The sequence below is a fragment of the Rhodococcus sp. AD45-ID genome, from assembly GCF_003023755.1.
GTDB classification, from domain to species: Bacteria; Actinomycetota; Actinomycetes; order Mycobacteriales; family Mycobacteriaceae; genus Rhodococcus_F; species Rhodococcus_F globerula.
The window spans coordinates 2,523,235-2,580,905 of sequence record NZ_PYHL01000001.1 but is presented as its reverse complement, the minus strand read 5'-3'; the positions used below and the strand labels follow the sequence as shown (position 1 = coordinate 2,580,905).

At 61.2% G+C, this 57,671-nt stretch carries 49 protein-coding genes (2 of these 49 only partly in view); 25 read left to right on the top strand and 24 right to left on the bottom strand.

From position 1 onward, the window contains the following. Both C7T36_RS11825 and C7T36_RS11820 read left to right on the top strand, forming a co-directional pair. Nucleotides 1-224 carry the 3' portion of an amidohydrolase gene (locus C7T36_RS11825; RefSeq protein ID WP_045065569.1) on the top strand. The gene continues 1,492 nt to the left of window position 1, outside the view, so only the last 224 of its 1,716 coding nucleotides appear in the window; its start codon lies off the left edge, out of view; the stop codon is at nucleotides 222-224. Beyond that, complete coding sequence (locus C7T36_RS11820; RefSeq protein ID WP_045065567.1) at nucleotides 224-1,558, top strand: MFS transporter; 1,335 nt, start codon at nucleotides 224-226, stop codon at nucleotides 1,556-1,558. Before C7T36_RS11825 ends, C7T36_RS11820 begins: the two co-directional genes overlap by 1 nt. An 86-nt stretch (nucleotides 1,559-1,644) precedes the next feature. On the opposite strand, the gene C7T36_RS11815 is transcribed toward C7T36_RS11820, so the two are convergent. The 3 genes from C7T36_RS11815 to C7T36_RS11805 form a co-directional block, all read right to left on the bottom strand. After that, on the bottom strand, nucleotides 1,645-2,010 hold the full coding sequence (locus tag C7T36_RS11815; protein WP_045066768.1) for an ANTAR domain-containing protein: 366 nt from the start codon (nucleotides 2,008-2,010) through the stop codon (nucleotides 1,645-1,647). A 337-nt stretch (nucleotides 2,011-2,347) separates the two neighbouring features. After that, a complete protein-coding gene (locus C7T36_RS11810; protein ID WP_239654645.1) occupies nucleotides 2,348-3,181 on the bottom strand; it encodes a S9 family peptidase in 834 nt (277 codons plus the stop codon). A gap of 124 nt (nucleotides 3,182-3,305) precedes the next feature. After that, nucleotides 3,306-4,352, bottom strand: coding sequence for a LacI family DNA-binding transcriptional regulator (locus tag C7T36_RS11805; RefSeq protein WP_045065562.1), 1,047 nt, complete (start codon nucleotides 4,350-4,352; stop codon nucleotides 3,306-3,308). A 258-nt stretch (nucleotides 4,353-4,610) separates the two neighbouring features. On the opposite strand from C7T36_RS11805, the gene C7T36_RS11800 reads away from it, so the two are divergent. From C7T36_RS11800 to C7T36_RS11790, 3 genes are read left to right on the top strand one after another with little or no spacing between them, the layout of a single operon-like run. Then, complete coding sequence (locus C7T36_RS11800; RefSeq protein ID WP_179300776.1) at nucleotides 4,611-5,072, top strand: hypothetical protein; 462 nt, start codon at nucleotides 4,611-4,613, stop codon at nucleotides 5,070-5,072. Further along, complete coding sequence (locus C7T36_RS11795) at nucleotides 5,069-6,718, top strand: N,N-dimethylformamidase beta subunit family domain-containing protein (RefSeq protein WP_239654644.1); 1,650 nt, start codon at nucleotides 5,069-5,071, stop codon at nucleotides 6,716-6,718. The genes C7T36_RS11800 and C7T36_RS11795 overlap by 4 nt, the downstream gene beginning before the upstream one ends. Continuing rightward, entirely contained in the window at nucleotides 6,684-6,902 is a 219-nt protein-coding gene (locus tag C7T36_RS11790) for a cupin domain-containing protein (RefSeq protein ID WP_239654643.1), read from the top strand. The genes C7T36_RS11795 and C7T36_RS11790 overlap by 35 nt, the downstream gene beginning before the upstream one ends. Before the next feature lie 50 nt (nucleotides 6,903-6,952). On the opposite strand, the gene C7T36_RS11785 is transcribed toward C7T36_RS11790, so the two are convergent. Further along, nucleotides 6,953-7,606, bottom strand: coding sequence for a nucleoside/nucleotide kinase family protein (locus C7T36_RS11785; RefSeq protein WP_045066765.1), 654 nt, complete (start codon nucleotides 7,604-7,606; stop codon nucleotides 6,953-6,955). A 273-nt stretch (nucleotides 7,607-7,879) separates the two neighbouring features. On the opposite strand from C7T36_RS11785, the gene C7T36_RS11780 reads away from it, so the two are divergent. The 3 genes from C7T36_RS11780 to C7T36_RS11770 all read left to right on the top strand — a co-directional run bounded on the left by C7T36_RS11780 (nucleotide 7,880) and on the right by C7T36_RS11770 (nucleotide 12,587). Beyond that, complete coding sequence (locus C7T36_RS11780; RefSeq protein WP_052683399.1) at nucleotides 7,880-9,589, top strand: pentapeptide repeat-containing protein; 1,710 nt, start codon at nucleotides 7,880-7,882, stop codon at nucleotides 9,587-9,589. Between the two features lie 206 nt (nucleotides 9,590-9,795). Continuing rightward, nucleotides 9,796-11,349, top strand: coding sequence for an acetyl-CoA hydrolase/transferase family protein (locus C7T36_RS11775; RefSeq protein ID WP_045065557.1), 1,554 nt, complete (start codon nucleotides 9,796-9,798; stop codon nucleotides 11,347-11,349). 26 nt (nucleotides 11,350-11,375) lie between these two features. Then, nucleotides 11,376-12,587 carry a CdaR family transcriptional regulator gene (locus C7T36_RS11770; RefSeq protein ID WP_045065554.1) on the top strand — a complete coding sequence of 404 codons (1,212 nt, stop codon included), beginning with the start codon at nucleotides 11,376-11,378 and terminating at the stop codon, nucleotides 12,585-12,587. 6 nt (nucleotides 12,588-12,593) lie between these two features. Here C7T36_RS11770 and C7T36_RS11765 read toward each other — a convergent pair whose 3' ends face one another. After that, on the bottom strand, nucleotides 12,594-12,941 hold the full coding sequence (locus C7T36_RS11765) for a hypothetical protein (RefSeq protein ID WP_045066763.1): 348 nt from the start codon (nucleotides 12,939-12,941) through the stop codon (nucleotides 12,594-12,596). Between the two features lie 237 nt (nucleotides 12,942-13,178). Between C7T36_RS11765 and C7T36_RS11760 the strand changes: the two genes are divergently transcribed. Further along, nucleotides 13,179-14,264: a TerC family protein gene (locus tag C7T36_RS11760; protein ID WP_045065552.1), complete on the top strand. Its 1,086-nt coding sequence runs from the start codon at nucleotides 13,179-13,181 to the stop codon at nucleotides 14,262-14,264. Between the two features lie 293 nt (nucleotides 14,265-14,557). Further along, complete coding sequence (locus C7T36_RS11755) at nucleotides 14,558-15,139, top strand: PadR family transcriptional regulator (protein WP_080711699.1); 582 nt, start codon at nucleotides 14,558-14,560, stop codon at nucleotides 15,137-15,139. A 69-nt stretch (nucleotides 15,140-15,208) separates the two neighbouring features. Here C7T36_RS11755 and C7T36_RS11750 read toward each other — a convergent pair whose 3' ends face one another. From C7T36_RS11750 to C7T36_RS11730, 5 genes are all read right to left on the bottom strand, one after another. Further along, nucleotides 15,209-15,556 carry a hypothetical protein gene (locus C7T36_RS11750; protein WP_045065549.1) on the bottom strand — a complete coding sequence of 116 codons (348 nt, stop codon included), beginning with the start codon at nucleotides 15,554-15,556 and terminating at the stop codon, nucleotides 15,209-15,211. Between the two features lie 45 nt (nucleotides 15,557-15,601). After that, on the bottom strand, nucleotides 15,602-17,113 hold the full coding sequence (locus C7T36_RS11745; protein ID WP_239654642.1) for an MFS transporter: 1,512 nt from the start codon (nucleotides 17,111-17,113) through the stop codon (nucleotides 15,602-15,604). 120 nt (nucleotides 17,114-17,233) lie between these two features. Further along, nucleotides 17,234-18,343, bottom strand: coding sequence for an NAD(P)-dependent alcohol dehydrogenase (locus C7T36_RS11740; RefSeq protein ID WP_045065546.1), 1,110 nt, complete (start codon nucleotides 18,341-18,343; stop codon nucleotides 17,234-17,236). Nucleotides 18,344-18,366: 23 nt separating this feature from the next. Then, the gene (locus tag C7T36_RS11735; RefSeq protein ID WP_045065544.1) at nucleotides 18,367-19,830 is read right to left on the bottom strand and encodes an aldehyde dehydrogenase family protein; all 1,464 of its coding nucleotides are present in this window, start codon (nucleotides 19,828-19,830) and stop codon (nucleotides 18,367-18,369) included. A gap of 93 nt (nucleotides 19,831-19,923) precedes the next feature. Beyond that, nucleotides 19,924-20,814, bottom strand: coding sequence for a LysR family transcriptional regulator (locus tag C7T36_RS11730; protein ID WP_045065541.1), 891 nt, complete (start codon nucleotides 20,812-20,814; stop codon nucleotides 19,924-19,926). A gap of 123 nt (nucleotides 20,815-20,937) precedes the next feature. On the opposite strand from C7T36_RS11730, the gene C7T36_RS11725 reads away from it, so the two are divergent. Then, on the top strand, nucleotides 20,938-22,308 hold the full coding sequence (locus C7T36_RS11725) for an NAD(P)/FAD-dependent oxidoreductase (protein ID WP_045065538.1): 1,371 nt from the start codon (nucleotides 20,938-20,940) through the stop codon (nucleotides 22,306-22,308). Between the two features lie 46 nt (nucleotides 22,309-22,354). Here C7T36_RS11725 and C7T36_RS11720 read toward each other — a convergent pair whose 3' ends face one another. The 3 genes from C7T36_RS11720 to C7T36_RS11710 all read right to left on the bottom strand — a co-directional run bounded on the left by C7T36_RS11720 (nucleotide 22,355) and on the right by C7T36_RS11710 (nucleotide 26,148). Beyond that, a complete protein-coding gene (locus tag C7T36_RS11720; RefSeq protein WP_045065535.1) occupies nucleotides 22,355-23,677 on the bottom strand; it encodes a ClC family H(+)/Cl(-) exchange transporter in 1,323 nt (440 codons plus the stop codon). 99 nt (nucleotides 23,678-23,776) lie between these two features. Then, nucleotides 23,777-25,324, bottom strand: a complete 1,548-nt coding sequence (locus tag C7T36_RS11715; RefSeq protein WP_045066761.1) for an FAD-binding protein — start codon at nucleotides 25,322-25,324, stop codon at nucleotides 23,777-23,779. Nucleotides 25,325-25,527: 203 nt separating this feature from the next. Then, nucleotides 25,528-26,148, bottom strand: coding sequence for a LysE/ArgO family amino acid transporter (locus tag C7T36_RS11710; RefSeq protein WP_045065532.1), 621 nt, complete (start codon nucleotides 26,146-26,148; stop codon nucleotides 25,528-25,530). Between the two features lie 74 nt (nucleotides 26,149-26,222). Here C7T36_RS11710 and C7T36_RS11705 point away from each other — a divergent pair, with 74 nt between their 5' ends. From C7T36_RS11705 to C7T36_RS11685, 5 genes are all read left to right on the top strand, one after another. Then, complete coding sequence (locus tag C7T36_RS11705) at nucleotides 26,223-27,110, top strand: LysR family transcriptional regulator ArgP (protein WP_045065529.1); 888 nt, start codon at nucleotides 26,223-26,225, stop codon at nucleotides 27,108-27,110. A 115-nt stretch (nucleotides 27,111-27,225) separates the two neighbouring features. Beyond that, nucleotides 27,226-28,698: a class I adenylate-forming enzyme family protein gene (locus C7T36_RS11700; protein WP_045065526.1), complete on the top strand. Its 1,473-nt coding sequence runs from the start codon at nucleotides 27,226-27,228 to the stop codon at nucleotides 28,696-28,698. Nucleotides 28,699-28,783: 85 nt separating this feature from the next. After that, a complete protein-coding gene (locus tag C7T36_RS11695; RefSeq protein WP_045065523.1) occupies nucleotides 28,784-30,631 on the top strand; it encodes a DUF3556 domain-containing protein in 1,848 nt (615 codons plus the stop codon). Beyond that, nucleotides 30,628-32,061 carry an NAD(P)/FAD-dependent oxidoreductase gene (locus tag C7T36_RS11690; protein ID WP_045065522.1) on the top strand — a complete coding sequence of 478 codons (1,434 nt, stop codon included), beginning with the start codon at nucleotides 30,628-30,630 and terminating at the stop codon, nucleotides 32,059-32,061. The genes C7T36_RS11695 and C7T36_RS11690 overlap by 4 nt, the downstream gene beginning before the upstream one ends. Beyond that, nucleotides 32,058-33,380 carry a CdaR family transcriptional regulator gene (locus tag C7T36_RS11685; protein WP_045065521.1) on the top strand — a complete coding sequence of 441 codons (1,323 nt, stop codon included), beginning with the start codon at nucleotides 32,058-32,060 and terminating at the stop codon, nucleotides 33,378-33,380. The genes C7T36_RS11690 and C7T36_RS11685 overlap by 4 nt, the downstream gene beginning before the upstream one ends. A 9-nt stretch (nucleotides 33,381-33,389) precedes the next feature. Here the strand turns inward: C7T36_RS11685 and C7T36_RS11680 are convergent, their stop codons facing one another. Both C7T36_RS11680 and C7T36_RS11675 read right to left on the bottom strand, forming a co-directional pair. After that, complete coding sequence (locus C7T36_RS11680) at nucleotides 33,390-34,538, bottom strand: RNA polymerase sigma factor (RefSeq protein WP_045065519.1); 1,149 nt, start codon at nucleotides 34,536-34,538, stop codon at nucleotides 33,390-33,392. A gap of 9 nt (nucleotides 34,539-34,547) precedes the next feature. Next, a complete protein-coding gene (locus C7T36_RS11675) occupies nucleotides 34,548-34,955 on the bottom strand; it encodes a YciI family protein (protein WP_045065517.1) in 408 nt (135 codons plus the stop codon). 168 nt (nucleotides 34,956-35,123) lie between these two features. On the opposite strand from C7T36_RS11675, the gene C7T36_RS11670 reads away from it, so the two are divergent. From C7T36_RS11670 to C7T36_RS11640, 7 genes are all read left to right on the top strand, one after another. Then, complete coding sequence (locus C7T36_RS11670) at nucleotides 35,124-36,413, top strand: SWIM zinc finger family protein (protein ID WP_045066760.1); 1,290 nt, start codon at nucleotides 35,124-35,126, stop codon at nucleotides 36,411-36,413. Continuing rightward, entirely contained in the window at nucleotides 36,410-37,894 is a 1,485-nt protein-coding gene (locus tag C7T36_RS11665; protein WP_045065515.1) for a DUF5691 domain-containing protein, read from the top strand. Before C7T36_RS11670 ends, C7T36_RS11665 begins: the two co-directional genes overlap by 4 nt. Then, complete coding sequence (locus C7T36_RS11660) at nucleotides 37,891-38,991, top strand: AAA family ATPase (protein ID WP_033233672.1); 1,101 nt, start codon at nucleotides 37,891-37,893, stop codon at nucleotides 38,989-38,991. Before C7T36_RS11665 ends, C7T36_RS11660 begins: the two co-directional genes overlap by 4 nt. A gap of 8 nt (nucleotides 38,992-38,999) precedes the next feature. Further along, nucleotides 39,000-41,183, top strand: coding sequence for a DUF5682 family protein (locus C7T36_RS11655; protein WP_181317482.1), 2,184 nt, complete (start codon nucleotides 39,000-39,002; stop codon nucleotides 41,181-41,183). Further along, nucleotides 41,180-42,337 carry a VWA domain-containing protein gene (locus C7T36_RS11650; RefSeq protein WP_033233670.1) on the top strand — a complete coding sequence of 386 codons (1,158 nt, stop codon included), beginning with the start codon at nucleotides 41,180-41,182 and terminating at the stop codon, nucleotides 42,335-42,337. The genes C7T36_RS11655 and C7T36_RS11650 overlap by 4 nt, the downstream gene beginning before the upstream one ends. Before the next feature lie 29 nt (nucleotides 42,338-42,366). Next, a complete protein-coding gene (locus tag C7T36_RS11645; protein ID WP_033233869.1) occupies nucleotides 42,367-44,001 on the top strand; it encodes an MFS transporter in 1,635 nt (544 codons plus the stop codon). Nucleotides 44,002-44,205: 204 nt separating this feature from the next. After that, entirely contained in the window at nucleotides 44,206-46,533 is a 2,328-nt protein-coding gene (locus C7T36_RS11640; protein ID WP_045065512.1) for a bifunctional diguanylate cyclase/phosphodiesterase, read from the top strand. Here C7T36_RS11640 and C7T36_RS11635 read toward each other — a convergent pair. From C7T36_RS11635 to C7T36_RS11625, 3 genes are all read right to left on the bottom strand, one after another. Beyond that, on the bottom strand, nucleotides 46,520-47,644 hold the full coding sequence (locus tag C7T36_RS11635) for a GGDEF domain-containing protein (RefSeq protein ID WP_045065510.1): 1,125 nt from the start codon (nucleotides 47,642-47,644) through the stop codon (nucleotides 46,520-46,522). The two genes, C7T36_RS11640 and C7T36_RS11635, sit on opposite strands and share 14 nt — an antisense overlap. A gap of 64 nt (nucleotides 47,645-47,708) precedes the next feature. Beyond that, nucleotides 47,709-48,746 carry a GGDEF domain-containing protein gene (locus C7T36_RS11630; protein ID WP_239654641.1) on the bottom strand — a complete coding sequence of 346 codons (1,038 nt, stop codon included), beginning with the start codon at nucleotides 48,744-48,746 and terminating at the stop codon, nucleotides 47,709-47,711. Nucleotides 48,747-48,991: 245 nt separating this feature from the next. Then, on the bottom strand, nucleotides 48,992-50,137 hold the full coding sequence (locus C7T36_RS11625; protein ID WP_045065508.1) for a cation:proton antiporter: 1,146 nt from the start codon (nucleotides 50,135-50,137) through the stop codon (nucleotides 48,992-48,994). An 89-nt stretch (nucleotides 50,138-50,226) separates the two neighbouring features. Here C7T36_RS11625 and C7T36_RS11620 point away from each other — a divergent pair, with 89 nt between their 5' ends. After that, the gene (locus tag C7T36_RS11620; RefSeq protein WP_033233666.1) at nucleotides 50,227-50,607 is read left to right on the top strand and encodes a cupredoxin domain-containing protein; all 381 of its coding nucleotides are present in this window, start codon (nucleotides 50,227-50,229) and stop codon (nucleotides 50,605-50,607) included. Nucleotides 50,608-50,733: 126 nt separating this feature from the next. Further along, entirely contained in the window at nucleotides 50,734-52,515 is a 1,782-nt protein-coding gene (locus C7T36_RS11615; protein WP_045065506.1) for a CocE/NonD family hydrolase, read from the top strand. A 12-nt stretch (nucleotides 52,516-52,527) separates the two neighbouring features. On the opposite strand, the gene C7T36_RS11610 is transcribed toward C7T36_RS11615, so the two are convergent. The 6 genes in view from C7T36_RS11610 to C7T36_RS11585 are tightly spaced (at most 59 nt apart) and all read right to left on the bottom strand, a layout consistent with a single transcriptional unit that may run on beyond the window. Next, complete coding sequence (locus tag C7T36_RS11610; RefSeq protein ID WP_045066758.1) at nucleotides 52,528-53,721, bottom strand: globin domain-containing protein; 1,194 nt, start codon at nucleotides 53,719-53,721, stop codon at nucleotides 52,528-52,530. A gap of 31 nt (nucleotides 53,722-53,752) precedes the next feature. Continuing rightward, on the bottom strand, nucleotides 53,753-54,202 hold the full coding sequence (locus C7T36_RS11605) for an Rrf2 family transcriptional regulator (protein ID WP_033233664.1): 450 nt from the start codon (nucleotides 54,200-54,202) through the stop codon (nucleotides 53,753-53,755). Between the two features lie 59 nt (nucleotides 54,203-54,261). Then, on the bottom strand, nucleotides 54,262-55,392 hold the full coding sequence (gene galK / locus C7T36_RS11600; RefSeq protein WP_045065504.1) for a galactokinase: 1,131 nt from the start codon (nucleotides 55,390-55,392) through the stop codon (nucleotides 54,262-54,264). Beyond that, nucleotides 55,392-56,492, bottom strand: coding sequence for a galactose-1-phosphate uridylyltransferase (gene galT / locus C7T36_RS11595; RefSeq protein ID WP_045065501.1), 1,101 nt, complete (start codon nucleotides 56,490-56,492; stop codon nucleotides 55,392-55,394). Before galT ends, galK begins: the two co-directional genes overlap by 1 nt. Next, nucleotides 56,489-57,115: an SMI1/KNR4 family protein gene (locus tag C7T36_RS11590; protein ID WP_045065499.1), complete on the bottom strand. Its 627-nt coding sequence runs from the start codon at nucleotides 57,113-57,115 to the stop codon at nucleotides 56,489-56,491. The genes galT and C7T36_RS11590 overlap by 4 nt, the downstream gene beginning before the upstream one ends. Nucleotides 57,116-57,136: 21 nt before the next feature. After that, nucleotides 57,137-57,671, bottom strand: the 3' portion of a protein-coding gene (locus C7T36_RS11585) for a TetR/AcrR family transcriptional regulator (protein WP_033233660.1). It continues 50 nt past the right edge of the window; only the last 535 of its 585 coding nucleotides appear in the window; the start codon falls outside the window, past its right edge; it ends in the stop codon at nucleotides 57,137-57,139.

Here is a 57,671-nt window from a genome sequence, read left to right as displayed (position 1 = left end):
CTCACACGCTCAACGGTGCACGTGCGCTGGGCCGTGAAGCAGAACTTGGCAGCATCTCGGTCGGCAAGCGGGCCGACTTCGTCATTCTGGGCGCGGACCCCCTCGAGGTTCCGGCCGACGCGATTGCGCAGATCGAGGTGCGGGAGACCTGGATCGACGGCGAACTCGCACATTCAGGTCATAACCACCTATTGTCGAGCACTTCGACCACCGAGGAAAAGTAATGAACCGAGAGCAACAGATCGTGAAGGCCCGCAAGGCGGGATTTGCAGCCTTCGTCGGTACAACCATCGAGTGGTACGACTTCTACGTATATGCCACGGCAGCCGCCCTGGTCTTCGGTGACATCTTCTTCCCGCCCGGAACCGATCGCCTGACCGGCGTTGCGGCGGCGTTCGCGACGTACGCCGTCGGATTCTTCGCTCGCCCGCTCGGCGGAATCGTGTTCGGACATGTCGGTGACAAGATGGGCAGGCGCACCGCACTTGTCGTCACACTGACGCTGATGGGTGCAGGCACCTTCCTCATCGGCATGTTGCCCACTTACGCGTCGATCGGGTTCTGGGCGCCGTTGCTGCTGGTTCTGCTCCGCTTCGTCCAGGGCTTCGCCGTCGGCGGTGAATGGGGTGGCGCGGTCCTGATGGCCGTCGAGCATGCTCCCGAGGACAAGAAGACTTTCTACGGCGGATTCGCTCAGCTGGGCAACCCGGCCGGCGCCCTTCTGGCCACCGGGTTCTTCAGCATTCTCTCCACCTTCGGCGACGACGCGCTGCGCGAGTGGGCCTGGCGTCTGCCGTTCCTGTGCTCGGCGCTGCTGATCCTCGTCGGCTTGTTGGTTCGCCTCAAGGTCGAGGAGTCCCCGGTCTTCGAGTCCGAGGTGAAGTCCGCGGACGTCCCGGAGATGCTGCCGCTCAAGTACGCACTGGTGACCAACTGGCGTCCGATCATCCTGGGCATCGGCATTCTGCCGGTCGCAGTCGGCGGCTACTACCTCGTGACGACCTTCATCACGGCATACGCGACCGACCCCGACGTCGGCTTGTCGGAGACGCTGATTCTCAACGCGCTCAGTGTCGCCGCGGTGGTCGAGTTGATCGCGACCCTGGGCGTGGCGTGGCTCGGCGACAAGGTGGGGCGCGTCCGCGTGGTCATCTGGGGTCTCGCTGCGGTCGCGATACTCGCCGCGCCGCAGTTCTTGGTGCTGAAGTCCGGATCCGTCTTCCTGATCTTCCTGACGTTTGCGGTCATGCGACTGGTGCTCGCTGCCACGTATGGTCCGATTGCCGCCGTTCTGTCGCAGATGTTCAAGCCGCAGGCGCGCTACACGAGCATCTCGTTGGCGTACCAGGGTGCAGGCGCGATCTTCGGCGGGTTGTCTCCGCTGGTGTCGACGCTGATGTACAAGGCAACCGGCAGCATCTGGCCGGTCATCGCACTGCTGATCGGCATGTGCATCCTGAGCATCGTCTGCCTGCTCTTCGCTCCGCAGCACGTGGACGAGGCGACCGACACCGACGGTGTGCGGCAGGGCCTGAACAAGGAATCGGCTTCCGCCTGACAACTGCAAACACGAGGCTGGGGCAGTACACGATTTCCGTGTACTGCCCCAGTTGTCGTTTCAGGTCAGTTGTCGTTCAGAGCAGGTCAGGCGCCGACGAGATGGCGATGAAAGTGATCGCTGCGTCGGTGGGCCTGGCTGAGATTCCTGATCTCGCGAAGCCAGAAGTGAGACGCCAGCGCATTGTTGTTGCCATAGCCGGTGCCGGACGTGTCTTCGTCGATCAAGGCGACAAGCGCCTTGATCAGGCTGGTGACCTTGAGGTTGTTGGTCTGAGAATGTCGTACCAGCAGGTCAGCAGCTTCGTCGGTGCTGCAGCGGTAGAGCGTGCAGACAATTTCGAGAGCCCGTTCGCGGAGACGGCCCGAATTGGTCGGGATCCGTAGTCCGTTTGTCGGAACACTGTTCGTCTGGTTGTTCGTGTTGTCGGGGTGAATCATGGTGTTGTACAAGGTATTCCTTTGAACCACATGGGTTTTGGACCCGTGCGGTGTGTAGCGCATGTTGATACTGGTGCAGTCGGTACGCGATTGGCGGCGGACTCCGTCGGAGTCTTCGGCCTGGTCAACAATCTGCGGGACTGATGAAAGTGCGTAGTGATCAAAGGCGCGGATTTGCACCGAACTGGAAGTCTTGCCCCTGGAACGAGTTTTGGAACTGTCGTTCCGGGCGAAGCGACCGGCTGCCTGACTGACGGCTGCCCTCTGATAACCCCACCGTACGTCATAGTGTCGGTTTCAGCTAATCCTTTTCCGGGCGATCATGCTCGCAGTAGGTGGTTTCACCTGCTCAAGGGGTATTTATGTGATCGATTATCGCTTGCTTGGTGGTAGCCCAGGCTGCGGATTCGGTGTTGGTGAATTCGCCGTGGCCGACGCCGGGAAGTTCGATCAGGTCGACGCGATCACCGGCCGCGCGGGCGGCGTCGGCATAGCGTCGGCTCTGCTCGATCGAGACCACCCGGTCAGCTTGCCCGTGCAGTGCTGTGACCGGGATGCCGATGGGAAGATGTTCGATCGGCGAGGCAACACGGTATCGATCCGGGTAGTCGGACGGCATGCCGCCCAGAAGATTTCGAACAAATCGATCCTTGCCGGCTGTGGCCGCGAGTTCCATGTCGAAGACACCGGCCATAACGGTGGCTGATCGAATGGATACTGTGAGAGCAGGGTCGGGCGCGTCGATACCTTGGCTAGGTCGCGACGCTGCCCAGGCGGCGAGTTGGCCGCCCGCCGAGTAGCCGGCTACGTGCACGCGGCCCAGATCCAGTCTTCCGGAAGCCTTTTCCTGCACAGAGTCGGCCAAGGCGTTTGTTGCCGTGACGGTGTCCGAGAGAGTGGTCGGCCATCCGCCGTGCCCGCCCACGCGCCGATACTCGATGTTCCACACGGCAATTCCGTAGGGCGTCAACGATCGAGCCCACGCGCCTGCGTAGTCGAGGTTACTTTTCTGGGCCCATCCGCCACCGTGAATGAGGACAACCACTGGTAGTGAATCTCCGTCGCCGGGGGGTAGATACAAATCCCCGAACGTGTCCGTGTCGGCGGCATAGGAAATGCGTACGGGGGCTACGGATCGATCGGTGCCCGCCGCGCTGGAAACGGAAATAACCAGGGTGAACAAGCAGACCAGCGCAACCGCGACATACCGAAGCAGCCGGTTGGCGGAGCGGTGCGCGATGGCCGGATTCCTCTCGTCACGCTGGGGAGATTGTCGTAAATAGGAGTCTATCTACGACAAGTGAATTTCAGGTGCCTACGGTTCGGTCCGTGCTGACTCTGACGCGAAGTTCGCCCCGAGTGTGGCCCTGGTTGCGCGGTTCGTCGCCGTTGATCAGGGCTAGCAGTGCATCCACTGCAAATGCTGCCTGTTCTTCGGGGAAGAAGTCGACGGCGGTGATCGGGGGATCGGAGATCAGTAGAGCGGGTTCGTCGCTGTTCTGGGCGATCAAGATGCTTCCAGGAATTGACAGACCGAGATCGAGCGCCGCTCGTGCAGCAGCAGGAGCGCAGCCGAGGATGAACGAAAGGATCGCGTCCGGTGGATTCTCGGATGTCAGTGCTTCGTGAGTCGTCGAATACGCAGCGGCGACGAGTTTTTCGACGGTATCGACACCTTCGAACGTTGCAAGTTCATCCGTCGCTCTGGGTGTCACGCTGTGGGTGCGGCACCACTCGCGGTAAGCGGTGGTTGTCGCGCGGTTCCACGCCGAATCCATTCCGGGATTGAGGACGAGGATGTCTGTCGCGCCCTTCTCAGTGAGGTGGTCCAGGAGCGTTTCGGTCGTGGCGAAGAGATTCGGTGAGATGGTCCATCCGAACTGTTCGCGACTTCCCGGGCCCACTGCGACAGTAGGGATTCCGAGCTTGTTCAATATATCGACGCGAGGGTCGTGCGTCATCGGGTCGACGACGAGAGCACCGTCCATCTCGATGCGCCGCAGCCCGTTCGGGTCTTTCATCGACGGCAGTAGCAGGAGTGAGTGATCCGCATGAAACGCGGCCTGAGTGGCGGCGGTAGCCACGCGGCCGTACCAGTCGAAGTTGAGGTACTCGGACGATGACAACTCGTCCCGAGTGGGGAGCATCAGTCCGAGGGTGGCAGTCCGGCCGGTCCGAAGATTCTGTGCCGAGCGATTTGCCCGGTAACCCAGGCGGTCGGCCACCTCTTGAACGCGCGCCCGGGTCGTCCCGTCGACTCGGCCCTTGCCATTGAGTGCGTAGGAGACTGTCGACACCGCGACGCCGGCAGCAGCCGCGACATCGCGAAGCGTCGGGACGTTCGGCGTGATCATCGGGCTGGTTTCCTTACTCCCTGGTCGGTTTCTACTACAGGTTAACGCCCAATCGTTTCGGCAAGGCAAAAGAAGGCAAGCCTAGTGGACGGTCGTCTAGTGACATTCGAGTGCAGAATCGTTTCATCACAGCTATTGACACTGAAGAAACGATTCGGCACGCTCGTGGAACGTCGGCACAACGTCGAACCAATTCGGATGAACCCGACGCACTCGTTTCAGCCAAGCGCATATTGCGATAACGCACGGAGTCATTGCATGACCGACAAAACCGACCTGCGGCCAACGGGTACAAGTCCCGCCACGCATCCGCCTCGAGCTCCTCATGACCTTTGCTCGGGCACTACCAACAGCGCCTACATCGCGGAGGGGTTCGGCGCGGGATCTTCGGTAGTGGCCTATGTCGGCGATCTCGGTGGCCAGATCGGTTTTGTTGTCGCCTGCGGTATTTTCACGTCGTCCACGCTCGACAACCTTTTCGATATCTCGATACCGATTTCTACAGGCGCGCTGATGGTTGCCGTTCTGGTCACGGCCGTGGGATATAGCCGAGTGGACATCAGCGAGAAGGTCCGCCTGGCACTTGGCATGGGCACTATGGCGGGCTTGTCCACTGTTCATAATCTGTGGTTCGCAACACCACTGCTCGCTGCATTCGTGGTGGGGGCTCTTCGGCGCCTGGGGGTCCGTAACCACTCGATCGAAGTGCTGTCGGTATGAGCGAACACCCATGGTCGGTCCCAGGCGGTTTGGTCGAACGGCCGGGATTGCTTTCGGGAGAGCCGGAGATCTGGGTGTACGCAGACAAGTTCTCGTACTTCGCCGGCGAGACCGTCTCCCTTCGAGTCCACACCACCGCAGACCAATACGACCTCGAGATCGTGCGAGACGGCGCACGGCCCCATAGCATCGTCAAGTACATCGGTCTGCCCGGAAAGCAGCAGGCGACGCCCGCGGACGCCTATGCAGTCGGCTGCGGATGGTCTGAGTCCCTCGCGTTCACAGTCGCCTCGAATTGGTCCTCGGGAATGTATTTGATTCTCGTACGGATGCGTCACGAAGGCATCGTCGTCGAGCGTGAAGGCTTTTTCATCGTCCGTTCGCGGGACGCCGCGCTGGCCGACCTGGTTCTCATTCACACGACGAGCACGATGTTGGCTTACAACGACTGGGGCGGGGCCAATCACTACCGCGGTGTTCCGGACGGTTCCGGCGACGTGCCGACACCGATTTCCTCGACGCAACGCCCCATCGCGCGAGGAATGCTGCGTAAACCTGAAGGTGCAGCGCGCAATATTCACACCGATACTCCCGGAGTGGGCTGGGTTCCGAGACACCCACCCTACGAGTGGGCCTGGGTGAACGGCTATTCGCGTCATCACGCCGATGCTTTTTGGGCGACGTACGAACGGCCGTTCACGGTGTGGGCGGAAGAGCAAGGTTTCCGCGTGCATCACATAACCCAGCATGATCTACACGAAGATCCTTCAGCACTGCAGGGATATTCGTGTGCGGTAGTCGTCGGTCACGATGAGTACTGGTCATGGGAAATGCGCGACCGAATCGACGAGTTCGTTGACGGCGGAGGAGGTTTGGCGCGATTTGGCGGCAACTTCCTCTGGCAGGTCCGCATCGAGGGCGATGCACAGGTCTGTTACAAGAATCCGTTCGATGATCCGATGCGTGAGGTTGATCCGACGCGGGTGACAACGGCATGGGATTCGCCCGAAGTTGCCCGACCGGGAGCGTGGACGATGGGTTTGACCGGTATGGCTGGTGTCTACAACCGTTATGGCGCAACGACTCCCCGGTCCTCCGGCGGGTTCACGGTGTACCGGCCGGACCATTGGGCACTGAACGGAACCGACCTGTATTACGGCGACAACTTCGGGATCGCCCCGATCTGTGTGGCCGGATTCGAGATGGATGGAGTGGATTACACGTTCACGAAGGGGCAGCCCTCCGCCACCGGGGTTGACGGTGCTCCCGAGGATCTGCAAATCATCGCGATGGCGCCGGCGGTATCGGGTTCACGGGACAATTGGAACGGCGCGGTTCCCATCGGTGCACCTTTTGCCGAGGTGCGGGGCATTATCGAATGCTTCTACGGGAGTGAGCCGCCCGAGCACCTTCGTGATCTCGAATACGGATCGGGAATGATCGCGTGCCACCAGCGAGGTTTCGGAACGGTGTTCAACGCTGGTTCTACCGAATGGGTGAATGGACTGATTCACCACGATCCGTTCACCGAGAAGATCACCTCAAATGTACTGAATCTATTTGCTGCACAAATCTCGAGCTTCAACGCGGGGGAAACTGACACGAGAGTCGATGACATTCGAACATTCGGCCCCGGTCAACTGTGATCCCTACCCGTACGACGAAGTAAGCAACATGGTCAGCGGCCGCGTGGCACTTGTCGATCTCGACCGACACCATCGCGAATTCGCTTCTGGTGACGCATTTGTGCCGAAGTCGTTTGGCGGCACGTGGGAGAACGTCGAACCGTCCCAGAAGTACTTCGTCGCTGTTCCTGGAGCGCGTTCATGAGCGTTGCCTCGTCGCATGGGCGTTATGGCGATCTAAGGCCAAAGCTCCCATCACGGGCTCTCTGACGGCTCGATCCTGACAATCAGGTCCGCCCGCACCCGAACTGCCTCGACAGCAACGGCATTCGGTTGATCCACCTCGTGTACCCACGCCGCAGCCGCTTCGGAACTCCTTCCGAAGCGGCTGTGTCGTGTCACCAGTCTTTCCGTGCGAGTTTCTTCCGGAACGTCGAGATACCACACGGCGTCGAGTGACGCGCGGACGTCGGGCCAGGCTCCGGTCTCGAAGAGAAGGTAGTTGCCTTCTGTGACAATCAGCGGAGTCTCCGGGTCGACAGGCACCGCGCTGCCGATGGATTCGTCGATCTCGCGATCGAAGATCGGCGCGTAGATCGTGCTGTCCTGCATTCGAAGTCGACGTAGTAGCGCCGCATAGCCGTCAGCGTCGAAAGTGTCGGGGGCACCCTTTCGGTCGCGTCTGCCCAGCCTGTCGAGTTCCCGATTGGCGAGATGGAAGCCGTCCATCTCGACGATGGCGCATCGAGTACCCAGCTTTCGCGCGATGGTCTGGGATGCCGTCGATTTTCCGGCTCCAGGTGCTCCCGTGATGCCGAGGACGTACCGACGGTTGTCGGCAATCAGTGAAGCAGCGCGTGAGGCAAGCTGGTCGAGCGTCAGCGAGACGGTCGGCGGTGAGGTCCTCATGTGTTGCTCCATTCGGTCGGGATGTCGGTTTCAGAAGACGGCTGCACGATGCCTTTGATTGCGCTTCGGCCCATTGTCCAACGGCGGATGATCTTCGACTGGTTATCTGAACTCGCCCCTCGGTTGGGCGTTTCCGGCCACTTAGTACCCGAGGCCTAAAGTGGCCACTCTTTTTGGGTGTTTCATGCCCTGATATCCGTTACGTTTTCCAGGTGGTTACTGCTGTGGTGCCATGCCGCACGGTGCGGAGACCCAGAGTGTGAAGGCCGATAGATGACGATTCTCAATTCTCGCTCTGGGCGGACTCGTCCTCGTTGCGGTCGCATTGTCGCTGCGTTCGGTGGTGTTGTTCTCGCAACGGCCTCGCTCGTGACTGCTGGTGCCGGCTTCGCTGCCGCCGAAACAGTCGCTGAAACCCTCAACCGTGCATGCGTCCGCTATGTCCCGAACCCCGATCCTGTTGAAGGCATAGTGTCCGACTGCGCCGGCGCGAACCTACAGAAGGCGAACCTGGCCGGCGCGAACCTGATCGGCGCGGACCTGGCCGGTGCGACACTGACAAACGCAATCCTGACCGCCGCGGACTTGAGCTACGCGACACTGGAGCAGGCCAACCTGACCGACGCGGATCTGACCGGCGCGGACGTGAGCGACGCGCAAATGACGGGTGTGAACCTGACCCGCGCGATCCTGATCGACGCATCCTTGAGCAACACTTTCATGAGCTACGGAACCCTGACCGACGCGAACCTGACCGGCGCGAACATGTACGGCGCAAATGTGTGGGAGGCCGATCTGACCAGAGCGAACCTGACCGAGGTGTATCTGTACTCCGCCACGATGGTCCACGCGAACCTGACTGACGCGGACCTGACCGACGCAGACCTGAGCCTTTCGTATCTGTACGGCGCGAACCTGACCGGAACGAGAGCAATACCCTCGGATGTTCAGGTGACCGCCTCGTCACCTGCCGATGCTGCCGTCACAATTCCCTCACCCCTGGGCGTTCGGGGAGTGGGGCTCGGCGAATGCACCCGACCGACCGATATTGCGGTCTCGATCGGCACCCCGACCACCTTCCCCGTCGGAACTACAACCGTCACGTGCACCGCCGGAAACACCCTTGCGTCCGGTTCGGGGACCGTTACGGTCACCGTCAACCCGTATACCGCAGCTCCCGGGTTCGCCGCCTCCGCGCCCGTCACGTTGTCGGGGACTGTGGGCACCGAACTCCCACATACCTTCACCGCCACCGGAACACCCGCCCCGCAGATCACCGTCACCGTCGGGGCCCTTCCCGACGGCCTCACCCTGACCTCCGCCGGTGTCCTGACCGGAGCACCTACCGCCCCCGGACCGATCAACTTCACCATCACCGCCGACAACGGCGTCGGAACCCCGGCCACGTTGCAGGTCAACGGAACCATCACCGCCGCAACGCAAACCCCGGCCCAGATCATCGCCGGCGCGTGCGGGAACTACGTCGCCAACCCCACCGCCGGCAACTCCACCGACTGCTCCGGAAAAAACCTCGCCGGAACGGACCTCACCGGCGTCAACCTGACCGGCGCAAACCTGACCGGAACGGATCTCGCGGGCACGAACCTGACCGGCGCGGACCTCTACCACGCGGATCTGACCGGCGCAGACCTCACCGGCGCGAACCTCACCGGGGTGACCCTGACAGGTGCGAACCTGACCGGTACATCGGCACTACCGTCCGACATCACCGTCCCCGCCACATCCAATGACGGCGCCCCCGCAACTTGGGCGGTTCCCGCGATGCCCACCGGGCTGACTTTCGGCACCTGCACTCCCGCCTCCGGAACCGTGTTTCCGGTCGGGGCCACCTCCGTCACCTGCACCGTCACCAGCGTGAGCGGCGACGTCCTGACAACAGGTACAGGTACCTTCACCGTCACTACGACACCGGTCGTCGACCCACCCGTCACCGGATCCCTCGGCTCGATCTTCGGTAGCTGACCTTCCCGGCCGAACGCACTCGATCGGTGCGCACATGCTCAACGACGTTGTCCGTCAACTCTTTCGTGGGGTCGGAGGGCAACGTGGTTTCGGGGACTGTGGGTACGGGCCGCGTCGACTATCGATCGCGGCCATATCACGTTGAATCAAATCTGTCTCGGTAATCCGAATATTTGACCTTGGCAGGCTGTGTTTATCCTGTTGGCGTGACTTCCTCATTGGGTGAGCCCGGGCACACAACGGCCCCCGGACGTATTCGCAGCACAGCTTTTGCTTCCAAAGTGATGTCCGCAGCGGAAGCGGTGAAGTTCATTCACCCCGGCGATACCGTCGCGATCAGCGGTTTTGCCAGCGCCGGCACACCCAAGGTCATCGTTCCTGCCCTGGCGGAGCGGATTCACCACACCCGCGGGGAGGGGTCGAACTTCACGATCAACCTCCTGACCGGCGCCTCGGTCTCCACCGAGACCGAGCGCCTACTCGCCGAGGTCGACGGCATCGCGTTGCGCATGCCGTATCAGTCCGAGGCGACAGCCCGTAAGCGGATCAACGACGGCCGGATGGACTACGTCGACATTCACCTCTCGCACGTTGCCCAGCAGGTCTGGGAGGGCTACTACGGCAAGGTCGACGTGGCAGTTGTCGAGGTCGCCGGAATCACCGCGTCGGGTGAGCTCATCCCCGCCGCATCGATCGGCAACAACAAAACCTGGCTTGATGTTGCCGACAGAGTCATTCTCGAGGTCAATTCGTGGGTGCCCGAGGCTATGGAAGGCATGCATGACGTGTACTACGGCACTGCCCTCCCTCCTCACCGCAAGCCGCTCGAGATCATTCGTGTCGAGGACCGGATCGGTCAGACGACATTCCGAGTGGACCCCGCCAAGGTAGTTGCCGTCGTCGAGACCAACTGCCGCGACAGTGCGAGCCCCCTGTCTGCACCCGACGCCGTCAGTGAGGCGATCGCCGGCCACGTCCTGGAATTCTTCGACTTCGAGGTGCGTGCTGGACGGATGCCGGCGGATAACTTGCTTCCGCTGCAGGCGGGCATCGGCAATGTCGCAAACGCGGTGCTCGGCGGTCTCGATCGGGGGCCGTATCGCGGCCTGACCTGCTACTCCGAGGTCATCCAGGACGGGATGCTCAAGCTGATCAAGGACGGAACCGTCGCACACGCGTCGTCGACCGCCTTGGCGCTCACCGAAGAAGGCATCGAAGAACTGACCGCGAACGTCGATTTCTACCGCGAACACATCACGTTACGTCCGCAGGAGATCAGCAACCATCCCGAGGTGATCCGCCGGCTCGGCGTCATCGCGATGAACGGCATGCTCGAGGCCGATATCTACGGCAACGTGAACTCGACCCACGTCATGGGCACGAAGATCATGAACGGAATCGGCGGTTCCGGCGACTTCACGCGCAACGGCTACGTCTCGATGTTCCTGAGCCCGTCGACAGCTCGAGGTGGCGCGATTTCTGCGATCGTCCCGATGGTGCCGCACGTCGACCACACCGAACACGACACCCAGGTGCTTGTCACGGAGCAAGGCCTGGCTGATCTGCGTGGCCTGTCGCCGCGACGTCGTGCCCGCCTGATCATCGACAAGTGTGCGCACCCCGAATTCCGTCCGCTGCTGCATGACTATGTCACCCGCGCCGACGCGCAGCCGGGCGCGGGTCAGACTCCGCACATCCTGGGTGAGGCTTTCTCGTTCCATCAGCGCTACATCGATACGGGCTCGATGCATCTGTCCTGACACCCGCGCAGTGAGAGAATGCGGGAGTGAACGGAACCGGTGTACCCGCAGATGTGCTTCGACGGGTTGCAGTAGCGGGAGCAGACGACGCCGGTGGATTGCCGATCGAACTTCTCGGCGATTTCCTCGATGTGATCAGTTCAGCCGTCTGTGACGGTAAGCCGCTGCAGCGGAGGCAACTTCACCGATTCCGGGGCCGTGGCGAGGACGCGGCCGAGCAAGGCGTTGCCTTACGGGCGTTGCTGGATCTGTACCTCTCGTCTGCCTGGCGTCTGTGGCGTGAGCTTCCCGCTGTCATTGCAGCGCAATCGGATCCGAACGCGGTAGTGGCAGCGGGCGAGGTGATGCTCCGGGCTGTCGACGACGCCGTCGCGGAACTGACGGAGGGGTTTCAGCTGGCGCAGCGCTCTCTCGTGCGTTCGCAAGTATCCGCGCGCCGCGAATTTGTGGACGATTTGTTGACCGGTGGCGCCGATGTTGTCGGATTGCTCGCTCGCGCTTCGAGTTTCGGGTTGCATTTGTCCGGACCGCATTCGGTGGCAGTCGTGACCGCTGCGCGTGAATTCACCGACGACAATCCTCTGGTCGGCGCTGTCGAGCGTGCAGTGCTCGGCAGTAAAGGTGATGCCGACGCGCTGGTCGCCAGCAAGAGCGGCAAACTCGTCATCGTGTTTGCGGCGCCGGATCGAGATGCAATCGACCATGTGCTTCGCGGAATTCGGTTGGCTCTCGAATCCGGGGCCGATGGCGCCGGACGCGTTCAGTTGCAACGACGCGCCATGGACGTGGCCTGGCAGATTGCGGTCGGACGACCGCGTACAACGGCCGCCGGTGTGGTGGCGTCGTACCGCGAAGCGCTCGACGCACTCGATCTCGCACAGCGGTTGTCGCTCGAGTCGCCGGTAATCGACGCGCGGGATCTGCTGGTCTATCGCGTGCTGGTCAACGACAGGCCGGCGGTCACCGACCTGATTCAGACTCTCCTCACGCCGCTGCTCGAAGCACGTGGGGGAGCAGAGCCGATGGTGGAGACGCTGCTCGCCTACTTCGCGGCGGGAGGGAACACGGCAAAGACGGCCCGGGATCTGCACCTGTCGGTACGGGCGGTGACCTACCGGTTGGATCGCATTCGCGAACTCACCGGCCAGAACGTGAATGATCCCGGCGACGGTTTTGCTCTGCACGCGGCGGTGCTCGGGGCCAAGCTTCTCGATTGGCCCCGAACTCCGCTCACCTGATTGCTCTCAGCTGATGTCGGGCAACCCGGGTAGCGAATAGCCTGATTCGTCGTCCCAGTCGACGGGCGTGTCGTCGAGCGAGACATCCCACTGCGCGTTCGGCAAGGCGCGCCTGAGTTCAGTCAGTGCGTTGAACCAGTACACGAGGGACGGGATGATTTCCGTTTCGTCGTTCGAGATCTTGGTGGACCCGTTCAGGACCGTGTTCGGGATATCCGAGTCGTACAAGTCGAGGACTTCGGCGTCGAAGGGGAACTCGTCGTTGTGCACGGCGATCAGACGGTCGATTTCCGTCCTCTCGTCGGCCGACAACGGTTCAGGGCGAACGGCGGAGTAGTACAACGAGGTGCTCATGCTTGCCAGGCTAGAACACTCGGACAGATTGCCGACATGCATAATCGCCCCAAGATTGCCGTAATCCGGCAATTTCAGCAGGAAAAGTCGTCGACAAATAGACCGTGATGGTTTGAAGTCGGCAAGGAAAACTGGTGAAGACGGTGAAACGGCCGTCGTGATCGAAGTAATCGTCTTCCAGGCAAAGGAGAATCCCGTGACTGAAGTTAACCGTGGCAGTCGGGTAGGTGATCGGCGATGACGGTTCCCGTGTGGGCATGGGCCGCGTTTGCCGCCGTTATCGTCATCATGCTGCTGATCGACCTGCTTGCCCACCGCGGCGCGCACGTCATCGGATTCAAGGAAGCCGCCAGGTGGAGTGCACTCTGGGTCGGTTTGTCGCTGGTGTTCGCGGTGGTTGTCACCGTGACCTTGGGGGTGGACTCAGGTGTCGAATTCACCACGGCCTGGCTGCTGGAGAAGAGCCTCTCCGTTGACAACCTGTTTGTTTTCGCCCTGATCTTCGGTTACTTCAAGGTGCCGCGTGAGTACCAGCACCGCGTGCTGTTCTTCGGTGTCATCGGCGCCCTGATCTTCCGCGGTATCTTCCTCGCCGCTGGTGTCGCGATCGTCAGTAAGTTCACGGCGGTGCTGTTCGTGTTTGCCGCGATCCTGCTCTACAGCGCTTACAAACTCCTCAAGGACGAGGACGAAAGCTTCGACCCCGGTACGTCGTTCGCGGTTCGCATGTTGCGCAAGATCATGCCGGTTCAGGACGAGTACGCTGGCACCAAGTTCTTCGTGAAGGAAGCCGGAAAGCGCATCGCAACACCGCTGTTCGCGGTTGTCGTAGCCATCGAAGCGGCCGACCTCGTGTTTGCCGTCGACAGTGTCCCGGCAGTTCTGGCAGTGAGCGACGACCCGTTCATCGTGTACTCCAGCAACGCTTTTGCGATCCTGGGTCTGCGTGCCCTGTACTTCCTGCTCTCGGGACTACTCGAGAAGTTCCACTACCTGTCCAAGGGACTGTCGATCATCCTCGCCTTCATCGGCGTGAAGCTGATCATGCAGGCCGGTCACAAGGTGATCAGCACATCCATCCCCGAGATTCCGTCACTGGTAAGCCTCGCCGTGATCATCGTGGTGCTGGCAGGCTCGATCATCTTGAGCCTCAAGAAGCCGTTGCCGGAAAAGCCTGATGCAGAAGAGGTCGTGTCAGGTGACACACCGGTCGAGCTCGAGAAGGCGAGCGGTGATGCCGGCGCCCGGGATTCCGGCATCGAGCTCGCAGCCGGCGAGCGGGACGACGATGACGACAAGGTGGATGCCCGTAGTAGGAGCTGATACCGACTGACCGAGAATGAAAGGGAGACCGCACTGTCTGCGGTCTCCCTTTCTCTGCCCGACCTCAGGGTCCAGGGAATTTGTTTGTGGAGTGACCTGAGGCGGAACAGCATTTATCCGTGGTGTATCCGAACTGCGATTGCGGCTTTAGCTGTTAGCACAATAGAGAAATCAGTCCATTCGGTGAGGAAGTCGGCGTCAGGTGATTGACATCTTGTTAGTCTGGCCCGGTGCCTGATCCCGCGACCACGTGTTATCCAGCATTGCCCGCGACAAGTTGGGCAGTGCTGGGAATGCTCACATTCGGTGAAGAACTCAGTGGTAGCGACCTGAAGAAGTGGGCTGATTGGAGCATTGGATTCTATTACTGGAGTCCTTCGGTAAGCCAAATTTACGCCGAGTTGAAGAAGCTGGAAGCACTGGGATTTGTTCGTTCGCGGGAGATTTCCGAATCGGGGCAGCGGAACCGACGAGTCTTCGAGATAACCGAATCCGGTATCGAGGTCGTCAGATTATGGTCACGCGAATCGCCGATCGAAACACCTGTCCTCAAACATGGCGTGATGTTGAGACTGTGGGTGGGTCACCTGAATGACCCCGATCAACTCAAAGCGATAGTGCTGGATCACATTTGTAATCTTCAGGCGAAGAAGCTCGAGGCAATAGAACATGCCGATCATTCCGAGAACGAACCAGGCTGGGCATTTACCCAGATGAGTTTGCGATGGGTAGGCCGCCATTTTCAGGCGGAGATCGACCTCGCCTCCCAATTGCTCGATGATATCGATGAGGCCGCAGCTCGAATTGCGCAAGGAGACATCGATGCTTTCGGCTTGCCCCGCCCCGTACGCGGCGGCAGGTGGAAGGAGATCTGAGCGCGACGCGTTCCGTCTGACTGCTATTCCGATTTGTCATCGAATTGAAGATGCACGACTCTCGTGACGTTATACATCGGCCAGTGGCGCGACGTCGTCGGCTGCAGCGGCCATGGTGCGACTACGCTCGGAGATGAGTGGATCCATTGCATCCCACCATTGCTTCAGGCTGGAGTCACCGCGGCTCAGGCGAGTCATTGCCCACCAACCGGTGGTTCCGTCGACGGTCCAGGTGATCGTCACGACGTTGGGTTCGCCTTCGGACCACAACGGCGGACTGACCAGTATGTTGTCGAGCGTCAGGCCGCGACGACTGGCACCAGGCAGGTAGCCGGCACGGAATTCGTCGACAAACTTCTTCCCACATCCGCGATTCGTGACGATCCGGTCGACCACGTAGAGCGTCTCGCCTGCCATGCCCGCAGGCTACGGTGTACCTAATCCTCTGCGGTACTTTCGATCTCACCTAGCGGGAGGTTGCTCCGGGGTGGCACGTTGCTCCGAAGCCGCAAGGGAACGCGGCGGGCGCAGACCCAGCCACCCCACCAGGCCCACCAGTACGAAGGCGACGGCGGCGGTCGAAAACGTGACAGTGAAAGCGGATTCACTGGGCATCGCAGGTACTCCTTCGGGGAGATTCGCGATTGTCATCGACGCCAGAATCGTCGTCACCACTGCGCTGCCGATGGCACTGCCGGTGGAACGTGAGATCGAGTTGATGCCGTTGGCGATGCCGCTCTGATGATGTGGCACGTTGGACATGATGATGGCGGGCATGGCTGCATAACCGAGGCTGAGGGCGGCGCCGATCACCATGCCTGCACCGATAACCGATGCGGTGTGCGTGTGGTCGAACGCCAGCCACGCGAACGGCAATGCCCCCAGGACCGCGGTGAGCCCTAGGACGAAGCGTGGCCCACGCAGCCTGATGAGTCGACCGCCGATCGGGGCGGCGATCAGCGAAACTATCGCGCCTGGCAGCAAGAATTCGACCGAAGCACGCAGAATGCTCGCGTCGAACCCGTAGCCGGTGAGATCGCGGGGAAGTTGGGCGAGATACGAGACCCCGAGGAAGTTTGCGAACATGCCGAAGCCCACCACGACGCCGGCAAGATTTGCCATCATCACCGGGCGGTGGACGAACATCCGCATGTCGACCAGCGGTTCGTCGACGATCTTCTCGATCCACACCCAGACTGCGAACATCACGGTCGAGGCCAAGAAAACGCCGATCGTCAAGGGTGAGCGCCAACCCCATTGGTGGCCTTGAGAAATCGACAGCAGAAGCAGAAGTAGTGCCGCTCCCAGACTCAGCGCACCGATGAGGTCTACACGACCACCGCTCTTGTGTGTGGTGGGCGGGACCAGGGTGATGACGGCAATCAAGGCCAGCACCGCGAATCCCGTGGCCATCCAGAAGGCGTTGCGGTAGTCGGCGTCCGGGCCGGACGTGAGAAGGCCGGTAGCGACCAACGCGAGCCCACTGCCGAACGCGAGAGTTCCGCTGACCAAGGCCATCGCACCGGGAAGCCTGTGCGGCCGTAGCTCTTCGCGCAAGACCGAGAGCGCCAGCGGGAAGATCGCGGTTGCAGTTCCCTGAAGAACCCGACCGAGAATGAGCAGCGGCAGATTGTGTGCCAGCGCGGCGACGATCGAACCGATCACCATGACGACAAGAACGCCGACCAGTGTGCGTTTCTTGCCATGCTGATCCCCGTAGCGGCCTAGCAGCGGGGTGAAAACCGCCGCAGACAGCAGCGTCGCCGTTGTCACCCAACTGACGCCGGCGGTCGAGACTCCCAGGTCGGATTGGATCCGCCCGAGAATCGGAACCGGCAACGTCTGCATCATCGAGACGATCATCGCGGCCAAGCTCAGGGCCGCGATGATCAACGCTTCTCGGCGCGGAGACGTTGCGGTGAATTCGACCGCGGAGTACGGGGTAGCGGTGTTCGTGGCAACTGTATTCGTCAATGGGTCCTTCTCGGGAACTACAAGAGAAATGTATTTAATGTGGCGAAGTAAATTTCTCTGGATGGTAGGTCCGGGGAATTGATCCCGTCAACGGTTGTGTTCACCGAAGCTCGCTGGGAATCAGTCGAACAGCAACACCGGCTTGAGCACACTGCCGTTCTTGATGCCCTCAGCGGCTTCGTTGATCTGATCGAACCGGTAGTGCTTCACCAGCTTTTCCAAGGGGAAACGCCCCTGCTCGATCAGCGACACCAGCGACGGCAGAAATACCTGCGGCACTGCGTCGCCCTCCGTGACACCGATAAACTTGCGGCCGTTGAGCAGGTAATTTACGTCCACCGCCACAGTGGTTCCGGCTGCGGGAGCGCCGATGGCAGCGACGGTACCCAGCGGAGCGAGGCATTCGATCGCAGTCGCAAGCACCGCGACGTTGCCGGTGGCGTCGATGGCGTAGTCGATGCCTAGACCGCCGCTGATCCGGTCCAGTTCCGCTGCGGCGTCGACGTCCTTCGAATTGATCACATCGGTGGCGCCGAGTTCGCGTGCCAGGTCGAGGCGAGACGGCACGATGTCGATCGCGAAGATGCGCTCCGCACCCGTCAGCTTCGCAGCCATGACTGCCGCCATGCCCACTGCTCCGACACCGAAGATTGCGATGGTCGAGCCGGATTCCGGCTTCAGGATGTTGAGTACCGCTCCTGCGCCGGTCTGGATGCCGCATCCGAGCGGAGCGAGTAGACCGAGATCCGCGGTGTCGGAGACCTTCGTGACGCCGCGCTCGTCGGCAAGGGCATATGTGGAGAACGAGGATTGAGCAAAGAAGTGGCCGCTCACGTCTTCGCCGCCTCGCGAGATCGTGGCAGTGCCGTCGGCTCGACTACCGCCGATAAGGTTGCGCGGCAAGAACTCCTGACAATACGCGGGGTGTGCTGTGCGGCAGTTTCGGCACGTTCCACAACTGGTGAAGGACAGCAGGACCTTGTCACCGGGCTTGACCGTGGTGACAGCGTTGCCCACTTCTTCGACGATGCCCGCTCCCTCGTGGCCCAGAACGCCGGGTAACGGGAAGGGAATGTGGCCGGCTTGAACGCCGAGGTCGGTGCCGCACACACCCGCGGCCACGATGCGGACCAGAACCTCGTCTGCCCGTGGCGTGTCCAGTGTGACGTCGCCGAGGGTGAACGGGTCGCCGATCTTGTCGACGACCGCGGCGCGCGCTGTTTGGGACATGTTGTGCTCCTGAGGAATTCGGATCAGAAGGGGTAGACGGGCAATGTGCTCTGCGCCGTTACCCACTGTGTTTCGGTGAAGGCATCGAGGTTGGCGCCGATGCCGCCGACGCGACCCCCGTTGCCGGAGGACGCCATGCCGCCGAAGGGAATGACAGCCTCGTCGCCGACGGTCTGATCGTTTATGTGCACGAGGCCTGTCGGGATCTGCTGGGCGATTTCGAGCCCACGCATGGCGTCGGCGGTCAGAATGCCCAGGGATAGGCCGTACTCGGAGTTGTTGGCGATGGCGATCGCCTGGTCGACGCTCGCGAAGGACGTCACCGGGGCGACGGGCCCGAACACCTCGTCGGCAAAGGCGGGGGCTGTGAGTGGCGTATCGGCCAGGACTGTCGGTCGGTAGAAGAGGTCTTCGTAGGTTCCGCCTGCGGCCAGTTTTGCTCCGGCCGCAATGCTTTCGGTGACGAGCGAGTGGATGTGGTCGCGCTGTTTGGCGTCGATGATGGGGCCGAGCGCTACCTGGCCGGTGAAGGGGTCGCCGACGGGAAGTTTCTCGGCGTGCTCGGCGAGGAGAGCGGTGTAATCGCCGACGATGCTCTCGTGCACCAATTGGCGGCCGGTCGTCATGCAGATCTGTCCCTGGTGCATGAATGAGCCGAAAGCGCCTACTGACACTGCCTTTTCGAGGTCGACATCGTCCATCACGATCAGGGCGTTGTTGCCGCCTAGTTCGAGATGGGCGCGCTTGAGATGACGTCCCGCCAGTTCGCCGACTGCCCGGCCGGCGCGAGTCGATCCGGTGAAGGCGATGACGCGGATGCTCGGATGAACCACGATGGCCTCACCCGCGTCGGCGCCACCAGGCAGCATGCTGAACACGCCGGCGGGCAAACCGGCTTCTTCGAAGATGCGGGCGAGGACCACGCCGCCACAGATTGCGGTGCGCGGATCTGGCTTGAGGATCACCGCATTGCCCAGTGCGAGGGCGGGTGCAACCGCGCGGATGGCCAGGATGATCGGAAAGTTGAAAGGCGCGATGACGCCGACAGTTCCGACGGGGACGCGCCGCGAGAAGCTGAGGCGAGGCTGTTCCGAACGCAGAACCTCCCCGACCGGGTGGGCGGCCAGGGCAGCTGCGTTGTAGCACTCCTCAGCGGCGGTGTGGGTTTCCAGCCCGGCCTTGGCCGGAATGCTGCCGGCCTCACGGATTACCCACTCACCGATTTCGTCGGCGTACTGCTCGAACAGGTGACCCGCGCGGCGCAAAACGGCTGCTCGCTCGGTGTACGGCCGTGCTGCCCAGTCTTTCTGGGCCGCGGCGGCCCTCGAGGCTGCGGCAGCGACGTCGTCAGGCGTGGCCATGCCGACGGTGCTGAGCTGATTACCTGTTGCGGGTTCGACAACTATGCGATCTGCGGCCCCGCCGGCGATCCATTCTCCGGCAAAGATCTTCGATTCCCAGACCGGTTCGGTCATCAAACTCGTCATGGTCGCTCCTTGAAAAAGGGGATGCGCCGCTCGGCCGCATCACATGGTTACTCACCACGCTGCTCTGCCAAGGAACTGATGACCACCCAACTTTCACTCAGTGAAAGACGGGTTCATGGAATCTTTGAGTGCCTGAATCAGATCGTTGAATTCCGGCACATGTGTGGCGCCGCTACGGGTCACGCCGGAAACAGGGATTCGCAAGCGCCCGTGAGCTTCTCGCATGAAGCTGATTCCGGCGCGCGGGGATTCGCCGGCGGTGATCGAGTACAGGAGGGTCCAGGCCTTTGGGTTCGTGATGACGTCGAGCGTGGCGGTGTGATCGCTCGGAATTGCCGGACCCAACTGCACTCGACGCCCGATTTCCCGGAACGCGTCTTCCACGACCTGGTGAATCAAAACCTGGCTTTGGCGAGGTGGCAGCAGTAGCGGATAGGCGGCGAGATCATTCAGATCGACGCTCTGCTGGCCGGCCAATGGGTGGCGACTCGACATGACGATCAGCAGATCTTCGACGCCGAGGTCGATAGGTTCCAGACCGGGGCGGTCGACGCTACCGCGGATAAGTGCAATGTCTGCATCGCCCGACGCCACTGCGTCCATTCGGTGCGCAAAGCTCTTGATCACGAACTCCACGTCGAGGTCCGGATGTCGTTCGCGCACATGGGCAATTGCATCGAGTGTCTGACCGGCAAAACTCATGTTTCCCGTGATGCGGATGCGTGCGCTGGGATCGCGTGCCACCGAGTACGCCATGGTTTCGAGACTGAGAACCTGCTGGGCGATCGGCACCAACCGCGAGCCTGCCGGTGACAGGTGCACCGCCCGGGTGGACCGCTCGAAGAGCGTCGCGCCGAGTTCCTTTTCCAGTCGCGCGACCTGATGGCTGATGGCGGATTGGGAGATGAAGCACCGTTCGGCAGCACGGCTGAAGCTCAGCTCCTCGCTGACAACGAGGAAATACTTGAGTTGGCGAAAGTCCATACCGACATCCTACTTATGAGCAAAACAGATAACAGTCTTGCGAATGCTGCAGCTAGCTGGACTGAGCCTATGACCGTTCCATACGGTAATAGTCATACTTTCAATTTGGTTTAGGAGTTTGTGGTGGACAGAACTGCTGCGGGTCGCGCAGATGTGGATGCAACGGGACACGAGAAGACTCAGGTCGTCATCGTCGGATCCGGGTTCGGGGCACTTGCTGCCGCGAAGACGCTCACGAAGTCCAAGACGCCGTTTGTCCTCATCTCCGAGACCACTGAGCACCTCTTTCAACCGCTGCTCTACCAGGTTGCGACCGGCGTGCTCTCGGCCGGCGAAATTGCTCCGCCGATCCGCAACATCCTGCAGAAGTTCCCCGACGCGGATGTTCGTCTCGGACGCGTCGTCGAGGTCAATGCCGAAGACAACACAATCGTGTACGAGGCGTCGGGCCAACGGCACACGCTCGGATATCGCTCATTGATCGCAGCAACAGGAGCAACGCAGGCGTACTTCGGCCGCGACGAGTTTGCCGAGGTCACGTACAAGCTCAAGACCGTCGAAGACGCGGAATTGCTACGTAAGCAAATCCTGCGCTGCTTCGAAGAGGCTCACACCACCACCGACGCACTCACTCGCAAGAACCTGCTGAGCTTTGTTGTTGTCGGTGCCGGTGCAACGGGTGTCGAGTTGGCCGGTCAGATCAAGGAATTGGCGCGACGCTATTTCGCGATGGCTATCAACAACATCAGTGCAGAAGAAGTCACTGTCACCATGGTCGAAGGCGCCGGCGTTGCACTGCCCGCCTTCGGTGGCAAGCTCAGTGAATACACGCAGAAATCGCTCGAGAAGTCCGGTGTCGAGGTAGTTCTCAACACCATGGTCACCGCCATCGACGAGCATGGCGTCACGGTGTCGTCGATCCCGACCAAGGAAGAGAAGCGTATCGACGCCGAGACCGTAATTTGGTCGGCCGGCGTGCGCGCCAACGACTTTGCCGCAGTTCTCGGAGCTGCAACCGGTTGCGAGAGCGACCGTGCCGGCCGGCTCCTCATCAATCCAGACCTCACCGTGGGTGGCTTCGCCAATGTGTACGCCGTCGGCGACATGACCTCGCTCAACGGGTTGCCGGGCCAGTCGCCCGTCGCGATGCAGGGTGGCCGTCACGCTGCCAAGATTGTCAATGGAAAACGTAAGGCCGGAACGCCTTTCAAGTACATGGACAAGGGCAGCATGTCGATCATCAGCCGATTCAGCGCTGTGGTCCGGGTAGGCAAGAAGATCGAATTCAAGGGCACCATCGCATGGTTCATGTGGTTGGCCGTGCACGTCATGTACATGGTGGGCTTCCGAAACCGTTATGTCGCAGTGATGTCCTGGTTCGGGTCCTTCATCGGCCACCGTCGCCCGCACTTCCACTACACGCAGGAACCGGTGAAAATCGAGGCTGCTCCACCGGTGCTCGAAAAGGAACCCGAGTTGGCGCACTCCGCCTGATTCTCGCGACTGCCCGGTAACGCAGGTTCTTCCAACGCCCACTTCGCTACGCGCGAGGTGGGCGTTGGCCTTGCAGCATCCGTTCGCGCAAACTGTCGTAAATAGGTGCTGACCCGGCCAATGTCGCGACGACGACTGCGGCAGCGGTGGCGGCGAGCATCGGAACCAGCACCGAAGTGACGGCTGTCATTTCCACGACGATCACAATGCCGGTGAACGGCGCCCGCACCACGGCGCCGAAGAACGCGGCCATACCGACCATCGCCATCGCGACGGTAACTCCGGCGTCGACGCCGGGGATGAAGCTTGCCAGCCCGGCAAATAACGAACCCCAGAGCGCGCCGAGGGTGAGTAGCGGAGCAAAAAGGCCTCCGGGAGTTCCTGCGGCGTAGGACAGCGGGCCGGTGAAGAATCGAACAACCAAGTACAGCAGCAGAATCGGCATGACGAAGGTGCGCCCACCGACAAGTATCTGCGAGACTGTATCGCCGCCGCCGGCAACCAGCGGGTTGAGAAACAGAACGACGCCGATGACGGCACCGATCATCGCTCCGATGGCGGTCGGCGGAATACGACGATGGCGCGCAACAAGATCGAGCATGCCCAGAATCAGGCGGTTGTAGACAATCCCCAGTATCCCGGTGAGCAGTCCGAAGACGATAAACAGCGGTAGGAGCGCAATCTGTGGACTGGGGACGGTGCCGGCCGCGAAGTCAGGCCGATCACCTATCACCAGCCGTGAGCATGCCACTGCCACCGCTACGCCGAACAGGGTGGGAAGGACTGTGCGGAGCCGGAACGATTTGGTGACTTCCTCGCAGACGAACAAAGCGCCACCGATGGGCGCGTTGAATGCCACGGCAAGTCCGGCTCCGGCAGTGGATGTTTGAAGCAGTCGCACATCCGGTACTGAAAGCCGGGCTCGCCGACCTGCTTCTGCTCCGATCGCCGCACCCATATGCACGGTGGGCCCTTCGCGACCGAGCACGAGTCCCGAACCGATCGCCAGTAGGCCGCCCACAAATCTTGCGGGCACGAGGACAAGACGTGGAGGTTGTGCCTCGCCGCGGAAGACGGCTTCCACATGCTGGATACCGCTTCCCGCTGCCAGCGGCACGCGTTGCACGATCATGACGGCAAGCGCTGTGCACAACGCCACCAGTGCAACAGGGACAAGCCAGCCGACATAGGGAATCCCATGTGACCATTCCAGAATCGTCTCGCGCAGACTGTCCGCCCTGTGCAAACACCACCGGAACGCTCCACCGATGAAGCCGACACAAGCTCCGGCGACGATCGCGAGCAGGCATAGCAGCACCAACCCGCGGCTGGCTTCACGCGGTTCGTCGCCGATATCGTCCGCGGTCATCGTGGTCAGTCCTACCTGACGGTCACAACTCTCGAAACGTGAATTGGGTGGAACATGCGTCGTGTGAACGGTAACGCATGTGCGCTGGCAGCCTGTGCGTTACTCGCGCTCGGAGAGAATGTTCTGCACGGCGAGGTGGCTGAAGAGCATGCTGGTGCCAATGGGATTTCCGCCGCCGGGATAGACCGTTCCACTTGGCGCAGCCATGGTGTTTCCCGCCGCGTAGAGGCCGGGAATCGGGTTGTGCGACGTATCGAGAACTCGAGCTGCCGTGTCGGTGCGCAGCCCGCCCTTGGTTCCGAGGTCGGAGATTCCGAACGCCGCCGCATGGAACGGGCCCTGCTCGATCGCCACCAGCGGTGGTTCGCCGCCCGAGAACGCACGATCATAGGCTTCGTCACCACGACCGAAGTCCTCGTCGACGCCGTTTTCGACCATCTTGTTGAATCGAGCGACTGTATCCACCAGTATTTCGGACGGCACTCGGATCTTTTCGGCGAGGGCTTCAAGGGTGTCGGCGGTGTGCCACAGGCCTGCGTCGACGTACTTTTCAGTCGCTGTCATCGACACGTTCGGTGCCTGCACCGGCGGGCGCTCGCCCTCCTTGTCGTCGTAGATCATCCAGTACGGCAGCGTGAGCGTGCCCTGTTCCATCTGAGCGATCACATCGCGCCCGAGTCGGTCGTACGGAGCCGACTCGTTGACGAAGCGTGCACCGTCCTGGTTGACGAAGATGCCGCCGGTGAACCACAGTGCGAACGCAGAACGCCCGTCGGGATGGGTCAGTCCGGGTGACCACCATGCCTGATCCATGAGGTCGGTGTCAGCGCCGACTGCGATGGCAGCCTGATGCGCTTTGCCGAGGTTCGCTCCGGGCCCCATGGTGTCGCGGGCGTGGCCGGGAACCCCGAACTTCTGTCGCAGTTCGTCATTCGCCTCGAAACCTCCGGCTGCCAGGATCACGCCGCTGCGGGCACGGATGGCTACGCGCTGTCCATCGCGTTCGACGATGGCGCCGACGACGGCTCCTTCTTCGACCGCAAGCTCGACAAGCGGGCTGTTCAAGGTCAACTTCGCATTCGGATACTTTTCGATGGCTTTGAGGAAGCGGGCTATCAGTGCTCGTCCGCCGATGAAAAAGTCGTCGGGTTGCGGGATCCCGAGACGGTCGAAGTCGAGGGGGCCGCGCACAACCTCCCGCAGTTCCGGCGCCTGCGAGACAGGGAGCGGGGTGGGCATGGTGTGCCGTTGTCCATCGAGGCGGGCTTTGGGCGCCTTGCCGAAATAGTCGGGCCAGGGGAGCATTTCGAACTTCAAGATTTCGTCCTGTTCGAGGTACTCGATCAGGGGGCCGCCGCCGCGGACGTACGTGTCCTGCAACTCGCGCGGAGTACGGTCGCCGACTACGGCGTGGTAGTACTCGAGCGCGTCCTCGATGGTGTCGTCGGTACCCGCGCGTTGCAGCGCCGGGTTGCACGGAAACCAGACGCCGCCGCCGCCGGAATATGCGGTGGTGCCGCCGAACTTGTCGGTCGCCTCGATGAGATTGACGGTCAGTCCCTCGCGAGCCGCCGTGTAGGCGCCGGTGACGCCGCCGCCGCCGGAACCGACCACCAGCACGTCATATTCTTCGTTCCAGTTCATCATCATTCAGCCTTTCCCGGCTACGCCGGTTTTCCAGGTGGGTTCTTCCGCGCACGGAAAGCTACTGGTTGTGCAGATGCGAAGCGGGAAACCATGTCGTCAGTGATGTCCTCGACGTCGACGTAAGGTGATTTTAAGCACGGCCTCGCCCGCGTGCGGTTGTCGATGTTCCAGTGAACGGGATACAAAATTCAGCCCGCCCGTGTTCAGAGTTCCAGGAGCAAGCTGACCCCGAGGGTCGTCATCATCACGGCGATAATGGCGTCGAGAACTCGCCAGGCATTGGGTTTTGCAAAAAGTGGCGTCAGCAGACGCGCGCCGTAACCGAGAGCGGCAAACCAGAGTGCGCTGGCGGTGATGGCGCCGGCAGCAAACCACCACCGTCCGATCTCGCCGCGGCCGTTGGCAATCGAACCCATCAGTATCACGGTGTCGAGGTAGACATGTGGGTTCAGCCAGGTGAGAGCCAATGCCATAGTGATGGCGGCAAGCCTTGATCCGTTGCCGTGTTGATCGGGCGCCAACGTCTGCGGCCGGACGGCACGTTTGGCGGCGAACACTGCATAGCTGAGTAGGAAAATCGCACCGGCAACGCGAACGAAAGTGATCAGTGACGGTGCGTGTTCGAGAATGGCTCCAATTCCACTGATGCCGGCGAGAATCAGAATTGCGTCCGAAACGGCGCAGACTGTCACGATCGGGAGTACGTGCGAGCGCGTCAGGCCTTGGCGAAGTACAAACGCATTCTGGGCGCCGATCGCAACGATCAACGAGAGTCCGACACCAAAACCGACGACGGCGGACGTCGGGTCACTATTGCTGAGCATGTCACCAGCCTGGCCGTCGAATAATCAGCAGTCCAGCTAATGATTCTTAAGGCACATAAGAGTAGCTTCAGATCATGCTGGACATTGAGCAGTTGAAAGCGCTCCACGCCGCGGTAGACGAGGGAACATTCGACGCGGCTGCTCGGAAACTGCACATCACGCCATCTGCAGTCAGTCAGCGGATCAAAGCACTCGAACGTGCGGTGGGCCGGATTCTGCTGCAACGCACCAAGCCGGTTCAGGTCACCGACTCGGGGCGCGAGGTACTGCGATTGGCCCGTCAGATAGATGCTCTCTCGCGGGATACCATGCGCGAGTTGGGTCTTGACAACGAACAGGGCTCACTGGCTCGTATCTCGGTTGCGGTCAACGCAGACTCGTTGTCCACGTGGGTACTTCAGGTGCTTGCAGATTTCACGGCCGAAGCGAGTTTCGACTTTCATCTCGACGATCAGGACCATACAACCGATCTCCTCCGTGACGGGTCGGTGATGGCGGCAGTAACCTCGGCGGCGACGCCAATTCAAGGGTGCACGTCGAGCCGGCTCGGCATCATGCGATACCGGCCGATGGCAAGCGTCGAATTCTGTGACAGATGGTTTTCGGACGGTGTTACGGCAGAAGCACTTTCAGCCGCACCGGTGGTGGTGTTCAACCGCAAGGATTTGCTGCAGGACAGGTACTTGCGCAGGAAGGTCGGCTACCCCGTTGACCCTCCTCGTCACCAGGTGCCCTCGTCTGCGGGTTTTTCGGATGCGGTGCGACTGGGCTACGGCTGGGGTCTGTTGCCTGATCTGCAAAGTCACGAATCGGCGTATGCGCTGATCGGGTTCGATCCGAATTTTGTCTACGACGTGCCGCTGTTCTGGCAGCAGTGGAAGTTGTCGCCGCCCATCTTGGTACGAATCGCCGACGCCGTTGCTGCTCGTGCCCAGGAAATCTTGCCTCAATCGAGTGCCTGACCGATTGTGCTCCGGAGACAAAGAAATTGGGCAAGTTGAGCCTCCGCGACCGTTTCTTCGGCCCCAGATCGTCGATAGTGTTCTGAGTCACATGCAATGAAAGGTGCTGACTCACGTGGTGGACATCGGATATCTGGCCCCCGATCTGGCAAAGAAGTACGGATCCGCTCCGTGCCTTCGTGACGATAGAAGCGAACTGACCTATGCGGAGTTCGCCGATCGCGTAGAAGCTGTTGCGGCGCAACTCGCAAGCCGGGGTATCGGGCGTGGTGACGTCATTGCGATCATGCTTCCCAACCGAGTCGAGTTGGTGACGGCGATCATGGCGGCCTGGCGCGTCGGCGCCGCTGCGACACCGATCAATCCGATGTTCACGGCCAATGAGGCCGACTATCAGATCATGGATTCCGGTGCGCAACTGGTTGTTACGTCTGGACTGGGTGCACCGAACGGTGGACGCGCAGTGCTGTGCGTCGATGATCTGGCTGTTGCGCCACCATCCGTACCGTTACCGGACGTCGCCGTGGCGGAGGAAGACCTTGCGCTCTTGATCTACACCAGTGGATCTACGGGTACCCCCAAGGGCGTCATTCTGACCCATGCCAACCTGCAGTTCATGGCGTCGTCGATGGGGCGCAGCATCGGCATCACGGGAGCGGACCATTGTCTTCTGGTACTGCCCTTGTTTCACGTCAATGCTATTTGTGTGAGCGTTCTCGCCCCGCTGATCGTCGGCGGTCAGGTCAGTATCACCGGAAAGTTCTCGGTATCAAGGTTCTTCGACGACGTGGCACGCTTGCGGCCCACCTACTTTTCCGCCGTTCCCGCCATCTACGCGATGCTGACCTCGCAGTCCGAAGGTGCAACGCTCGACACGGCGTCGTTGCGACTAGGTGTCTGCGGCGCCGCACCGATCAGTAAGGAACTGCTCGAACGCGCCGAGGAACGGTTCGGTTTTGTCATCGTGGAAGGCTACGGATTGACCGAGGGAACATGTGCGTCTGCGTGTAATCCCTATGACGGCATTCGCAAACTCGGCACAGTCGGCCCTGCGTTGCCCGGTCAAGAGATCGCGATCCTCGCCGACGACGGTACTTTAGCTCAGCGTGGTGTCGCGGGCGAGGTAATCATCAAGGGTGCCAACGTGATGCGTGGCTACCTGAACAGGCCGGAAGAGACAGCCAAAACTGTTGTGGACGGTTGGTTGCACACCGGCGACGTCGGGTTTCTGGACGAGGATGGCTACCTGACTCTGGTCGACCGCATCAAAGACATGATCATCCGGGGAGGAGAAAACATCTACCCCAAGGAAATCGAAAACTCGCTTGCCACGCACCCTTCCGTGTTGGAGGCCGCTGTGATCGGGGCTCCGCACCAGGTCTACGGAGAGGTACCTGTTGCCTATGTTGTTGCGTATCCGGATTCGCCTGTCACGGAAAACGAACTGCTCGAACATGTCACGGCGCTCCTCACTCGCGTGAAGCTGCCAGTGGCGATCTACGTCGTCGACGCGCTACCCCGAAACCCGGTGGGCAAGATCGACAAACCTGGAATGCGGCGAGCATTGAGCGTCGAACCCGCTCGCTAGCCACATCCCCGTAATACCCGAATAACTCGATGACGTGCGTCGAGTTGATCCGTCATGCCCACATACTGCACATCAGGAGCACACCATGGGATTCAAAGAAGGAAACTTCCCTCCCGTCGACCCGGCCACGTTCATGGACAAGCCTTTCCTCGAGCGTCTTCGCGACATGTCCACGCACTGGGTTGATTACGGCTTCGGGACACCGAAGATGGTCCACACCGTCTACATCATGAAGTTGCTGTTTCTCTACCTGCTGGCCGGAACTGCAATTGCGACACTGACTTCCGGGCTTTCCTGGGTCGATCCAGGATCTTGGTGGAATCAGCCCATCGTCTACCAAAAGCTGATCCTGTGGACGATGATGCTCGAGATGCTGGGCCTGGCAGGTTCGTGGGGCCCGCTGGCCGGTCACTTCAAGCCGATGACCGGTGGCGTCCTCTACTGGATTCGGCCGGGAACGATTCGCCTGCCACCGTGGCCGGGCAAGGTTCCACTCACTTCCGGCGACACCCGGACGGTGTTCGACGTGCTCATCTACGTCGCCGCTGTTGCCAATCTTCTTGTTGCCACAGTGCTTCCAGGAGTGCACACTACGGGAATCGACGCGGCGATCGCCGATAACGCCGGACTGGTACGCCCGACCGCCCTGTACTCGTTCCTGGTCCTCATGGCGATTCTTGGTCTGCGCGACAAGGTCCCGTTCATCGCCGCGCGCAGCGAGCAGTACCTGCCGGCTATTTTCTTCTTCACGTTCCTGCCGTTCGTCGACATGATCCTGGCGCTCAAGTTGCTGATCGTCATGGTGTGGATCGGAGCCGGTATCTCGAAGTTCGGTCGCCACTTCTCACTGGTGGTTCCGCCGATGTTGAGTAATACACCGTGGATTCCCTCGAAGAAGATCAAGCGCGCGCACTACCGTAATTTCCCCGAAGACCTGCGGCCCTCACACCTCGGTGGCGGAGTTGCACACGTGGCGGGAACAATGGTCGAGATCGTCACACCGTTGATCCTGCTGTTCTCCACCAACAAGACCCTGACCATTCTTGCCGTAATTCTCATGGTCGGATTCCACCTGTTCATCGCGTCGACCTTCCCGTTGGCTGTTCCACTGGAATGGAACCTGCTGTTTGCCTACGCGGCGGCGTTCCTGTTCCTCGGCTTCCCGGCGTGGGACGGCTACGGTCTCGCTGCCATGTCCTCGCCGTGGATTACCGTGGGAATTGTTGCAGCACTTGCTTTCTTCCCGATTCTCGGCAATCTTCGACCCGATCTCGTGTCGTTCCTGCCCTCCATGCGTCAGTACGCCGGCAACTGGGCGTCTGCGACGTGGGCATTCGCGCCGGGTGCAGAAGCCAAGATCGACCAGTGCATCAAGCGTCCGTCGCCCGATACCCGTAATCAGTTGATGACGATGTACCCCGAAGACGTGTCCGACGTCGTTCTGCATCAGCTGTTGGGGTGGCGTTCGATGCACAGCCAGGGGCGCGCGCTGTTCTCGCTGATGCTCCGGCACCTCGGTGAGGACATCAACACGTACTCCTTGCGGGAGGCCGAATTCATGTGCAACTCCATCGTCGCCTTCAACTTCGGCGACGGCCATCTGCACGACGAGAAGATGATCGCGGCGATTCAGCGTCGTTGCAACTTCGCACCGGGCGAGTTCCTGGTGACGTGGATCGAATCCCAGCCCATCCACAAGGGCACGCAGGAGTACAAGGTGATCGACGCGGCGTTGGGCGTCATCGAACGGGGCACCTTCAAGGTGGCCGACGCGGTAGCCGAACAACCGTGGTTGCCGAATGGCCCCATTCCGTTCGATGTTCAGTGGACACTGGACGTACGAGCTGACCGCGCGGCGACAGACCCGCAGGTCGTCTCCGAGCCGAGGATGCGAACGAAGACCAGCAGTATCGAGCAAGAGGTGGGTAAGTGACAAAGGCCGTAGTTGTCGGCAGCGGGCCGAACGGGCTCGCTGCCGCGGTACACCTTGCCAGGAGCGGTGTGGACGTGCAGGTACTCGAGGCCGCCGACCAGATCGGCGGAGGAACACGCTCCGGTCCGATCGACGTGCCCGGATTGATCCACGATCACTGCTCGGCGTTTCACCCGATGGGTATCGGTTCGCCGTACCTGTCCAAGCTCGACCTCGAGCGGTACGGGTTGATTTGGCGGTGGGCCGAGGCGGACTGTGCGCACCCCCTCGACAACGGTGATGCCGGTGTTCTGTATCGCTCGCTGGAGCAGACCGCAGCGGGGCTCGGCGCGGACGGGCAGCGATGGCAACGCATGTTCAGCGACCTGTCGACGGGTTTCGACGCTCTCGCGTCCGACCTGATGCGCCCCATCGTGAACGTTCCGCGGCATCCGCTCAGGCTTGCGGCTTTCGGTCCGCGAGCACTGCTTCCGGCAACCGTGACCGCGAAATTGTGGAAGACGGACAAGGGCAAGGCGCTGTTCGGTGGGGTCGCCGCCCACGCCTTCTATCCACTTCACCGTCCGGCCACATCGGCCGTGGGGTTGATGATCACCGCGGCTGGTCACCGCTACGGATGGCCAGTTGCCGAGGGCGGTTCACGCTCCATCACCGATGCGTTAGCGGCGATGCTCCTCGATCATGGTGGCAAGATCGACACCGGTATCCGGGTGCGCACAGCTGTCGAGATTCCGGACGCTGATGTTGTTCTGATGGATGTCAATCCAGTTGGTGCTCTCGAAATCCTGGGGGATCGTCTCCCCGCCCGAGTGGCAAAGGCCTACCGGAAGTTCAAGTTGGCACCCGGCGCTTTCAAGGTTGATTTTGCGATCGAAGGTCATGTGCCGTGGACTAACCCGGATTGTGCGCGGGCCGGAACAGTCCATCTGGCAGGTGGTTTCGACGAAATTGTGGCAAATGAGCGTGAGACGAATGCGGGGCGCATGCCGCAGCGACCGTTTGTGCTCTTAGGACAGCAATACCTCGCTGATCCCACCCGCTCTGCCGGGAACATCCATCCGCTGTACGCCTATGCCCATGTGCCACATGGATATACCGGCGACGCTACGGAGGCGATCATCCGCCAGATCGAAAGGTTTGCACCGGGGTTCCGGGATCAGATCGTGGCCACATCGAGTCGCAGTACCGCTGATCTGGCACAGGACAATCCGAATCAGGTGGGCGGCGACATCATCGGAGGGGCAAACTCCGAACTGCAAGTGGTGTTGCGTCCGCGCATCGCTGTAGATCCGTACAGCACCGGGATCGAGGGCACGTACCTTTGCTCGGCGTCGACGCCGCCAGGGGCCGGGGCACACGGAATGTGCGGATACAACGCGGCCGAATCTGCACTGAAGTACCTCAGGCGGAAGGGTGCGGAGGTTTTGTGACGGGTCCATCGCACAAGGATCGAGACGCCGTCGCGAGGCGGCGCCTCGCCCGGGTGCCGGCTGCCGCCGAACCGGAAGTTCTTGCCGTGGTTGCAGAATTGGCGCGACGCCTCGATGCGCGTAGCACTGAAATAGCGCGCGAAATGAGCGTCATGATGGCTCACGAGATCGACCAGTTGGACAACGATGCCAATTTGATCGAGATGCTCGAAGCCAGCGTGCAGGGAAATGTCACGACGATCATCCACGTACTGGCAAACGACATCCCCATCGATCATCTCCAGCCCACGACTGCGGCAGTGGAATACGCGCTCAGGCTCGCCCAACGAGATGTCCCGTCCAACTCGTTGGTACGGGCATATCACATGGGCCAGGGCGATCTGATGAGGATCTGCCATGACGAGGTCAGCGCCCTCGATATTCCAGCCCGACTGACTTTGGCTGTCCTGAAACATACTTCGGACGTGGTGTACAGCTACATCGACTGGATTACGTTGTACGTCTTCGATGCGTACGAACAGGAGCGAAGTCGGTGGATCAACGCACAGGGCAACTTGCATTCGGCTGCGATCCACGCACTGTTGTCCGGAACTGGCGCAGACGCGGGAAGTTTCGAGGCTGAAACCGGATATCGGCTGGACCAGAACCACATTGCCGTAGTTGCCTGGTCGACGTGGGACGCCGATGCGTTGGGTTTCAATGCCCTGGATCGGCTGGTGCGTGATCTCGGCGCGGCGGCCGGCGCTGACAAATCAGTGATCGTTACCGCGATCGACCGTCGAACAGTGTGGGCGTGGTTGCCCTTCGGACGCCGCGTTCCGGCACCGGATCTGCAGGTGCTGTCGGCATCCGTGCCGCTCGACGGTGGCACCCGCGTCGCCATCGGTCTTCCCGGGAATGGGATGTCCGGGTTCAAGCGTTCGCATGAGCAAGCGCGCGCCGCCTATTCTGTTGCAACCGTGCCGGATACGCCGGGACGGCCTCTCGTGAGTTTTGGCGACCGAGGCATCGCGGTGGTGTCTCTCCTGTCGGACAATCTGGACGCGACCAAGTCCTGGGTGTGGGAAGTGTTGGGGCCGTTGGCTGCCGACACCCCGGGTGCGGCGTCCCTGCGCACAACATTGAGCGTGTACTTTGCGAACGGCGAAAGTCACCTCCATACCGCCAATCAGATGAATCTGCACCGCAATACCGTGAAATACCGCATCAACAAAGCGCTCGGCGATCCAGTCATCGTCGGGCGTGACAAGCTGGATCTGGCTCTGGCGTTGCAGGTGTGCGAATTGCTCGGTAGATCGGTGTTGCGCCCTCTCGGTTGAGACAGGAATTCAGTCTGCACTCCGGCGGGAGTTGAGCCGGGAAGCCTGGCGTGTGAGGTGGTCGCGTTCGGCGAGGTTGGTTGCCTTGTGTGCCGCCTCGCCATACAGGTGCGCCGCCGTCGTGAGGTCTCCGTCGCGCTCGTGAAGATACGCCGCCACCGCCGTGTATCGGGGCAGTGAGTTGTCCAGCCTTGCCAGTGCCGCCAGACCGGCGCGCGCTCCGTCAGCCTCTCCCACGGCGACCGCTCGGTTGAGGCGGACAACCGGGCTGTCGGTGAGTTGCTCGAGTTCGTCGTACCACTCGACGATCTGAACCCAGTCGGTTTCCTCGGCGGTGAGCGCGTCAGCGTGGAGTGCCGCTATAGCGGCCTGGGCCTGGTACTCACCGAGCCGGTCGCGGGCGAGCGCGGCGTACAAGGTTGTGATGCCCTCGCTGATCGCCTCGATGTCCCACCGGCTGCGATCTTGCTCCGCGAGGGGCACAAGTTTGCCGTCGGGCGAGATCCGGGCAGCCCGCCGAGCGTGGTGGAGCAACATGAGGGCGAGCAAGCCCGCCACTTCGGGGTGGTCGATTGCGGCCGCGAGCTGCCGGGTGAGCCGGATGGCCTCGGCAGCGAGGTCGACATCGCCGGAGTACCCCTCGTTGAAGACCAGGTAGAGGACTCGCAGGACCGTGGCGACATCGCCCGGCTGATCGAACCGCACGCCGGATACGGTGCGCTTGGCCCGGCTGATGCGCTGCGCCATCGTCGATTCGGGGACCAGGTAAGCCTGCGCGATCTGGCGGGTGGTCAGCCCGCCGACAGCCCGCAGCGTGAGTGCGACTGCGGATGACGACGTCAGCGACGGGTGCGCACACAGAAAGTAGAGCTGGAGTGTGTCGTCCACTGCGGGTGCGGACTCCCGCACGGGTTCTTCCTCGAGTAGCTGCTCACGCCTGGTGCGAGCTGCCTCCGCTCGGGTCGCGTCGAGGAACCGCCGCCAGGCCACGGTGACCAACCAGCCCTTCGGATCTCGCGGCGGGTTGTCGGGCCAGACCCGAACTGCCTCGAGCAGCGCATCCTGCACGGCGTCCTCGGCCGCCGCGAAATCTGCTCCGCGGCGGACGAGGATTCCGAGCACGCTCGGAGTGAGGCTCCGAAGCAAGACGTCGTTCATCTGTCGAAGTCAGTCGGTAATCGTGGGTGGCGCGGTCAAGAAGGGGCGCACTTCGAGCCACTCGTGGATCGGCTTTCCGCCGGCTCCGGGTGCTGCCGACAACTCACCCGCCAGTTCGACGGCACGGTCGTAGCTGTCGACGTCGATCACCATCCAGCCGGCGATGAGGTCCTTGGTCTCCGCGAACGGGCCGTCGGTGACGGGCGGTCGACCCTCGCCGTCGTACCGGACAAATGTTCCTGAAGGGGCAAGAGCCTGACCGTCGACGAACTCGCCCGTCCCCTCGAGCCGATCCGCGAAGTCCTGCATGTACTGCATGTGGGCCGTGATCTCCTCCGGTGTCCACTGATCCATGGGAACGTCGTTGACCGAAGCCGGAGCGCCGCGGTAATGCTTGAGAAGCAGGTACTTGGCCATCGTGTTTCTCCTCGGGTTGGTGCCACCCATTCTGGTCGCACTTCACTACAGGGACGTAGCAAGCCACGGATTCTCGACATCATGCCGACAAGTTTTTTCGAGCTTTGTGTATGTGCTGGTGAAGCGTCTGGAAGCGGTGGTGTCGGCAGCGTGACCTACGGTGTTCGAGTGACTTCGCCGTGGACTGCCGGGCAGGTGGCATCGGTAGCTCCCGACGCCTCCTCGTTGGCAGCTGCGCAGAAACTGGCCGGTTCGTGGTCGCAGACCGGGCAGGTCGAGAACGGCCTCTGGGGACTGTGCCAGGGCAGCGGATCGAAGCCTTACCAGGCGATAGTCGACCTGAGCGGTCCCGCCTACAAGTGCTCGTGCCCCAGTCGCAAGTTCCCGTGCAAGCACGCGCTCGGCCTTCTTCTCGAATGGTCGACCGGACGCGTCCCGGTGGCAGCGGAACCGCTCGACTTCGCTGCGGAGTGGTTGGCACAACGGGAGGGGAAGGCCGCACAGCAACCGGTACCTGCCGCCAAGGCAGTTGCCGATCCGGCCACAGCCCAGAAACGCGCCGAACGAGTGGCAAGCGGATTGGTCGAATTGGACCTGTGGATCACCGACCAGATACGTGGTGGCCTGGCATCGATGGATATCTCCTGGGAAGCGCTCGACGGAGTGGCCGCACGCATGGTCGACGCGCAGGCGCCGGGGGTTGCCGGAGCGCTCCGGTCGCTGGCCGGGGCGGTGGCCGGGGCGGAGAACTGGCCCGAACTGGTGTTGGGTGAACTCGTACGCCTGCATCTCCTTGTTGTTGCGCATCAGAGAATGGACCAACTTCCCGGTCCACTTCGGGATTCGGTGCGAGCGCACGTCGGATACCCGGTGTCCACCGAGAGTGTGATGGAACTGCCTGCTGTTCGCGAACTCTGGATGGTGATGGGTTCACGCATCACGGAGGAGAAGCGGCTCTTCACCCGCACCACGTGGCTCCGGGGGCGAGCTACGGGACGCTGGGCGATTTTGCTCGACTTCTCCCACGGTTCCCCCAACTTCTCGGGTGTCGTGCCGCCCGTCGGACATGTTGTCGACGCAGACCTGCACTTCTATCCCGGTGCGGCGGCGCTGCGGGCACGACTCGGAGCAACACATGGTGACGCGGAGCCGTTCACGACTCTGCCGCCGGGGAACATTGCGGCGGCGCTGGAGCACTACACCGACGCAGTCAGCGCTGATCCGTGGTTGCGGTCGTGGCCGGTTGTGGTCACCGATGTGACGCCGTCATATGTCGACGGATCATGGTTTCTGGTGGACAAGTCCGGTTCAGCGCTGCCGGCAGAAGGTGATTCACGCATGATGTGGACACTCCTCGGAATCTCCGGCGGGTATCCGGTGAGTGTCTGCGGAACGTGGAATGCACGATACATCGAGGCATTCTCGGTATTCGTGAGTGGTCAGGTGACGGCACTGTGAGCACTCTCATGTCGGCGGCTCTGCTCGGAACATCGCGTACAGCACCGAGTTTCGATGATCTCCCGGTCGATGTCCGTTCGGCTGCCACGCGACTTGGCGGCGATCCGGCAGTCGTGCTGCTGGAGGCGACGGCACTGGCCAGGGCCTACCGCGCCGGGGGAGCAGGTTCCGTCACTGCCGACCTGCCTGCGCCCGCGGAGGACGACCCGCGGCTGGTTCTCCCCGAATCGTCTTCTGTGCATCTGCTTTCCATGCTGGCCGCCAAGGCGACGCTACTCGACGAGTGGTTTGCGCTGGCGCTCGAGCGAAACTTCCGGGCGCCGGATCATCTGGTCGCGGAATTACTGGCCTATGCACGAGCCAGTGAGGTCTACCGTGAGAGAATCCTGCGAATCGTCGGCGAGCGCGGACAGTGGCTAGCTGCCCGAAATCCCGAGTGGTCCATGCTGATTCGTAACCGCGGCGGCGGCGTCGACGGGTGGCGGCACGGAACGCCGGCAGAACGCCTCCGGTGGTTGGCCGATACCCGCCGGAGCGAGCCGGCGCAGGCGTCGGAAGAGCTGACACAATCCTGGGAAACGGAACGGGGAGAACACAAAGCAGCGTTTGTCGCAGCTCTCGTCACCGGATTGAGTGCCGATGACGTGCCCTTGCTCGAACGCGCCCTCGACGACAGGCGCAAGGATGTCCGGCGTGAAGCAGCGACGGTTCTCGCCCGACTGCCGCAGTCGCCTTTCGGTGAACGTATGGCTCGGCGCGTCCAGGAATGGGTGCGGATCGAACGAACACAGTCCGGTGTGCGACTTGTGGTCGAGGCCCCCGAAGAAATCGATGCGGCTGCGAAGCGCGACGGGATCGAGGATCGGCCCAACCCACACACCGATTACCGCGCCGAGTACGTACGGCAGGCGATCAGTGCAGCTCCACTGTCTTTGTGGAACAACATGATCGGTCAACCGTCGGCAGTTCTGAACCTGGGTCTCGACCGAACCTGGGAACCGATCCTTCACGACGCCTGGTCCACGGCCACTGTACTCCAACATAACTCGGAATGGGCTCAGGCGATTTTCCGCACGCGTGGTCTGTCCACCGACAGGCGCCTGCTCCCGATGATTCCGCCGCGCGATCTGGCCGATCTCCTCTTGTCGGGAACTGGTGACGCGAACATCCTGCATCCGGACCGGGCGGCGATCTTCCAGACGCTGCCTCGCCCGTGGCCGGACGACATCACAGCCTCCGTGGTGGCGCAGTGGGAACGCGCCGCGGCCAGGCGTGCAGATGGCGGGGCCAGATCTGCCGAGTTCTCGCGCTACAAGTACTCCGAGTCGCTGCGTCTTGCGCAGGCCAGTTTCCCGTACAGCGCAGTAACCGTGCTCGGCCGAGCTGCGGAACGTGCCCGTGATCTCGACTGGCAGCAAGCTTTTGTCAAGACCGCCAACGCCATTGTCCACCGCAAGACACTGCTCGAGGAGCTCACATGAGTGCCACTGTTGATCCGACCTCACTGATGCGTCCGCACGCCGAGCAGGAATACGCACATGAGTTAGCCGCACTGGCGGCGGCCGACACGCGTCCGCGGCCACCGTCGTGGAACCTCTCACCCTGGGCGGTCGTCACGTACCTGCTGGGCGGCACTCTCGAGGACGGTACCGTCATTTCTCCCAAGTATGTGGGCCCGCGTCGGCTGATGGAAGTCGCCGTCGCGACGCTCGCGACCGATCGCGCACTGCTCTTGCTCGGAGTGCCGGGAACCGCTAAAACCTGGGTGTCCGAGCACCTTTCGGCTGCGATATCGGGGGCGTCGACGCTCTTGGTTCAGGGCACGTCCGGCACACCCGAAGAAGCCATCCGGTACGGCTGGAACTACGCGCGTCTGCTCGCCGAAGGCCCTACCGCCGGCGCGTTGGTGCCCTCGCCGGTGATGAACGCGATGGAAACCGGGAAGATCGCTCGAGTCGAGGAGTTGACGCGCATCCCAGCCGACGTGCAGGACGCTCTCATCACGATTCTGTCCGAGAAGACGCTTCCCGTGCCCGAATTGGGTATGGAAGTGCAGGCGGCCAAGGGCTTCAACCTCATCGCCACTGCCAACGACCGCGACCGTGGTGTCAACGATCTGTCCTCCGCATTGCGTCGACGATTCAATACCGTCGTTCTGCCTCTGCCTGCCAGCGAGGAAGACGAGGTGGCCATTGTGGCGCGGCGGGTCGAACAATTGGGTGCGGCGCTGGAGTTGCCTCTTGTTCCGGCAGCGGCTGAGGAAATTCGTCGAGTCGTCACCGTATTTCGCGAATTGCGTTCCGGCACCACGGCAGATGGTCGGACAAAGCTGAAGTCCCCATCCGGGACGCTGTCAACAGCAGAGGCGATTTCGGTGGTCACCAACGGCTTGGCGTTGTCCGCGCACTTCGGTGACGGTGTCCTGCGCGCATCAGACGTAGCGGCCGGGATTCTCGGCACGGTGATCAAGGACCCGGTAGCGGACAGCGTGGTGTGGAACGAATACCTAGAGGCCGTGGTGCGTGAACGAGGCGACTGGTCCGACTTCTACCGGGCCTGCCGCGAGGTCACCGGGTGACATTTGCCATGCAGGACAGCAGGGTCCGAGTTTTCGGGATCCGTCATCACGGGCCGGGTTCGGCGCGTGCCGTTCGGCGCGGGTTGGAGGAGTTTGCTCCGGAAGTTGTCCTGATCGAAGGTCCATCGGATGCAGATCCACTGGTAATGCTGGCGGCATCGGAAACCATGTCGCCACCGGTTGCCCTGTTGGCGTATGCGACGGGCGAACCGTCGAAGGCCGCATTTTGGCCGTTTGCGGTGTTCTCACCAGAGTGGCAGGCACTTGACTGGGCCGCGAAAAACGGTGTGCAGGCCCGTTTCTGCGACCTACCGGCGCACAATATGTTGGCGGATCAGCGTGAACTGAGCACGCGTGAAGGAGACCCGCTGGCCGAGTTGGCCGCGGCTGCAGGTTACGACGATACCGAGCGTTGGTGGGATTCCGTCATCGAATCCAACTCGGGTACAGGTAGCTCGGATGTCTTCGATGCGATCACCGATGCGATGGCGGCACTTCGGGAGACCGTTCCGATTGACGAGGAGACGGCGCACCGTGAGGCGTACATGCGTCAGGTGCTGCGAAAAACACTCAAGGACGGCGCGCAGCGAGTGGCCGTCGTGTGCGGTGCGTGGCATGCGCCCGCGTTGGTGGGCCCGCTCGGTCCCGCTTCGGTGGATGCTCGAATCCTCAAGGGAATGACCAAGATCAAGACGTCGTTGACGTGGGTTCCCTGGACGCATTCGCGACTGGCATCCGTATCGGGGTACGGCGCGGGGATCACCTCGCCGGGTTGGTATCACCACCTGTTCACAGCGCAGGACAAGACTGTTGCCCGCTGGCTGACCAAGGTTGCCCGGGTGCTTCGCGCCGAAGATCTGCCGATCTCGAGTGCACACGTCATCGAAGCGGTGAGACTGGCAGAAGCATTGGCAGTCATACGCTCTCGGCCTCTGGCCGGCTTGTCGGAAGTGACAGAGGCGACAAGGTCGGTGATGTGCGACGGTAACGACGTGTTGCTCGATCTGATCACCCGAAAACTGGTGGTCGGTGAGTCTTTGGGTGAAGTGCCTGAAGAAACTCCGACGGTTCCGCTGGAAGCAGACTTGCGGGCCAGGGCAAAAACGCTGCGTCTCAAGCAACAGGCGGGCGCGAAGAACCTTGATCTGGACTTGCGCCGCGACATCGACGTCGAGCGTTCACGATTCCTGCACAGGTTGGCTCTCCTCGATATCGACTGGGGTGTGCCGGCGGAGGACGAAGTGCGTTCTACGGGTACCTTCCGGGAAACGTGGGCATTGCAATGGAAGCCGGAATTTGCGGTGTCGGTGATCGAGGCATCGCTGTGGGGAACAACGGTATCGGTCGGAGCTGCGGCCAAAATCGAGGCACGAGTTCAGGCACCCGATATTGCGCTCGCTGCGCTGATCGAACTCTTGGAACAGTGCCTCCTCGCTGATCTTCCGGACGCGCTGACCCGGGTGCTGACGAGTGTCAAAACTGTTGCAGCTCTTGATCATGACGTAACACATCTGATGGCAGCGCTGCCGATACTCACACGCACCCTGCGCTACGGTGACGTGCGCGGTACCGACGTATCTGCTCTGACGGAAGTTGCCGACGGACTGTTGGTTCGAATCTGCACCGGCCTGCCGGTGGCGGTTACCGGACTTGACGACGCGAGCGCCGAAGAGTTCCGTGATCATCTCGACAAGGTGCACGCGGCCGTGTTGATGCGCGACCATCCGGAGTCCATCGTGCGATGGCTGAAGGTGGTCTCAGGTCTCATCGACCGTGACGACGTCAACGGGATTCTGACGGGTCGGATGGTCCGATTGCTCCGTGATGCCGGATCGATTTCGGAATTCGATGCGGCGCAGCGGTTGTCACGGGCGCTGTCCATCGGTAGCGCGCCAGTGGACAAGGCAGGGTGGGTCGACGGTTTCCTCGGCGGCGGTGGGCTGGTCCTGGTGCACGATCGAGCGCTACTGGACTTGATCGACAGTTGGGTTGGGCAGCTGCGTGAGCAGGATTTCATCGACACCCTCCCGTTGCTGCGCCGGACGTTCGGTGCATTCGAGGCGGGGGAGCGGCGCGCGATCGGACAGGCCGTGCGCGGTGGCCGTGTCACCGAGACCTCAGTCGAGACCGATGCACGACGTGGCCGGGCAGCGATGGCTGTCGTTTCGGATATCTTGGGGGTCAACGCATGAGCGAAGACGAGCAGCGGCTGCGGCGATGGCGCTTGATGCTGGGTGAATCCGCAGAGGAGTCGACGGGCGGACTCGGCTTGCCGGGAGACTCGCAGATGGATGCCGCTCTGGCCGCTCTCTACGACAGTTCGAAGCCAACGAAGGGAACTCGGCGCTCAGCGGGGTTGGGTGCGTCGGCGCCAAAAGTTGCACGGTGGCTCGGCGATATCCGTACCTACTTTCCCAGCACCGTGGTTCAGGTGATGCAGAAGGACGCGATAGAACGACTCGGACTGACGCACCTGCTGCTGGAACCGGAACTGCTCGATGCCGTCGAACCTGATGTGCACTTGGTGGGCACCCTGCTCAGCCTCAACCAGGTGATGCCGGAAGCCAGCAAGGCCACCGCCCGGATGGTGGTGGGCAAGGTGGTGCGCGAAGTGGAGGAGCGCATTGCTCAGAAGACCAGAGCAGCGGTGACCGGGGCGCTCAATCGTGCTGCCCGGACGTCCAATCCGAAGCTGCGAGACATCGATTGGAACCGCACCATCGCGGCGAACTTGAAGAATTACCTGCCCGAGTATCGCACTGTGGTGCCGGAACGACTGATCGGCTACGGACGGAAATCCACGGCCGTACAACGTGACGTGGTACTGGCCATCGATCAATCGGGTTCGATGGCGTCCAGTGTTGTCTATGCCTCGGTATTCGGCGCAGTCCTGGCGTCGATGCGCGCGCTGAAGACGTCGCTGGTGGTCTTCGACACCGCGGTGGTTGATCTGACGGAGAAATTAGTGGATCCGGTGGACGTGCTGTTCGGAACTCAGTTGGGTGGCGGCACCGACATCAACCGAGCGATCGCCTATAGCCAGTCGTTGATCTCACGGCCGTCCGAGTCGATGTTCGTGCTCATCTCCGATCTGTACGAGGGCGGAATTCGCAACGAGATGCTTCGGCGCATGGCCGCGATGAAAGCGGCCGGCGTTCAGGTGGTGGTCTTGCTGGCGCTCTCCGACGACGGTGCACCCTCGTTCGATCACGACAACGCCGCAGCTTTGGGCGGGCTGGGCATTCCTGCTTTTGCGTGTACGCCGGACAAGTTCCCGGAGTTACTCGCGGTGGCGTTGGAGCGCGGCGACGTCGGTGCGTGGGCAGACAAAAATCGCCCTGCTTGAAAGAACACATGTTCGGGTATTCCCTCGCGATGACCCGTGCGCAGACATCGGCAACACAAGCAGGTTCTGGTTTGGTCCTCGCAGTGTTGGCATGTGGCCAATTCTTGATGACTCTCGACAGTTCGGTCATGAACGTCTCGATGGCGACCGTGGCCGCGGATGTCGGGACCACAATTACCGGTATCCAAACCGCTATCACGCTGTACACCCTGGTGATGGCGACCCTGATGATCACGGGCAGCAAAGTCGGTTCGATGATCGGCCGGCGGCGGGCCTTCGGGTTGGGGCTGGTCATCTACGGGGTCGGGTCGTTCACGACGGCGATCGCGCCCAATCTTGCCGTGTTGCTGATCGGATGGTCGCTCCTCGAGGGGATCGGTGCGGCATTGATCATGCCGGCGATCGTGGCGCTGGTGGCATCAAACTTTTCGGCGGAAAAGCGACCGGCCGCATACGGATTGGTAGCGGCCGCCGGAGCGATGGCAGTTGCCGTCGGACCACTGATCGGTGGCGCTGTCACGACTTTCGCGTCGTGGCGGTATGTCTTCCTCGGCGAGGTCGTCCTTGTAGTTGCGATCTTGTTGGTGTTGCGAAAGGTTGCCGATGTTGCCCCCACCAAGGGTCATCTCGACGGTGTGGGTTCCCTATTGTCAGTGGCAGGCCTCGGCATGATCGTTTTCGGTGTTCTGCGTTCGAGTGAATGGGGTTGGTTGCAGGCCAAACCCCAAGGGCCGGAGATGCTGGGGATGTCGCCGGTCGTGTGGCTGTTGCTCGGTGGGATGTTGGTTGTCTACGGCTTCCTCCGCTGGGAAGCGTGGTTGGTCAGTGTAGGCAAGGAACCACTTGTCGATCCGGACATGCTGAGGAATCGGCAACTGACAGGTGGGCTTTCGATGTTCTTTGCCCAATTCCTCGTTCAAGCGGGCGTGTTTTTTGCGGTGCCGCTTTTCCTGTCCGTGGTTCTCGAACTGAGCGCACTCGAGACCGGGGTGCGAATCCTGCCGTTGTCGGCAGCCCTGGTACTGGCCGCGATCGGAATTCCGAAGCTCCGGCCGACGGCGAATCCCCGTCGCGTCGTCCGCATCGGGTTGTTGTCGATGATTGTCGGCATCCTGTTGTTGGTTGCCGGGATGGATCCGGGCGCAAATGCCGCGATCGTGATGGTTCCGATGTTGTTCCTGGGGTTCGGTTTGGGGGCGCTGTCGTCACAACTCGGAGCCGTCACGGTGTCGGCGCTGCCGGACGACAAGAGCGCAGAAGTAGGTGGATTACAGAACACTGCAACCAACCTCGGTGCGTCACTGGGAACGGCGTTGATCGGTTCGGTGCTGATCGCAACATTGACAACGTCGGCAATTGCCGGGATCGAGGACAATCCGGCTGTTCCAGCAGCGGTACAGCAACAAGCCACGACGAATATGGTGTCCGGTGTTCCATTCCTCTCGACCACCCAACTTCAAGACTCCTTGGCGCAGGCCGGCGTGAACGAGCAGACTTCTGCGGCGATCGTCGACGTCAATTCCGAGGCCAGACTCGAAGCTCTGCGTGTTGCTTTTGCCGTCGCAGCGTTCCTTGCCGTCGCGGCGCTGTTCGCGACCGGCCGGATTCCGCGGATACCGGTCGGGTCCGACGATCGAACGAACGGAATTCCTGCCTCCGACTGACAACTGCTTTGCGTCGTTCACGTCGAGAAATGGCGATCTTCGGGAACTGGAAACTCGCAGTCGGCTAACGTCGAGCGAAGAAACAGCCAAAAAGTCTGGAAAGCTCCATTCAACCGGCAATCCGATCGGTATGGCGACAAAGGAGGAACCGATGCCCGGACACCAGCGTCCGGCTGCGATCCGCCACGGTCTCAGGCCACCTGAATGTTGAGTTCTGTCCGACAAACAAGTCGCCGGGCCGCATTGCCGGAATCCGAGCGCAGCGACTTCTTCCGCCGCCAGGTAGACGAGGCCGTCACCGTCGCACCGTTGGCGAACTTTGCCATCATGGCCGGCATCAGTTCGGTGCTCGTGTTTGTCATTCCTCCGGAGCAGCACCTGATTCGCTGGGTCGGCGCGGTGGCGATTCTTCTTGTCTTCCTGAACTCGACTTACACGTGGGTCTCGTTGCGCCAGAAACGAGCGCAACGATCTGTTCGCCGGGACTACATCGGTCTGATGTTCGAGGTTGTAGTTCTCGGAGTCCTCGACGTCGTTCTGTTCGCGCTGCTGTTTTCCGAGACGGCAACCGATGACGTGATCCTGATCGCGACAATGGCCGGTCTCATGGGCGCCGGAACCATCAATTTCTATACGCTTCGTTCAGCCAGTCTGACCTGGATATATATCCACGGTGTTGGGTTGTTCATCATCTTCCTGTCCCACACGAAGCCGTATCTCTCGGTCTTGATGCTTCAACTGGTGATCTACACGTTTGCACTCACAATCGGTGCGCTGTATCTGTCCGCGTCGTTCAAGCGGAGGTGGCTCGCCGAGATGCAAGCCGAATCGGAACGTCAGACAGTGGCCTTGTTGCTCGACGGATTCGAAGGTGGATCACGCGACTGGCTGTGGGAAGTCGACGCTGCGGGACGCTTCACCCACACGTCGCCCCGGTTCGCCGAGGTAACGGGGTTAGCGGTTGGCGAGCTACAGGACAGGACTTTCGATCAGATGCTCGACCAACTTGCCATCACCTCCAGCGCGGAGGGCCGGAAGGCAGTTGATCTGTTGGTCGACAAGTTCGAACGCCAGGTGCCCTTCGGCGATCTGGTGGTGTCAGTCCGCGTCGACGGCGTTTGCCGTTGGTGGTCGCTCTCCGCAAAGCCACGAATCCGCGAGGACGGTGAAATGCTCGGATGGCGCGGCGTCGGTTCCGACATCACCGAGTGGTACGTCCGCGAGCAGGATATTTTGCGGCAGGCGGAGACCGACGCCCTGACGGGACTGCCCAACCGGCGAGCATTCGGACAAGCGCTGGAGCAGGCAATCGCGGACCGTGACGAAGGCCAGGTGCACGTCGCGATCCTCGACCTCGACAACTTCAAATCCGTCAACGACACGCTGGGACATCCGGTGGGAGACGGGTTGCTGCTCGCGGTCACCGAGCGACTGTGCGCCGTAGCGGATTCGGATGTGTGCGCGCGCATGGGTGGTGACGAGTTCGGATTCATCGCCCGGATGCCCGCAGGCCAGAGCGAGCGAGGCGCATTCGAACGATATCTCGACGTCCTGCACGATCCGTTCTTCGTCGACGGCAACCGGATCGAGGTACGCGCGACCATCGGCTTCGCGACCAACCCGAATGACTCCGCCGACGTCGACGAATTGGTCATGCTCGCTGATCTTGCCCTGTACGAGGCCAAGTCGACAGGACGTAACCGGGTGGGCCGATTCTCCCCGGCGCTGCGGGCGCGGGCATCGGAGCGCGCCACCGCTCAACAGGAGCTCGCCCGTGGAATCGCGGCCGACCAATTCGAACTTCACTATCAGCCCCAGGTAGACGCGGTGACCGGTCAGGTGGTGGCGTTCGAGGCATTGATTCGGTGGAACCATCCTGTGCGAGGTCAGCTCGGACCACGCCAGTTCATCGGAGTGGCTGAAGAAACCGGGATGATCATTCCCCTCGGGGCGCGGGCCTTGGAGCTTGCCTGTACGGCTGCCGCGAATTGGCCAGACGGCATCGCGGTCACCGTCAACGTCTCATCCGTTCAGCTGGTGTCCACGGGCTTTCTTGCCACCGTTGTCGATGTATTGAGAACCACCGGACTCGAACCGCATTTGTTGCAGGTCGAAATTACCGAAACCGGGGTCGTCGACGATCGGGCTGTCGCAGATCTGCACCGATTGCGCGAGCTGGGGGTCACCGTAGCTCTGGATGATTTCGGTACCGGATACTCGTCTTTCGCGACTTTGCAGAGGCTGCCCATCGACGTCCTCAAGATCGACCGCGTGTTTATCGTCGACTGTGCCGACCAGCCGATGGCGGTGGTGCAATCGGTGGTCGAACTTGCCGGAACACTAGGGATGAAGTCGTTGGCTGAAGGCGTCGAAACGGCAGTGCAATTGCGACGTGTTCAAGCCGCGCGGTGCCAACTTGTTCAGGGCTTTTACATCAGCAAGCCCCTGGATGCGGCGAATTTGGAAGAATATTTTGCCGCAACGAAGACTGAATCAGGCAGCCATATTCATCCATTCGTCAGATTTCCGTAGCCCGCAAACTGTTTCCTCCGGCGGCTTTCGCTTGATACATCATCGAGTCCGCGACATTCGATGCCACAGATATTGCGGACGATCCACCGGTCCAGGCCTTCGACCCCGCCGGCATTATCACTGCCCCGACGCTCACGGTGGTCGGGACGAGATCGGAATGATCCGAAATTGCAGAAGTGATGCCGTCGATCAACGTGCCAATTTCTTCGTGACATCCTGAAATGACAGCCAGGTACTCTTCGCCGCCCACCCGCCCTACGACGCCCTGATCTCCTATATGCGTCTTCAAGCGGTTGGCAGTGCGAATAATTACTTGGTCGCCCTCGGAATGCCCGTGAAGATCGTTGACCATTTTGAATTTGTCGATGTCGACGACTATGAATGCCAGGCATTTTTCCTGTACCCGGGCCGAATCGAACAGATCGATGACCGCAGCGTCGAGGCCGCGGCGGTTGAACAGTCCGGTCAAAGGATCACGATCGGAATCGCGGGCATCGCGGTAGAGGGTTCGCCACGTCAAATGCGAGAAAATCGGCACGATGGTCACGGCTCCAAGTAGAACGGTGGCTCGGGCCGCGATGGTCGTGGGGTCGACGGTTCCTTGTTGATAGGCGAGCACGAGGATGAGGGTGGTGATCGACGTTGCAAAGATTACGTGCGTCATAAGCCATCTTGCACTGACGAACAGCGTTGCGAAGGTACCGCTTATCGCAAAGATGATGCACCCGAACAATGCCGAGTCGCGGTCGGGGACAAGAAGAATTGCCGACGCGATTCCGAGGTCGGCGAATATGCCGAATGCGAGCAGTCCGCGTCTACCGGGAAATGGCAGCGTGAACCAACAGGTCATGACGATAAGCGATCCGATGACCATGCAGACCGACAGGAATTTGCCGGCACTGGCTGTCGGTGCATCGGGTCCGATCAATTTGAAGAATGCGCCCGATCCGAGGATGGCAGTCATTACGCCAAGCAGGCCACGGAAGATCGGCGCGATAGCGCGACGTGATCGTTGGTTACTTATCCACTCGTAATCGTGTGGTTCGTCGAACCATTCCTTGAGCGTGCGCCACGAGGTGTTCCTCGAACGCACGCTTTCCGAACTGGACATGTGGTTCATTCTCGCATTCAAGTTCGGGAAGGCATGGCAATCAGTCCCTCAGTGCAGTTTCAGCTCAGATACTGGTGGTTCGGACGCCGTTTCCTCCGGCAGCCTTCGCCTGGTACATCATCGAATCGGCGACGTTCGACGCAACCGAGATTGCTGACGATCCACCCGTCCATGCTTTCGACTCGGTTGGCATGATCGCCACTCCGACGCTCACCGTTGTGCGTATCGGGTCCGGGTAATCGGAGAGTGCCGGAACAATGCCTTCGGTCAACGTAATGATCATCTCGGGTGGCCCCGCTATGACTGCGAGGTACTCTTCACCGCCGACTCGACCGACTACGGCCCGTTGACCGAGGTGAGCGCTGAGTCGGTTGGCTGTTCTCTGGATTACCCGATCGCCTGCGGGGTGCCCGTGTACATCGTTGACCAACTTGAACTTGTCGATGTCGACCACGATGAATGCAAGACACCACGCATCATCGCGGGCCTGATCGAACAGAACCGTAACCGCCGCGTCGAGTCCACGACGGTTGAATAGACCGGTCAGGGGGTCGTGGTCCGATTCGCGGGCATCTCGATACATCATGCGCCACGTCAGATGCGAGAAGATCGGGAGAAGGGTTACTGCGGCAAATAGGACCAATGCGCGGGCAAGGAGTGTGCCGTGGTCGACTGTTCCCGCACCGAAAGCAAGAACAAAAACGATGATGCTGACGCCGGTAGCCCAGGCTACGTGTCCCAGAAGCCATTTAGCGCTGACGAACAATGTCGCGTAAGTACCGCTCACGGCAAAGGCGATACACCCGAAAGTCGCTGAATCGCGATCAGTCACCATGAGAACCGCCCCAGCCAGACCGATGTCGGCAAAAATTGCAAAGGCGATAAGTCCATGCCGTCCGGGGAAGGGGCGAGTGAACCAAAGTCCCGCGATGACAAAACAACTGACGACCACGATCGCCCCCAGGTATTTCCCGAGTGTTGTCGGCGGCGCGTCGGGCCCGACGAGTTTAACGAGCGCGGTAAGACCGAAGATCATCGACATGATGCCGAGCAAGGCGCGACAGAGAGGCTGAATCGCGCGGCTGGAGCGCTGGCGTTTCATCCATTCGTAGTCGTGCTCCTCGTGGTACCACTCATTGAGCAAATTCCATGAGTTACCCCCTGTTGGAAGATGGACAGGGGTGCGCATGACACCTATTTTGGCATTGAATTCCAGCGAAGAAAAACTAACAATCACCAGGTTGATTTGTTCGGAGAGTCGCGGGGATCAAGTGCATGAATACTTCGGGGAACTGACTTTGTGCATGTTTTCGTGAGAACCGAAAATAGGTCGCAGCGATGAAGGTTTTACCGTTTCCCTGCCAGTAATCGACGCGACCGTGCCGCACTTGCACCGGCCAATGTCGCTGCACCGACGGTGATCATCGCGCCAAGCAGAATTGCTGCAGGCTCACCGTCGCCGAGCACGCCGAGCTGCGAGCCAACCGTTACCGCGGCAACGGGAACACCGAGCTGCGCAGCAGACAATATGCCGAGCGGAAGAGGTAAACCCATTACCCGAACCACGGCATGCACTACGAGCGTTGCCATGCCTAAAGACACACCGAGCCAGATGGACGACGGATTGCTGACGAGGTCCCGAAGATTGATGGAAGCGCCGAGCCACACGAAGAACAGCGGCGCAAAAAAGCCATCCGTGACGGCGAAGAGCTGTTTCGCCAGGCGCCGGGGCTCACCGATCGCCGCAAGGACCAAACCGAAAGCAAAGCCGGCGAGCATGACGGATACATGAGTACTGGTTGCCAGCGCCGCCAGAGAGAACAGGATCACCAGATTGATCCGCAGTTCGAGAGCGAACTTTCGCTTTTCCGAGAACTTGTGGAGCCGCCGCCACGCTCCGGAGCGGTGGAATGACCGGAGCCCGAAATAGAGCACGACCGCAGCGGCGATGACGGCGAATGCACCGAATCCCGCACGCACCGCGTTCCCGGGATCGATTACGAGCGGCACCGCCACGATGCATGCCGTGTCGGCGATGGCGATCTGTGCCGTCATCTGCAGAACTGACGTTCCGCCGAGCTCGAGTGAATCTACGATCGGAAGAATAAGTGCTGCAGACGAAGACGCGATGAGCACGGCGTACAGAGCGGCGTGACCGGTATCGAAAACCGATGCCACCGCGTACCCGGCGACAGCCGCCAGAACCCCGACCACCACTGCACGGACCGCGCCATTACCCATCGCCGACCGAACCGCAGGATCGCGAACGGGGACGTGCGAGCCTGCCACCAACATCGTCAACGCAAAACCGATATCGGCCATGAACGTGAAAGTGTGGTCAGTCGCATCGAGCAATCCGAATCCGGTGACCCCGAGGATGACACCCGCCGCCAACTCGCCTACGACTACCGGGATATGCCAGCCTTCGCGTGCCGCCAGCAGCGGCCCGAGTAGCCCGGCGAAAGCAACCAATGCGAGTACGTCGAATGTCACCAATGATCTCCTCGCCGTTTGGTGCCTGTGCCCAGGGGTAATCATCGCATTGGGGGATGACGGGGGGATTCGACCAGGAGGCGGTACCCATGAGAAGGATCGTCGCCGCAATCGCGGCGCTGTTCCTGTCGACATTTGCCTTGATCGGGTGTGGTGACACCAGCACCGATTCCCACGGCAATCACTCTGCCGAGATGGGAGTGACAGCTGCAAACGCACAGGCAGCGGAAATTGTGATCAACGGCTTCGAATACTCCACACCGGCCCCCGTGATGCCGGGTCAAACTGTCACGGTCCGCAACAACACTGATGACGAGCATTCCGTTACGTCTGATACACCAGGTTTGTTCGACGTCATTGTCAACGAGAACGAAGTCGCACGTCTGACCGCGCCCGAGGAACCAGGGTCCTACGCGTTCCACTGCACCTACTTCTCGGACATGCACGGGACCTTGACCGTGGAGGATTGAGAGGAAGTGATGAGCCCCCTTCCGAGCGAAAGGTATCTTGGTCGCCTTCAATGCGCCGAAAGGTACTTTCGCTCTGTTGGGAGGGATGAGTTTTGCCGTAAATAACCGGCCCGGAAACAGTTCCGGGTGTACGGTATGCGGGTGCGCCGGAGACTGGTAATCAGTATCGTCACGTTAGTGGTTTGCGCCCTCGGCTTCGCGCCGCCCGCGCTCGCAGACAGTACGTATTCGTCACAGCTACTGTACTTTTCGGTTCAGGTCGGCCCCGATCGGGCTACGCAGTGCACGGTTGTCGGCGAGCTGACCATCCCTGACGGCGTCAGTGCCGGAAATCGGGCACCGGCGATCCTGACCACCAATGGTTTTGGCGGATCGTACAAAGACCAGATACCGATGGTGCAATTTCTTGCCGAGAACGGGTACGTGGGTCTTACGTATTCAGGCCTCGGCTTCGGCGGAACCACCTGCAAGATCACCCTCGATGCTCCCGCATACGACGGCATCGCCGCGTCACAGTTGGTCAGCTTCCTTGGCGGCAGCGAAGGAATTGCTTTCACTGATCCTGGTCTGACGCAACCATTTCCGGCTCTAGACGTGGTGGTTCGAGACTCGGTGGACCACAACGGAGCGCCGTCGATCAACGATCCTCGCGTCGGTATGTCGGGCGGATCGTACGGTGGCGGTATTCAATTTGCCGCTGCCGGTGTCGATCCGCGCATCGACACGATCATCCCGATGATCACGTGGAACGATCTGTCGTATTCGTTGGCGCCCAACAGTACCGGCATCGTCACCGGCGTCTCGACGGTGGAACCCGGTGCGTCCAAGGTGCTGTTCGCGTCGTTGCTGTTCGGATTGGGAGTCACGAATCCTGGTGTCGACGGGTATGTCGCCGATCCCGCGCGGCTCGAGGGTTGCCCGAACTACGTGTCGTACATGTGCAATGCCATTGCGCAGGCGGTGGTTACAGGTGAAGTGGGTCCGAAGATAGTCGCGGACCTGCGGGCGTCGTCGGTCGCGTCCTACATTGATCAGATCAAGATCCCGGTGTTGCTCGCGCAGGGGCAGCAGGACACTCTGTTCGATTTGAACGAGGCGACGGCCACCTATGAAGCGCTGAAAAGCCATGGTGTGGATGTGAAGATGATCTGGCATTCGTGGGGGCACAGTCACTTGGCTGCTGCGCCAGGCGAATTCAGCTTCAGTGCTCCGGACGCCGAAACTCAGTACGAAACAGGCCGATTCCTCGACTGGTTCGACCACTATCTTCGGGACGAGAACACCGAAACCGGGCCGGAATTTGCTTACTTCCGTAATTGGATCGACTACGAGGGAAATGCAGCGCCGGCCTATGCGACGTCGAATACCGTGAATGTCGGCAGCAACCGCGACTTCCATCTCTCCGCGGATGGCGCACTGCTGCCAGGCGGTGTACCGCCGGTACCCGGAGCGAACACCATAATTACCGCTCCGGCGGGGCTTCCGACCGGCATCGAACCGCTCAATATCGCTCCGGCAGGCAATATTCCGAATGTGCAGATCCCCGGAACCGAGGCCTTGTGGACCTCGGCTCCGATGACCGACACAATGGACGTTGTCGGTTCGCCGACTGTCACGTTGCGGGTTGCGGCGCCCGGCCAACCGGTGGTGTTCGCCAAGGTGTACGACGTCGCGCCCGACGGAAGCTCGACGTTGATCAACGGTTTGATCGCGCCGATCAGGATCAGCGATCCGTCGCAACCGGTGCCGGTGACCATGCCCGCGATTGTCCATCGTTTCGAACCCGGTCATGCTGTGCGACTGGCGATCACAGGGGGAGACATCAGCTTCCGGGGCGGTCTGGCCGGGATGCCGGTGACGATCTTTGCCGACGCCTCAGGCCCGCTGCAGCTTCCGGTGGTGGGCTAGCCGGCCGTCACTTCAGATATTTGCCCAGCTGTCCGGCCCGAAGACCTCGTAGTGGATATTCTGCGCCGGAACATCGCGTGCTATCAACGATTCGCGCATGGACAGCATGAACGGTATCGGGCCGCAGAGGAATGCCTGTGTGTTCGGCTCGAGTTCGATCTCACGCAGATCGGCACGTCCTTCGTGAACAGCGCCGAGGGGTGCTAACGAACCGAGGTCTTCGTACCAGCGGTGCAGTGTTGCGGCCGGGATCTTGCCGACCAGTTCGCTGAGTTCAGCTCGGTGAGCGTGATCAGCGATGGAGCGATCCGCGTGAATTACCGACACCGAGCGCTGAGCGCCGGTATCTACGAGATGATTGAGCATGCCGATCATCGGCGTGCATCCGATTCCGGCAGACGCGAGCAGGAGCGGCGAATCGTCCTCCGGCATCATCAGATCGCCGAACGGCGTGGTTACCGACAGTTCGGAATCTTCGAAAGCGTTGTTGTAGAGGAAGTTCGATACTTCGCCGTCGGGCGTGCCCGAAATCCTCTTCACGCTGATGCGCCAGTCGGCACTACTCGGCACGGAACAGAGGCTGTATTGCCGGATTTGCCGAGCGCCGTCGGGGAGGACTACCCCGACTGAAAGATACTGTCCAGGAGCGAATGTGGGGAGAATGCTGCCGTCGAGTGACGTGAGTGTCAGTGACACGGTATCGGCAGACTGCAATACGCGTTCGGTGATTCGCACCGTCCGCCAGACGTCTCCGGGTTCGACGCCGGCGAGTTGATAGAGCCCACGTTCCATGGTGATCAACGTTTCCGCCATCAGCCAGTAGACCTCGTTCCACGCCTTCGCGACATCGGGAGTGACTGCGTCACCGAGTATTTCGACGATTGCGGCAAACAGGTGCTCGTGCACAATTGCGTACTGGTCCGGGGTGATTCCCAGCGACGCGTGCTTGTGAGCGATACGCGAAAGGATCAGATCGACCTTGGCGCTGTCGGGTTCGAGTTGGAGTGTCGCGAAGGCGGCGATCGCTCCGGCGAGGGCTTTCTGCTGTTCGCCTTGCTTTTGATTACCACGGTTGAACAAATCACGTTCGAGTTCGGGCTGGGCCTCGAACATCTTGCGGTAGAACAGCGTTGTGATATCTCCGATGGCGGCGCCGACCACAGGGAGGGTGGCGCGAATGACCTCGGTTGACGCACTGGAAAGCATGAGATGCTCCGTTCGGTCGAAATTCGGTTGTTCAGCCTGCTTCGTCGCTCCGAGTGGTGAGGCGAAGCAGAACATTTTTGGACGGTTGGCGCGTCACGTCTTCGATCGTGACTCCGTCGAGTGAGGCAAAAAATGCCTCTTGCGCGTCGTGGAGTGCACTCCGCAGGAGGCATCCGCCGCGCAGAGGGCACGGTTTATCCCCTTCGCAGTCCACAACCTCTCCAGGCCCTTCGAGGCGTCTGGCGAGCCAGCCGATGGTGGCGGTCCGACCCAGCTCGGTGATGGAGAGCCCGCCGCCGCGCCCGCGTTTGGTGTTGACTATGCCCAGTTCACCGAGTCGTGTGACCACTTTGGTTGCGTGGGCGTACGACACGTTGAGCTGCTCGGCAATTACCCGCGTACTGGGGGAGGCGTCGGCGTCGAGTACGGCAAGCCGCATGACGACGCGCAATCCCAGGTCGGTGAACTGCGTCAGTTGCATGACCTGAATCTACATAATTCGCATCTGAGATGACTATTTATGTGAGGGGGATCTCGAGCTCAAAGGCGGGTGGCCGAACCGCCCGGGGCGACGTGAAGAAAACGGGGCGGTTGCCAGGTTCGCGCTGTAAAGGCCTCGCAGATGGATGCGGTGACAGCGGCGGACTTCCCCGCCGGCATCAGTGCGATGGCTGATCCGCCGAATCCGCCGCCGGTCATCCGGGCAGCCACAGCGCCGCCGAGTCGGGCAGCGGTGACCGCGACGTCGAGTTCATTGCACGAGACTTCGAAGTCATCGCGCAGCGAAGCGTGGGAGCTGTTCAGCAGTGAACCGATGTCGCCGAATCTTCTGATGCGCAGAAGTTCTGCGGCCGACAACGTTCGGTTGATTTCTGTAACCACATGCCGTGCCCGCGCCCGGAGTATCGGATCGCTCAGGGATTCAGCCTGCTCCGCGGTGGCTTCTCGTAGACTGGTGATGCCGAGAACCGCTGCTGCATCTGTGCATTGGGTGCGGCGCAGCCCGTACTGTCCGTCCGCAAGTGAGTGTTTCACGCGCGTGTCGATGACCAAGAGTTCGAATCCGGCGTCGCGGAGGTCGAAGGGAATGTGTTCGATAGATCCGTCCTGGCAGTCGAGTAACAGGGCGGTCGACGGCTTGGCGAACATCGCGATGGTTTGATCCATGCCGCCGGTCGGTGCGCCGACGCCGTCGTTCTCCGCTCGAATACACACCTGCACCAGCTGATCCCTGGTAAGGCTTGCGCCCTGAAGATCATTGACCGCCAGTGCAACTGAACAGGTCAGGGCCGCTGAACTGGACAGACCTGCCCCTACCGGAACCGACGAGTCGATGACCAGATCGAGGCCGGCAACGGTCATGCCTTCGCGGGCGAGTGACCACAGGACTGCTGTGGGATAAGCCGCCCAGCCTGCTCCGATCTCGCCGACGGCTCCCACATATGTCTCGTCGGACTGCCTGCTGTGTATGCGAACTGTCTGGTCGTCGCGCAGGGCAACTGCTACCAGCGTCCGCTGCTCGAGAGCGACGGGCAGACATAACCCGCTGTTGTAATCGGTGTGCTCGCCGATCAGATTGACGCGGCCCGGCGCCGACCACACGCCGGTTGCCTGATATCCGTACGCGTTGTGGAACTGATGGAGTACAGAATCTTTCGATACGGAACTCATCAGGCGAGCTCACGTAGGCGGGTCGCAACTGCCTCCGGCACCGTGTCGCTGATCCAGGCGCCCATCGCCGATTCGGACCCGGCGAGATACTTGAGCTTGCCGGGTGCACGCAGGATCGAGAACAACTGCAGGTGCAACCGCCCGAGGTGCCGGTCGATGCGGATCGGGGCCTGATGCCACGCCGCTATGTACGGCGCGCGGTCGATTCCCGGGTAGAAGCTGTCGATACGCTGGAGTAGGTCTTGATAGACCTGCGCAAGCTCTTCGCGCTCTTCGGTATTCAGTGACGGGAGGTCGGGAACATCGCGGTGCGGTGCCAGATGAATCTCGATGGGCCAGCGCGCGGCGGCCGGGACGTAGGCACTCCAATGCTTCCCGGAGTACACCACCCGGGCGCCGTCTTGTCGTTCGAAGGCCAGGACGTCCGCGAGGAGTGAGCGTCCGGTGCTCTGAAAGTGCTTGTCCGCCTGAACCAGCATTGCCTGGGTTCGCGGTGTGACGTAGGGGTAGGCGTAGATCTGTCCGTGGGGATGACTGAGAGTCACACCGATCTCTTCTCCGCGGTTCTCGAAGCAGAACACCTGCTCCACCGACGGATCCGCCGACAACTCCTCCGTTCGCGAGATCCACGCGCCGACGATAGTGCGCAGGCGTTCGGCAGGTAGTTCGCCCACCGACGCGGTGTGATCGCTCGAGAAGCACATCACCTCGCAATGGCCGACCGCGCGCCGATCATCGGGCCCGAAGCGGTTGGCGGACAATAATTCGTCTTGCGCGGGCACAAAACTGGGAAACCGGTTCTCGAACACTGCGACGTCGTAGTTCGCCTCGGGTATCTCGGTGGGCGCGCCGGCTAGAGTGGTGGGGCAGAGCGGGCATTCGGCTGTGGTGGGCAGGTGCGTTCGCGTCATACGATGCGACGCCATCGTGATCCACTGGCCGGTCAGTACGTCGTAGCGCATCTGCGACTCGATTGTGGCGGACGGTAGTTCGCGTAGATCGCGGGCGGTCCGCGTGTGGGTGGCGCCCGCGTCGTCGAAGTAGAAGATGTGTCGACCGTCGGCCAGCGTACGACGCGTCGGACCGGGCGCTGGCGTCATGCGTCAACTTCCCATTCCAGAACACCCTTGCTCACAACGGGTTTCCACACTCCGATGGTGTCGCCCGTCTCGAGTGCGGTGGCGTGGGCCGCCAGCATGACCGAGACAGACGCCCAGATCGGTCCGCCGTTGTCGGTCCCGTCCGAGGCGTATTCGGTGACGCAATGGTGCAGGGCACCGCCCCGTGTGTCCACGAAAAAGTGGTACTCGTCCAGTCCGGCGAAGGGAATGAACGTCGGAATGAACATGTTTGCAGCAGTACCTGCATCGTCCCGATCGCGTCGATCCATTTCGTCTGCGGGATAGAGGTCGGGATTCTCGTAGATCGTCTCGTCCCACGTTTCGAGCAGCGTGAGACGAACCTCCGTCGCGACGTCGATGGGGTACAAGAACTTGTCGGGAAGAACGCTTCCGAGAAAGAGTCCGGTCCTGTCGTCGTGAGTCAGGCTGCCGTTCTGGACTCGATAGAGGTCACGCAGATCCTGGGGCCAGGAAACACCGGTCGACGCCTCGAACTCGTCGATGATGTTGTCGCTGAGTCCTGGTTGAAACGCGGCAGCCGTCACCGGTGCGTGTGTGCGGCACCAAGTGGTGATTCGACCCCATTCGTCTGCAACGCTCATGGGCTTTACGATACGTCCGCGTCAGGACCCGTGAATCAGGTACTGCAGCGTGCTCACCAGTGCCCGGTCCGAATCCTCGGACTTGCGGCCCGCGATTCCCGAGCGGAGAACCGCAGAACCTTCGAGCAGGCTGACAATCGTCTGCGCCGTTGCTGTTCGCCCCGCCGCATCAAGATCTGGTTGTGTGCACACGACAACCCGCTCCACGTGCGCGATGTACTGCGCGTAGAAATCTCGGACCACAACGGAGACTTCTTCGTCGGCGGCGGATAACGCCCACACCTCGACGTACAGCCGAACAGTGGCAGGATCGTCCTGTTCGCCGAGCAGGATTCTGACGAACTGCTCGGATTCCTCGCGGGACACGGTCTGCTGTGTGTCCGTCACGGCGGCCAGCCGGTCGAGCGAACGGGTCAACGCGCGCGCCATGACGGCGCGGATCAGGTCGGCACGGGTGGGGTAGTAGTGCTGCAGGTGCCCCACCCGCACACCGGCCGCGGCGGCAAAATCTCGCATGGCCGCGTTTGCGTTGCCCTGCGTCGTCAGTACCTGTTCT

Excerpts from the sequence above, each read along its gene's own strand:
- C7T36_RS11620 (WP_033233666.1), top strand. The coding sequence starts at position 50,227 with ATGAGAAGGATCGTCGCCGCAATCGCGGCGCTGTTCCTGTCGACATTT.
- C7T36_RS11590 (WP_045065499.1), bottom strand. The coding sequence starts at position 57,115 with ATGAGCGTTGCAGACGAATGGGGTCGAATCACCACTTGGTGCCGCACA.
- C7T36_RS11750 (WP_045065549.1), bottom strand. The coding sequence starts at position 15,556 with ATGGCAGGCGAGACGCTCTACGTGGTCGACCGGATCGTCACGAATCGC.
- C7T36_RS11820 (WP_045065567.1), top strand. The coding sequence starts at position 224 with ATGAACCGAGAGCAACAGATCGTGAAGGCCCGCAAGGCGGGATTTGCA.
- C7T36_RS11635 (WP_045065510.1), bottom strand. The coding sequence starts at position 47,644 with ATGTCCAGTTCGGAAAGCGTGCGTTCGAGGAACACCTCGTGGCGCACG.
- C7T36_RS11715 (WP_045066761.1), bottom strand. The coding sequence starts at position 25,324 with ATGATGAACTGGAACGAAGAATATGACGTGCTGGTGGTCGGTTCCGGC.
- C7T36_RS11605 (WP_033233664.1), bottom strand. The coding sequence starts at position 54,202 with ATGCAACTGACGCAGTTCACCGACCTGGGATTGCGCGTCGTCATGCGG.
- C7T36_RS11710 (WP_045065532.1), bottom strand. The coding sequence starts at position 26,148 with ATGCTCAGCAATAGTGACCCGACGTCCGCCGTCGTCGGTTTTGGTGTC.
- C7T36_RS11655 (WP_181317482.1), top strand. The coding sequence starts at position 39,000 with ATGCAGGACAGCAGGGTCCGAGTTTTCGGGATCCGTCATCACGGGCCG.
- C7T36_RS11780 (WP_052683399.1), top strand. The coding sequence starts at position 7,880 with ATGACGATTCTCAATTCTCGCTCTGGGCGGACTCGTCCTCGTTGCGGT.
- C7T36_RS11760 (WP_045065552.1), top strand. The coding sequence starts at position 13,179 with ATGACGGTTCCCGTGTGGGCATGGGCCGCGTTTGCCGCCGTTATCGTC.
- C7T36_RS11785 (WP_045066765.1), bottom strand. The coding sequence starts at position 7,606 with ATGAGGACCTCACCGCCGACCGTCTCGCTGACGCTCGACCAGCTTGCC.
- C7T36_RS11735 (WP_045065544.1), bottom strand. The coding sequence starts at position 19,830 with ATGACGAGTTTGATGACCGAACCGGTCTGGGAATCGAAGATCTTTGCC.
- C7T36_RS11755 (WP_080711699.1), top strand. The coding sequence starts at position 14,558 with ATGCTCACATTCGGTGAAGAACTCAGTGGTAGCGACCTGAAGAAGTGG.
- C7T36_RS11610 (WP_045066758.1), bottom strand. The coding sequence starts at position 53,721 with ATGCTTTCCAGTGCGTCAACCGAGGTCATTCGCGCCACCCTCCCTGTG.
- C7T36_RS11795 (WP_239654644.1), top strand. The coding sequence starts at position 5,069 with ATGAGCGAACACCCATGGTCGGTCCCAGGCGGTTTGGTCGAACGGCCG.
- C7T36_RS11640 (WP_045065512.1), top strand. The coding sequence starts at position 44,206 with ATGTTGAGTTCTGTCCGACAAACAAGTCGCCGGGCCGCATTGCCGGAA.
- galK (WP_045065504.1), bottom strand. The coding sequence starts at position 55,392 with ATGAGTTCCGTATCGAAAGATTCTGTACTCCATCAGTTCCACAACGCG.
- C7T36_RS11705 (WP_045065529.1), top strand. The coding sequence starts at position 26,223 with ATGCTGGACATTGAGCAGTTGAAAGCGCTCCACGCCGCGGTAGACGAG.
- C7T36_RS11800 (WP_179300776.1), top strand. The coding sequence starts at position 4,611 with ATGACCGACAAAACCGACCTGCGGCCAACGGGTACAAGTCCCGCCACG.
- C7T36_RS11660 (WP_033233672.1), top strand. The coding sequence starts at position 37,891 with ATGAGTGCCACTGTTGATCCGACCTCACTGATGCGTCCGCACGCCGAG.
- C7T36_RS11765 (WP_045066763.1), bottom strand. The coding sequence starts at position 12,941 with ATGAGCACCTCGTTGTACTACTCCGCCGTTCGCCCTGAACCGTTGTCG.
- C7T36_RS11645 (WP_033233869.1), top strand. The coding sequence starts at position 42,367 with ATGACCCGTGCGCAGACATCGGCAACACAAGCAGGTTCTGGTTTGGTC.
- C7T36_RS11695 (WP_045065523.1), top strand. The coding sequence starts at position 28,784 with ATGGGATTCAAAGAAGGAAACTTCCCTCCCGTCGACCCGGCCACGTTC.
- C7T36_RS11675 (WP_045065517.1), bottom strand. The coding sequence starts at position 34,955 with ATGGCCAAGTACCTGCTTCTCAAGCATTACCGCGGCGCTCCGGCTTCG.
- C7T36_RS11730 (WP_045065541.1), bottom strand. The coding sequence starts at position 20,814 with ATGGACTTTCGCCAACTCAAGTATTTCCTCGTTGTCAGCGAGGAGCTG.
- galT (WP_045065501.1), bottom strand. The coding sequence starts at position 56,492 with ATGACGCCAGCGCCCGGTCCGACGCGTCGTACGCTGGCCGACGGTCGA.
- C7T36_RS11740 (WP_045065546.1), bottom strand. The coding sequence starts at position 18,343 with ATGTCCCAAACAGCGCGCGCCGCGGTCGTCGACAAGATCGGCGACCCG.
- C7T36_RS11650 (WP_033233670.1), top strand. The coding sequence starts at position 41,180 with ATGAGCGAAGACGAGCAGCGGCTGCGGCGATGGCGCTTGATGCTGGGT.
- C7T36_RS11720 (WP_045065535.1), bottom strand. The coding sequence starts at position 23,677 with ATGACCGCGGACGATATCGGCGACGAACCGCGTGAAGCCAGCCGCGGG.
- C7T36_RS11790 (WP_239654643.1), top strand. The coding sequence starts at position 6,684 with ATGACATTCGAACATTCGGCCCCGGTCAACTGTGATCCCTACCCGTAC.
- C7T36_RS11805 (WP_045065562.1), bottom strand. The coding sequence starts at position 4,352 with ATGATCACGCCGAACGTCCCGACGCTTCGCGATGTCGCGGCTGCTGCC.
- C7T36_RS11630 (WP_239654641.1), bottom strand. The coding sequence starts at position 48,746 with ATGAAACGCCAGCGCTCCAGCCGCGCGATTCAGCCTCTCTGTCGCGCC.
- C7T36_RS11680 (WP_045065519.1), bottom strand. The coding sequence starts at position 34,538 with ATGAACGACGTCTTGCTTCGGAGCCTCACTCCGAGCGTGCTCGGAATC.